General features: G+C 36.2%; 50 protein-coding genes and 2 tRNA genes. 1 reads left to right on the forward strand and 51 read right to left on the reverse strand.

Annotation, left to right across the window (positions count from 1 at the left end; translation table 11 throughout):
- Nucleotides 1-403 precede the first annotated feature (403 nt).
- The 42 genes from lysS to metG form a co-directional block, all read right to left on the reverse strand.
- Nucleotides 404-1,903, reverse strand: a complete 1,500-nt coding sequence (gene lysS / locus FH036_RS25415; RefSeq protein WP_000369678.1) for a lysine--tRNA ligase — start codon at nucleotides 1,901-1,903, stop codon at nucleotides 404-406.
- A gap of 159 nt (nucleotides 1,904-2,062) precedes the next feature.
- Nucleotides 2,063-3,061 (reverse strand): tRNA dihydrouridine synthase DusB, encoded by a 999-nt coding sequence (gene dusB, locus FH036_RS25420; RefSeq protein ID WP_000912260.1) that lies wholly within the window; start codon nucleotides 3,059-3,061, stop codon nucleotides 2,063-2,065.
- A 23-nt stretch (nucleotides 3,062-3,084) separates the two neighbouring features.
- Complete coding sequence (locus FH036_RS25425) at nucleotides 3,085-3,288, reverse strand: helix-turn-helix domain-containing protein (protein WP_000387027.1); 204 nt, start codon at nucleotides 3,286-3,288, stop codon at nucleotides 3,085-3,087.
- Nucleotides 3,240-3,755 carry a 2-amino-4-hydroxy-6-hydroxymethyldihydropteridine diphosphokinase gene (gene folK / locus FH036_RS25430; RefSeq protein ID WP_001059445.1) on the reverse strand — a complete coding sequence of 172 codons (516 nt, stop codon included), beginning with the start codon at nucleotides 3,753-3,755 and terminating at the stop codon, nucleotides 3,240-3,242. Before folK ends, FH036_RS25425 begins: the two co-directional genes overlap by 49 nt.
- A complete protein-coding gene (folB, locus tag FH036_RS25435) occupies nucleotides 3,752-4,114 on the reverse strand; it encodes a dihydroneopterin aldolase (RefSeq protein ID WP_000358059.1) in 363 nt (120 codons plus the stop codon). The genes folK and folB overlap by 4 nt, the downstream gene beginning before the upstream one ends.
- Nucleotides 4,115-4,975 carry a dihydropteroate synthase gene (gene folP, locus FH036_RS25440; protein ID WP_002081846.1) on the reverse strand — a complete coding sequence of 287 codons (861 nt, stop codon included), beginning with the start codon at nucleotides 4,973-4,975 and terminating at the stop codon, nucleotides 4,115-4,117. It lies immediately after the preceding gene.
- The gene (gene pabC, locus FH036_RS25445) at nucleotides 4,950-5,822 is read right to left on the reverse strand and encodes an aminodeoxychorismate lyase (RefSeq protein WP_000909886.1); all 873 of its coding nucleotides are present in this window, start codon (nucleotides 5,820-5,822) and stop codon (nucleotides 4,950-4,952) included. Before pabC ends, folP begins: the two co-directional genes overlap by 26 nt.
- Entirely contained in the window at nucleotides 5,816-6,403 is a 588-nt protein-coding gene (gene pabA, locus FH036_RS25450) for an aminodeoxychorismate/anthranilate synthase component II (protein ID WP_000602285.1), read from the reverse strand. The genes pabC and pabA overlap by 7 nt, the downstream gene beginning before the upstream one ends.
- 5 nt (nucleotides 6,404-6,408) lie before the next feature.
- On the reverse strand, nucleotides 6,409-7,806 hold the full coding sequence (pabB, locus tag FH036_RS25455) for an aminodeoxychorismate synthase component I (RefSeq protein WP_138322576.1): 1,398 nt from the start codon (nucleotides 7,804-7,806) through the stop codon (nucleotides 6,409-6,411).
- A 220-nt stretch (nucleotides 7,807-8,026) separates the two neighbouring features.
- Nucleotides 8,027-8,950: a cysteine synthase A gene (cysK, locus tag FH036_RS25460; RefSeq protein WP_001261701.1), complete on the reverse strand. Its 924-nt coding sequence runs from the start codon at nucleotides 8,948-8,950 to the stop codon at nucleotides 8,027-8,029.
- Nucleotides 8,951-9,054: 104 nt separating this feature from the next.
- Complete coding sequence (gene hslO, locus FH036_RS25465; RefSeq protein ID WP_139896367.1) at nucleotides 9,055-9,930, reverse strand: redox-regulated molecular chaperone HslO; 876 nt, start codon at nucleotides 9,928-9,930, stop codon at nucleotides 9,055-9,057.
- A 6-nt stretch (nucleotides 9,931-9,936) separates the two neighbouring features.
- Nucleotides 9,937-10,725 carry a type III pantothenate kinase gene (locus FH036_RS25470; protein ID WP_000578367.1) on the reverse strand — a complete coding sequence of 263 codons (789 nt, stop codon included), beginning with the start codon at nucleotides 10,723-10,725 and terminating at the stop codon, nucleotides 9,937-9,939.
- Between the two features lie 224 nt (nucleotides 10,726-10,949).
- Nucleotides 10,950-12,851: an ATP-dependent zinc metalloprotease FtsH gene (gene ftsH / locus FH036_RS25475; protein ID WP_001079659.1), complete on the reverse strand. Its 1,902-nt coding sequence runs from the start codon at nucleotides 12,849-12,851 to the stop codon at nucleotides 10,950-10,952.
- Between the two features lie 85 nt (nucleotides 12,852-12,936).
- Nucleotides 12,937-13,479, reverse strand: a complete 543-nt coding sequence (hpt, locus tag FH036_RS25480; RefSeq protein WP_000981838.1) for a hypoxanthine phosphoribosyltransferase — start codon at nucleotides 13,477-13,479, stop codon at nucleotides 12,937-12,939.
- On the reverse strand, nucleotides 13,476-14,906 hold the full coding sequence (tilS, locus tag FH036_RS25485; RefSeq protein ID WP_000655446.1) for a tRNA lysidine(34) synthetase TilS: 1,431 nt from the start codon (nucleotides 14,904-14,906) through the stop codon (nucleotides 13,476-13,478). The genes hpt and tilS overlap by 4 nt, the downstream gene beginning before the upstream one ends.
- A 233-nt stretch (nucleotides 14,907-15,139) precedes the next feature.
- Nucleotides 15,140-17,611 (reverse strand): stage II sporulation protein E, encoded by a 2,472-nt coding sequence (gene spoIIE, locus FH036_RS25490; protein WP_001123530.1) that lies wholly within the window; start codon nucleotides 17,609-17,611, stop codon nucleotides 15,140-15,142.
- A 260-nt stretch (nucleotides 17,612-17,871) separates the two neighbouring features.
- Nucleotides 17,872-17,943: transfer RNA gene (locus FH036_RS25495), tRNA-Glu, on the reverse strand.
- A gap of 13 nt (nucleotides 17,944-17,956) precedes the next feature.
- Nucleotides 17,957-18,030, reverse strand: a tRNA-Met gene (locus FH036_RS25500).
- Nucleotides 18,031-18,190: 160 nt separating this feature from the next.
- Nucleotides 18,191-18,673 carry a S1 domain-containing RNA-binding protein gene (locus FH036_RS25505; protein ID WP_000021452.1) on the reverse strand — a complete coding sequence of 161 codons (483 nt, stop codon included), beginning with the start codon at nucleotides 18,671-18,673 and terminating at the stop codon, nucleotides 18,191-18,193.
- A gap of 87 nt (nucleotides 18,674-18,760) precedes the next feature.
- Entirely contained in the window at nucleotides 18,761-19,120 is a 360-nt protein-coding gene (gene divIC / locus FH036_RS25510) for a cell division protein DivIC (protein WP_001208736.1), read from the reverse strand.
- Nucleotides 19,117-19,770, reverse strand: a complete 654-nt coding sequence (gene yabQ, locus FH036_RS25515; protein WP_000059762.1) for a spore cortex biosynthesis protein YabQ — start codon at nucleotides 19,768-19,770, stop codon at nucleotides 19,117-19,119. The genes divIC and yabQ overlap by 4 nt, the downstream gene beginning before the upstream one ends.
- On the reverse strand, nucleotides 19,767-20,075 hold the full coding sequence (gene yabP / locus FH036_RS25520; protein WP_001059102.1) for a sporulation protein YabP: 309 nt from the start codon (nucleotides 20,073-20,075) through the stop codon (nucleotides 19,767-19,769). The genes yabQ and yabP overlap by 4 nt, the downstream gene beginning before the upstream one ends.
- Before the next feature lie 58 nt (nucleotides 20,076-20,133).
- A complete protein-coding gene (locus FH036_RS25525) occupies nucleotides 20,134-20,409 on the reverse strand; it encodes an RNA-binding S4 domain-containing protein (RefSeq protein WP_001234876.1) in 276 nt (91 codons plus the stop codon).
- A 14-nt stretch (nucleotides 20,410-20,423) separates the two neighbouring features.
- The gene (gene yabN / locus FH036_RS25530; protein WP_000014267.1) at nucleotides 20,424-21,884 is read right to left on the reverse strand and encodes a bifunctional methyltransferase/pyrophosphohydrolase YabN; all 1,461 of its coding nucleotides are present in this window, start codon (nucleotides 21,882-21,884) and stop codon (nucleotides 20,424-20,426) included.
- A gap of 12 nt (nucleotides 21,885-21,896) precedes the next feature.
- Complete coding sequence (locus FH036_RS25535) at nucleotides 21,897-23,498, reverse strand: putative polysaccharide biosynthesis protein (protein WP_000444155.1); 1,602 nt, start codon at nucleotides 23,496-23,498, stop codon at nucleotides 21,897-21,899.
- Nucleotides 23,499-23,728: 230 nt separating this feature from the next.
- Nucleotides 23,729-24,265: a stage V sporulation protein T gene (gene spoVT / locus FH036_RS25540; protein WP_000648302.1), complete on the reverse strand. Its 537-nt coding sequence runs from the start codon at nucleotides 24,263-24,265 to the stop codon at nucleotides 23,729-23,731.
- Nucleotides 24,266-24,401: 136 nt separating this feature from the next.
- Nucleotides 24,402-27,932 carry a transcription-repair coupling factor gene (gene mfd / locus FH036_RS25545; RefSeq protein WP_000579710.1) on the reverse strand — a complete coding sequence of 1,177 codons (3,531 nt, stop codon included), beginning with the start codon at nucleotides 27,930-27,932 and terminating at the stop codon, nucleotides 24,402-24,404.
- A gap of 106 nt (nucleotides 27,933-28,038) precedes the next feature.
- The gene (locus tag FH036_RS25550) at nucleotides 28,039-28,263 is read right to left on the reverse strand and encodes an anti-sigma-F factor Fin (protein WP_000399440.1); all 225 of its coding nucleotides are present in this window, start codon (nucleotides 28,261-28,263) and stop codon (nucleotides 28,039-28,041) included.
- 70 nt (nucleotides 28,264-28,333) lie between these two features.
- A complete protein-coding gene (gene pth / locus FH036_RS25555; protein ID WP_001979768.1) occupies nucleotides 28,334-28,894 on the reverse strand; it encodes an aminoacyl-tRNA hydrolase in 561 nt (186 codons plus the stop codon).
- Nucleotides 28,895-28,966: 72 nt separating this feature from the next.
- On the reverse strand, nucleotides 28,967-29,920 hold the full coding sequence (locus FH036_RS25560; protein ID WP_000107420.1) for a ribose-phosphate diphosphokinase: 954 nt from the start codon (nucleotides 29,918-29,920) through the stop codon (nucleotides 28,967-28,969).
- An 18-nt stretch (nucleotides 29,921-29,938) separates the two neighbouring features.
- Nucleotides 29,939-31,318: a bifunctional UDP-N-acetylglucosamine diphosphorylase/glucosamine-1-phosphate N-acetyltransferase GlmU gene (glmU, locus tag FH036_RS25565; RefSeq protein WP_000071036.1), complete on the reverse strand. Its 1,380-nt coding sequence runs from the start codon at nucleotides 31,316-31,318 to the stop codon at nucleotides 29,939-29,941.
- A 321-nt stretch (nucleotides 31,319-31,639) separates the two neighbouring features.
- A complete protein-coding gene (gene spoVG, locus FH036_RS25570; protein WP_000454041.1) occupies nucleotides 31,640-31,933 on the reverse strand; it encodes a septation regulator SpoVG in 294 nt (97 codons plus the stop codon).
- Between the two features lie 152 nt (nucleotides 31,934-32,085).
- Nucleotides 32,086-32,460, reverse strand: a complete 375-nt coding sequence (locus FH036_RS25575) for a RidA family protein (protein ID WP_000869807.1) — start codon at nucleotides 32,458-32,460, stop codon at nucleotides 32,086-32,088.
- Between the two features lie 122 nt (nucleotides 32,461-32,582).
- On the reverse strand, nucleotides 32,583-33,431 hold the full coding sequence (purR, locus tag FH036_RS25580; protein ID WP_000702473.1) for a pur operon repressor: 849 nt from the start codon (nucleotides 33,429-33,431) through the stop codon (nucleotides 32,583-32,585).
- A 54-nt stretch (nucleotides 33,432-33,485) separates the two neighbouring features.
- Nucleotides 33,486-34,355 carry a 4-(cytidine 5'-diphospho)-2-C-methyl-D-erythritol kinase gene (ispE, locus tag FH036_RS25585; protein ID WP_000772092.1) on the reverse strand — a complete coding sequence of 290 codons (870 nt, stop codon included), beginning with the start codon at nucleotides 34,353-34,355 and terminating at the stop codon, nucleotides 33,486-33,488.
- Nucleotides 34,356-34,551: 196 nt separating this feature from the next.
- Nucleotides 34,552-34,731: an acid-soluble spore protein SspF gene (gene sspF / locus FH036_RS25590; RefSeq protein WP_001985066.1), complete on the reverse strand. Its 180-nt coding sequence runs from the start codon at nucleotides 34,729-34,731 to the stop codon at nucleotides 34,552-34,554.
- 91 nt (nucleotides 34,732-34,822) lie between these two features.
- Complete coding sequence (gene veg / locus FH036_RS25595) at nucleotides 34,823-35,083, reverse strand: biofilm formation stimulator Veg (protein WP_000044350.1); 261 nt, start codon at nucleotides 35,081-35,083, stop codon at nucleotides 34,823-34,825.
- Nucleotides 35,084-35,321: 238 nt separating this feature from the next.
- The gene (yabG, locus tag FH036_RS25600) at nucleotides 35,322-36,185 is read right to left on the reverse strand and encodes a sporulation peptidase YabG (RefSeq protein WP_001173738.1); all 864 of its coding nucleotides are present in this window, start codon (nucleotides 36,183-36,185) and stop codon (nucleotides 35,322-35,324) included.
- 110 nt (nucleotides 36,186-36,295) lie between these two features.
- Nucleotides 36,296-37,174 carry a 16S rRNA (adenine(1518)-N(6)/adenine(1519)-N(6))-dimethyltransferase RsmA gene (gene rsmA / locus FH036_RS25605; protein WP_000651552.1) on the reverse strand — a complete coding sequence of 293 codons (879 nt, stop codon included), beginning with the start codon at nucleotides 37,172-37,174 and terminating at the stop codon, nucleotides 36,296-36,298.
- Entirely contained in the window at nucleotides 37,171-37,728 is a 558-nt protein-coding gene (rnmV, locus tag FH036_RS25610) for a ribonuclease M5 (RefSeq protein ID WP_000692830.1), read from the reverse strand. Before rnmV ends, rsmA begins: the two co-directional genes overlap by 4 nt.
- Before the next feature lie 216 nt (nucleotides 37,729-37,944).
- Nucleotides 37,945-38,712, reverse strand: coding sequence for a TatD family hydrolase (locus tag FH036_RS25615; RefSeq protein WP_070805065.1), 768 nt, complete (start codon nucleotides 38,710-38,712; stop codon nucleotides 37,945-37,947).
- 166 nt (nucleotides 38,713-38,878) lie between these two features.
- On the reverse strand, nucleotides 38,879-40,861 hold the full coding sequence (gene metG, locus FH036_RS25620) for a methionine--tRNA ligase (RefSeq protein ID WP_138322583.1): 1,983 nt from the start codon (nucleotides 40,859-40,861) through the stop codon (nucleotides 38,879-38,881).
- A 517-nt stretch (nucleotides 40,862-41,378) separates the two neighbouring features.
- Between metG and FH036_RS25625 the strand changes: the two genes are divergently transcribed.
- Nucleotides 41,379-41,663 (forward strand): transition state genes transcriptional regulator AbrB, encoded by a 285-nt coding sequence (locus FH036_RS25625; RefSeq protein WP_000843036.1) that lies wholly within the window; start codon nucleotides 41,379-41,381, stop codon nucleotides 41,661-41,663.
- Between the two features lie 20 nt (nucleotides 41,664-41,683).
- On the opposite strand, the gene rsmI is transcribed toward FH036_RS25625, so the two are convergent.
- The 9 genes from rsmI to FH036_RS25670 all read right to left on the reverse strand — a co-directional run bounded on the left by rsmI (nucleotide 41,684) and on the right by FH036_RS25670 (nucleotide 48,184).
- Nucleotides 41,684-42,559: a 16S rRNA (cytidine(1402)-2'-O)-methyltransferase gene (rsmI, locus tag FH036_RS25630; protein ID WP_000267829.1), complete on the reverse strand. Its 876-nt coding sequence runs from the start codon at nucleotides 42,557-42,559 to the stop codon at nucleotides 41,684-41,686.
- Nucleotides 42,528-42,818: a GIY-YIG nuclease family protein gene (locus FH036_RS25635; RefSeq protein ID WP_000414340.1), complete on the reverse strand. Its 291-nt coding sequence runs from the start codon at nucleotides 42,816-42,818 to the stop codon at nucleotides 42,528-42,530. Before FH036_RS25635 ends, rsmI begins: the two co-directional genes overlap by 32 nt.
- Nucleotides 42,805-43,545, reverse strand: coding sequence for a tRNA1(Val) (adenine(37)-N6)-methyltransferase (locus FH036_RS25640; RefSeq protein WP_001055351.1), 741 nt, complete (start codon nucleotides 43,543-43,545; stop codon nucleotides 42,805-42,807). The genes FH036_RS25635 and FH036_RS25640 overlap by 14 nt, the downstream gene beginning before the upstream one ends.
- Nucleotides 43,546-43,665: 120 nt before the next feature.
- On the reverse strand, nucleotides 43,666-44,016 hold the full coding sequence (gene yabA / locus FH036_RS25645; protein WP_000412056.1) for a DNA replication initiation control protein YabA: 351 nt from the start codon (nucleotides 44,014-44,016) through the stop codon (nucleotides 43,666-43,668).
- Nucleotides 44,017-44,030: 14 nt separating this feature from the next.
- Entirely contained in the window at nucleotides 44,031-44,858 is an 828-nt protein-coding gene (locus FH036_RS25650) for a PSP1 domain-containing protein (protein WP_000272429.1), read from the reverse strand.
- Nucleotides 44,859-44,863: 5 nt separating this feature from the next.
- A complete protein-coding gene (holB, locus tag FH036_RS25655) occupies nucleotides 44,864-45,847 on the reverse strand; it encodes a DNA polymerase III subunit delta' (RefSeq protein WP_000169574.1) in 984 nt (327 codons plus the stop codon).
- Nucleotides 45,848-45,882: 35 nt separating this feature from the next.
- Entirely contained in the window at nucleotides 45,883-46,509 is a 627-nt protein-coding gene (gene tmk, locus FH036_RS25660) for a dTMP kinase (RefSeq protein ID WP_000677231.1), read from the reverse strand.
- 1 nt (nucleotide 46,510) lies between these two features.
- The gene (locus tag FH036_RS25665) at nucleotides 46,511-47,932 is read right to left on the reverse strand and encodes an aminotransferase class I/II-fold pyridoxal phosphate-dependent enzyme (protein ID WP_139896368.1); all 1,422 of its coding nucleotides are present in this window, start codon (nucleotides 47,930-47,932) and stop codon (nucleotides 46,511-46,513) included.
- A gap of 72 nt (nucleotides 47,933-48,004) precedes the next feature.
- Nucleotides 48,005-48,184: a sigma factor G inhibitor Gin gene (locus FH036_RS25670; RefSeq protein WP_000842028.1), complete on the reverse strand. Its 180-nt coding sequence runs from the start codon at nucleotides 48,182-48,184 to the stop codon at nucleotides 48,005-48,007.
- Nucleotides 48,185-48,449 lie beyond the last annotated feature (265 nt).

A 48,449-nucleotide genomic window follows, 5' to 3' on the forward strand; every position in this document is an offset into this window, starting at 1 on the left:
AGTTAGTTTGTCTAGCATCTAAAATAAAAATTGACGTTTCACGTTGTTTGTTTCGTTCAGTTTTCAAAGAACTACTTCGCCGCTCAGAAGCGACTTTATCAATATAACATTTCGTTATATTTTCGTCAACAACTTTTTTCAATAAGTTGTTTTTCGTTTGTTTTGTTTGTTACCTTTCGTGGCAACGAATATAAATATACCAGTTTGATTATTAAAATGCAATAGTTTTTCTAATAAAATTTTTAACTTAGTAAAAAAGTATAAAAACAGCACTTTTCTTCTATATAAATATAATTTCTTCCAACATCAACATCTAATCTCCACGCTCATACTCAAATAAAGTGAAACTTTAATCAAACCTCACCAATCGCGATAAAAAAAGCTTTGGAGAAATCTCCAAAGCTTAGTCTTGTTTATGACGCATAGCAGGGAATAATAGTACGTCACGAATAGATGGTGCATTCGTTAATAACATAACAAGACGATCAATACCAATTCCTAGTCCACCTGTAGGAGGCATACCATACTCAAGAGCTTCGATATAATCATCATCCATCATGTGAGCTTCATCATTACCTTGTTCGCGTTCTTTTAATTGCGCTTCAAAACGTTCTTTCTGATCGATTGGATCATTTAATTCAGTGAATGCATTTGCATGTTCACGTGCAACGATAAATAATTCGAAACGATCTGTGAATCGTGGATCTTCGTCATTCTTTTTCGCAAGTGGCGAAATTTCTACCGGATGACCGTAAATAAATGTTGGTTGGATTAATTTATCTTCTACTTTTTGCTCGAAGAATTCATTAATAATATGACCAACTTCCATTGTATCCTTAATTTCTACATTATGTTCTTTTGCAAGTTCACGCGCTTCTTCTACACTCATCGGATTCCAGAAATCTGCTCCAGAATGTTCTTTAATTGCATCTACCATATGAAGACGTGTCCATTCTGGTTCTAGATTAATTTCATAATCACCATACTGAATTGTTGTTGTACCTAGTACTTGCTTCGCGATATGAGCAACCATATTTTCTGTTAGTTTCATAATATCTTTATAATCAGCATACGCTTCATATAATTCAATCATCGTAAACTCGGGATTATGACGAGTTGATACACCCTCGTTACGGAATACACGGCCGATTTCATAAACTTTTTCTAATCCACCCACAATAAGGCGTTTTAAATGAAGTTCAATTGCGATACGCATATATAATTCCATATCTAACGCATTATGATGCGTAATAAAAGGACGCGCAGAAGCTCCACCTGCAATTGCGTGCATCATAGGTGTTTCCACTTCAAGATAACCATTGTCATCTAAGTATCTTCTCATTTCACGAATGATTTTACTGCGAGTAACAAATGTTTCACGGCTTTCCATACTTGTAATTAAGTCTAAGTAGCGTTGACGGTAGCGTTGTTCAACATCTTTTAATCCATGATATTTATCCGGTAATGGACGAAGAGATTTCGTTAATAGCGTAAAGCCCGTTGCTTTCACCGAAAGTTCTCCAACGTTCGTTTTGAAAACTTTACCTTCAATACCTACTAAGTCACCTAAATCTGCCGTTTTAAATAATTCGTACTCTTCATCTCCAACAGCATCTTTACGAACGTAAATTTGAACTTGTCCATGTAAATCTTGAATATGTGCAAATCCAGCTTTTCCTTTACCGCGTTTTGTCATAATACGACCAGCGATAGAAACAGAGATTTCTTTCTCCTCTAATTCTTCTTTAGAGAACTCTCCATATAGGCTTAATAATTCATTTGTTGCATTTGTACGTTCAAAACGTTTACCGAACGGATCGATCCCTTGCTCACGTAAGTTATGTAGCTTTTCACGACGAACAAGCAATTGGTCGTTTAATTCTTCGTGGTTCATGTTATCCATGGTATTGATATCACTCCAGCTCTATTAATTTTTACAATATATACAGTATAGCATTTTCTACTCAACTAGAAAAACTGCCAGCAACTAACTGGCAGTTCTTCTTTCTTTCACGTAATTATAGGAAGTGTATAGAAGAATGTCAATCTTCCCTTCCTATTATTAACCAACGTGAATTGTTTGTTGTTTCGCTTCTACTTCTTCTACAAATGTACTTAATACATTTGCAAGGTCTTCACGCGTATTACAAGCATTGATACCATTACGTACAGTTGCATTACCACGAATGCCCTTTAAATACCAAGCTGCGTGCTTTCTCATCTCTCTTACAGCGACATTTTCATTCTTTAAATCGATCAGACGATCTAGATGCAACATACATACGTCAATTTTCTCACGTACTGTCGGTTCCGGCATTAATTCACCAGTCTCTAAATACTTTACCGTACGATAAATCATCCATGGATCTCCAAGGGCAGCGCGGCCAATCATAACACCATCTACACCAATTTCATCAAGCATACGCTTTGCATCTTGCGGCGTTGCGACATCGCCATTTCCGATAACCGGGATATTTACAGCTTGCTTTACTTGTTTAATAATATCCCAATCCGCTTTTCCTTCATACATTTGTACTCGTGTGCGCCCATGAACCGCTACCGCTTGTCCACCAGCACGCTCAACAGCTTTCGCATTCTCGATTGCGAAAATATGATCCTCATCCCAACCGATACGCATTTTTACTGTAACTGGTTTTTCTACAGCATCTACAACTGCCGCTACCATTTCATATATTTTATTTGGGTCTAAAAGCCACTTTGCTCCTGCATCACACTTAACGATTTTTGGTACTGGGCACCCCATATTAATATCAATGATGTCTGCTGTCGTATATTGATCTACGTATTTCGCAGCATCTACAAGAGTTTCTTTCTCGCCACCAAAAATTTGTAAACTTAATGGCTTTTCTCTCTCATCAATATATAACATATCTAATGTTCTTTTATTGTTCAGTAGTATCGCCTTATCACTTACCATTTCAGCACAAACTAGGCCTGCACCGAATTCTTTTACTGTCAAACGGAATGCAGAGTTACACACTCCCGCCATCGGTGCTAATACAACCGGATTTTTCATCTCAATATTTGCGATTTTTAACACTCGATTTACTCCTTCCTTCATGGTCACTTTGGCATTAGCTCATCTATCGAGACCTTTAATGCTTTAGCAACTTCCACTACAAAGTCTTGGGAAGGCGATCGATTCCCTCGCTCAACTTCACCTAAAACAGATACAGATACCCCTAATTCTTTTGCAAAACCTTCTTGCGTATAACCTTTTAGTTTTCGAAAAGCACGAATGCGTCTTCCCCATTTTTCTGCTTCCATACCGTTACTCCCTCTCGCCTTTTCATTTCTTCTACTTGTGAACGTGAAATGTTTTGTTTTATATCTTGATTAATCTCTAACAACGGAACGATAACAAAAGCTCTTTCGAACATCCGCGGATGCGGAACAATAAGATTCTCTGCTTCAATATTTTCTTGATTATATAGTAAAATGTCAAGGTCGATAGTCCTAGGTCCCCACCTAATTTCCCTTTTTCTTCCTAGATCATTTTCTACTTTTTGCGTTACTTTCAATAATTCTTGCGGTGATAAATTGGTAGAAATTTTTATAACTAAATTTAAAAAGCAACTTTGGTCAGTATAGCCAACCGGTTCCGTCTCATATACAGACGAAACATCCTCAACTTTGATATAAGGATTTTTATTCAGAAACTGAATCGCTTCAGTTAAATACGTATAACGCTCTCCAATATTTGAACCTAATGCAATGTAAGCTATATTATTCATGGACGTTCTCTCGTAATTTCTACCGCTACAGCACGATAATGTCCTGGTATCGGCGGATCTGGTTTAATTACCTTTATCGTACATCTTGAAATACTCTCATATTGTTTCAATATATCTGTAGCAATATTTTCAGCAATACTCTCTACAAGCTTATATGTTCTATCTTCTACAACTTTCCTACATAATTCGAAAAGCTCTCCATAATTAACAGAATGCTCTAAGTCATCACTTTCTCCTGCTTGTTTCAAATCCAATTCCACCGTTAAGTCCACTTTAAATCTCTGGCCCAATTTATTTTCCTCTGGGAATACACCATGATAACCGTAAAACTCCATATCATGAATATAAATTTTATCCAATTACTTTACCCCCTTACCAATCATCGCATCCATCATCTTAGCCATACGTGCCATTTCCTTCACATCATGAACACGAACAAACTCACAACCCTTTTCAATACCAAGACAAACGGTAGCTCCCGTCCCCTCAAGACGTTCTTCTACCGGTAAATCTAGCACATGCCCAATAAAGGACTTTCTTGAAGTCCCTAAGAGAACTGGATAACCTAGTACGTTTAACTGTTCTAAATTACGCATCGCTTCTAAATTTTGTTCAGGTGTTTTAGCAAAACCGATGCCTGGGTCTAAAATGATATTCTCATCTCGTACACCAGCATCTTTAGCAATTTTAATACTGTCATATAAATCAGCAACCATATCAGCCATTAAATTACGATAATTCATGTTATCGCGATTATGCATTAAGATAATAGGTACATCGTAATGAGCCGCAACTTCAGCGATTTTCGGTTCCGCCTTCGCTCCCCAAACATCATTAATAATATGAGCACCAGCTTCGATCGCTTGTTTTGCAACTTCCGCTTTATATGTGTCGATAGAAATAGGTAATTTCACCTCTTTTGAGACAGCCTGAATCATTGGAACAACTCGTTTTATTTCTTCTTCCACTGACACTTTAGCAAAGCCCGGACGAGTAGATTCGCCACCAATATCAATAATATGAGCACCTTCATCTCGCATTTCTTTCGCATGGCGCACTGCAGCATCTACCTCGTTGTAACTCCCACCATCAGAAAACGAATCTGGTGTTACATTTAAAATCCCCATAATTAACGTTTTTTCATTTAAGTTCAATGTATATTCGCCGCAGCGCAAATCATAATCCCACTTCAAACTACACATCTCCTCTTCGTAATTCATTTCTGCTCCACAATTTCTCTCTCTGCATTTCATAAAGGTTCATAAATCTTTTTGTAACCATACCTACTTTACCCGGGAAATCTCGTCCCTCTATACGATTAAGCGGAACAATTTCTTGAATCGAGTTTGTTACGAAGACTTCATCGGCTGAAAGTAATTCATCTTTTGTAAAGAAACCTTCTTTTACTTCTATACCAATCTCTTCAGCAACCTTTATAATAAACGCACGAGTGATACCATTTAAAATCCCTGTTTCAAGCGAAGGTGTATATAAAATATCACCTTTCACAAAAAAGAGATTCGAAACAATACCCTCTGCAACATAACCTACTTCAGTCAGGAAAATTCCTTCCTTATTCACACCATTTCCAATTTCACGTTTCCCCAAAATGTTATTTAAATAATGGTGAGACTTCAAGCGAGATGCACCCTCTGGTGTATTTCTCACTTGATTTAAGACAACCCCTTCTTTTTCCACTACATCTCCCGGGGCCGCTAAAGGTTTTATAAAAACAATAATAGACGGCTCTTCATACATTTCTGTTTGCAATCCAATTTCATCTATACCCGCCGATACATTAAAACGGACATACGCATGCTCTAATTTATTCTTAACGAGTAAATTCTTCAAAATAAGCATTACTTCATCTTTCGTCATCGACCATTTAATTTGCAATGTATCCAACGCATCTATTAAACGGTCATAATGATCATCCAATAAGAAAGGATGACCATTATAAATACGAAAAGTCTCAAAAACTCCAAGACCATATAAATAACCATGATCATAAGGAGAAATTCTCGCTTCACTCGATTCTACATACTGACCATTTACGTAAATTAACATGATGTCACACTTGGACTATATTTACGAATGAAATTCTGCAACAACTCTTTCCCGTGAGAAGTCATAATAGATTCCGGGTGGAACTGCACACCTTCAATCGGTAATGTTGTATGGCGGAGCGCCATAATTTCCCCTTCTTCTGTCCAAGACGTTACCTCTAAACAATCAGGTAACGTCTCTTTCTTAACAATAAGGGAATGATAGCGCGTCGCGGTAAACGGATTAGGGATATCCGAAAAAATCGTCTTCTCATCATGATGCATAAGCGATGTTTTCCCATGCATTAATCGCTCTGCACGGACAACCTCTCCACCAAATACTTGCGCAATAGATTGATGCCCAAGACAAACCCCAAAAATCGGAATCTTTCCAGCAAAGTATCGAATAACCTCCATACTAATCCCTGCCTCATTCGGACTACATGGACCTGGCGAAATCATTAAAAAGTCTGGTTTCATATTCTCAATATCTAAAATAGTCACTTCATCGTTACGTTTAACAACAAGCTCTTGTCCAAGTTCTCCAAGAAACTGCACTAAATTAAATGTAAAAGAATCATAATTATCAATCATTAATATCATTTCTCTCACCTAACCGTTTCTTCACTACGTTCTTTTGCACGCCATAAAGCAATCGCCTTTTTTAACGACTCTTTATATTCATTTTCCGGATTTGAATCAATTACAATTCCCGCTCCCGCTTGTACATGCGCTTTTCCATCTTTAGCAAGAAGCGTCCTAATCACAATATTCAATTCTGTATCTCCAGAATAACCAATCCAACCAATTGAACCTGTATAAATCCCTCGGCGAACAGGTTCTAATTCTTCAATAATTTCCATCGTACGTATTTTCGGGGCACCAGTAATTGTCCCCCCAGGGAATACAGCCTTCACTAAATCAAAAGCGTCTTTATCTTCTTCCACCTCACCACGCACATTAGAAACAATATGCATAACGTGTGAGTATTTCTCAATTACCATAAATTCATCTACTTCTACAGTGCCATATTTACAAACACGCCCTAAATCATTTCGCTCTAAATCTACAAGCATGACATGCTCTGCTCGTTCCTTTTCATTCTCAATTAATTCTCTTGCCAACTCTTCATCCTCTTGCTCATTCGCCCCTCTAGATCTCGTTCCAGCAATTGGTCTTGTACTTACTTCAGTTCCTTGTTTCTTAATTAGCAACTCCGGCGATCCACTAACAATTTGAAAATCCCCAAGCTCCAAATAACCCATATATGGAGATGGATTAATTTCGCGAAGACTTGTATAAATTTCTAATGGATGTGTTTGTAACGTTCTTTCTTGTCTTGTTGACAAGTTCACTTGGAACACATCACCAGCACCAATATATTCTTGAATACATTCAACTGCCTTCATAAAACCTTCTTCAGTAAAAGCAACTGCTTCACTTTTCTTTTCAGGGCATGCAAACGGTATAGTCACTTCCGGCGCTTCTGTCGCCCAAAGAACCTTCCACTCATGTAATCGTTCTTTTGCCTCTTCATGCTTATCTGCATAATGTGTAATAATCCATAATACTTTTTCCTCTTGATCATACACAAACACATCATCAAATAATAAAAAGAATATGTCAGGTATATTAATATCATCCTCGGCAAGAGAAGGAAGTTTTTCAATATAACGGATGCAATCATAACTAAAGTAGCCAATTGCACCACCTTGAAAAGGCGGGTATTCCGGATTATAATCCGTTTTCCATCGCTCCATATATTCCTGCATTAAATCTAATGGGTTTCCTTGCTTTATTGTTTCCTTACCACTTTCACTTATATGTAACGTTTCACCCTTCCCTCGGATTACCGCTACCGGGTTTAACCCCACAATGTTATAACGACCGCCACGCCCACTCTCTAACAAAATATGTTGCGGTTTATCCTTAGAAAGAAATTTATATTGCTTAAAGAAATCTAACTGATATGGAATAGAAAGCGCTAAAGATTTTCTTCGTTGCATATCAACACCCCGTCTTCTTTTATCCCACCCTCTTATTTTAACCACTTCAAACTACATTCGTTATGTATATAGAAGAGTTATACTCGAAGGCTAGTGAAAATAAATTAATTATACTACCTCTTATTTTACATGAAGTTTTCTAGTCATTCACTCTTTTCCTATTTCCAATCCAAAAAGAAAAAGCATCCTTTTTCAAGGATGCTTTTTCAATCACATGTAATTAAGACTCAAATTGATAAAGTGGTGTACTTAAATAACGTTCACCGTTACTTGGGATAATAACAAGTACCTTTTTCCCTTTACCTAACTTTTTCGCAATTTCTGTTGCTGCATAAATAACTGCTCCAGAAGAGATACCAACTAGAATACCTTCCTCTTTAGCCACTCTTCTTGCATATTCAAACGCTTGCTCCGTTTTCACTTGAACAATTTCATCATATACTTCTACATCCAATGTCTCTGGGATAAATCCAGCCCCAATTCCTTGGATTTTATGCGGGCCTGGTTTCCCACCAGATAATACTGGTGAATCCGCAGGTTCTACTGCATAAATTTTAATATCTTTATATGCTTCCTTCAGCACTTCACCAGCACCAGTAATCGTTCCACCCGTACCAATACCTGCAATAAACGCATCTAATTGGTCGCCCATTTGTTCAACAATTTCTGGACCTGTTGTTAAACGGTGAATTTCTGGATTCGATTGGTTTTTGAACTGTTGTGGTATAAAGTAACCATTCTCTTTTGCTAATTCAGTCGCTTTACGAATTGCTCCACCCATTCCTTCAGGCCCTGGAGTCAATACTAATTCCGCACCGTAAGCACGTAATAAATTACGACGTTCAATACTCATTGTTTCTGGCATTACTAAAATTGCCTTATATCCTTTAGCAGCCGCTACCATCGCTAAACCAATTCCAGTGTTACCACTTGTCGGTTCAATGATTGTATCGCCTTCTTTTAATAATCCTTTTTTCTCAGCATCTTCAATCATAGCTAATGCGATACGATCTTTAACGCTGCTCCCTGGATTCATAAATTCTAATTTTAAGTATATATCTGCGCTGTCTGATTCTACGATGCGGTTCAACTTAACGATCGGCGTTTTCCCGATTAATTCTGAAACTGATTGTGCCACTCGCATTCCTGTCACTCCTAACACCGAGTATTTTTATTGGTTTTATCTATATTTAGATTTTGTCAGAAAATTCCCTGTTTGTCAATGTATTTAGAGGACGAATTCCCTTATTACAAATTCTCAATTAAATTTGTAATATCTTCTTTAGAGAACTTGTATCGCTCATTACAGAAATGACAATGAACTTCTGTTTCTTCTTCTTCTTCACGAACTTGCTCTAACTCCGTTTTACCTAAACTAATTAACACACTCTCGATACGTTCGCGTGAGCATGTGCAATTAAATTGAACATCCATCGTTTCTAATACTTTTACCTTATCTTCTCCAAGGACTGCATACAGTAACTCTTCTGGAGAAAGCCCTTGTTCAATCAATGTTGATACAGGAGGAATCTTCTGTAAACGCTCTTCAATGAATGAAATTATTTCTTCCTGTGCACCCGGCATAATTTGAAGGATAAATCCACCTGCTGCTAATATGCTATCATCTCCATTTACAAGGACACCAACACCTACTGAAGAAGGCGTCTGCTCAGAAACTGCAAAATAATACGTGAAGTCTTCTCCTAATTCTCCTGAAACAATTGGAGATTGACCAATAAACGGCTCACGCATACCAATATCTTTAATTACCGTTACAAACCCTTCAGTACCTACCGCTTGATATACACGTAATTTCCCTTGTTCTGTTCCTTCAAAGTCAACATGCGGATTCGTTACATAACCACGTACATCCCCATTTGCATGAGCATCTACTAAGATAGGACCAATCGGGCCATTACCTTCTACTTTAATCGTTAGCTTTTGGTCACCTTTTAACATTGCACCCATCATTGTACCTGCAGTTAAAGAACGACCAAGTGCCGCTGAAGCTGTTCTCCATGTATCATGACGTCTTTGCGCCTCACTTACCGTGTTTGTAGTACGTACACTATACGCACGCACTTCCCCATCAAATGCTAACGCTTTTACTAAATAATCTTTCATACTTATTTATTCACCTTTCTCATGCTGTAAATTTGCATTACGCTCGTATAACATATACAAACCTTTTAATGTTAAGAATGGATCTACAACATCAATTACATTCGATTCTTCTGAAATTAATTTCGCCAATCCACCTGTTGCAATAACTTTCGGTTCTTGTTTAGCTTCCTCTTTCATGCGCTTAACAATACCTTCCACTTGTCCTACATAACCATAAAGAATACCAGATTGCATCGCACTTACCGTATTCTTCCCAACTACACTGCTGGGTTTTGTAATTTCAATACGAGGAAGTTTTGCTGCTCTACTATATAAAGCCTCTGCTGAAATCATAATTCCCGGTGTAATAACTCCACCCATATAATGCTTTTCTTCGTTAATATAACAATATGTAGTAGCCGTACCAAAATCGACAATAATAAGCGGACTTCCATATAAGTGGATTCCTGCTACTGCATTTACGATTCGATCCGCACCTACTTCACGTGGATTTTCATATTTAATATTTAGCCCCGTTTTTATTCCAGGACCTACTACAAGCGGCTTAATTTTAAAATACTTTTCACACATGCGCTCTAAAGCAAACATAATTGGTGGTACGACTGAAGACACGATAATACCTTTCACATCTTCAAACGAAAGACCCTCATGCTCAAGCAACTGTTTTACAAGCATTCCATATTCATCTTCTGTCTTATGACGATCTGTTTCCATGCGCCAATGTTGACGAAGTTCCCCCTCTTCAAACACGCCCAGTACAGCATTTGTGTTCCCTACATCCAATACAAAAATCATATTCTCACCACTTATCTTATTTAATCTATATTTATGTAGTATGCATAAAACTTATAAAAACATCATATCACACATACTTATATAATCAGCTTTTCTATCCTCATCATTTTACAAAAAGATTACTCTCCATTTCAATTTTTAATACCAGATTTATTTAAATTCTTTTTCTACTTAGTTCCCTTCTACAAATAAAAAAGGAGTGACTATCGTCACTCCTTCATCTCTTACTTATCTTCTGATTCTTCATCGTCCTTCTTCATGTTGATGTTTACTTTCACATCAGCTGAAGATGTTGGACGTTCTGGCAATCTGCCATAATCACATAAATGATTAATTTGCTCTGCATCTAACGTTTCTACTTCAAGTAACGTTTTCGCAATAAGATCTAGTTTATCACGATTGTCAGTAAGAATTTGTTTTGCACGAGCATAACATTCTTTCATAATCGTTTGCATTTCCATATCGATTTCGTGTGCAATCGCATCACTATAGTTTTGTTCTGAATGGAAGTCTCTTCCTAAGAACACTTGACCACCTTGTGAGCTACCAAATTGCATTGGTCCAAGCTTATCACTCATACCAAATTCCGTAACCATACGTCTTGCAATACCAGTCGCACGTTGGAAGTCATTATGAGCACCTGTACTCACTTCACCAAATACAATTTCTTCAGCTACTCGACCACCAAGTAAACCAGTGATTTTATCAAGTAACTCTGGTTTTGTCATGAAGTAACGATCTTCTTTCGGAAGCATTACTGCATATCCACCAGCTTGACCACGAGGGACAATTGTTACTTTATGAACGACATCTGCTTCATCAAGAACAACACCAATTACAGTGTGGCCCGCTTCATGGAAAGCAACGATATTACGTTCTTTTTCAGAGATAACACGACTTTTCTTAGCCGGACCTGCAATAACACGATCCGTTGCTTCATCAATGTCACTCATATCAATTTTCTTCTTATCTTGACGCGCAGCTACTAAAGCAGCTTCGTTTAATAAGTTTTCAAGATCGGCACCAGAGAATCCCGGTGTACGAGTTGCAATTGCTCTTAAGTTGATATTCTCATCAAGCGGTTTATTACGAGCATGTACTTTCAGTACAGCTTCACGACCATTTACATCTGGACGATCTACTGTAATTTGACGGTCAAAACGACCTGGACGTAATAATGCTGGGTCAAGAATATCAGGACGGTTTGTCGCAGCGATGATAATAATACCTTCGTTTGCACCGAATCCATCCATTTCAACAAGCAATTGGTTTAACGTTTGCTCACGCTCATCATGGCCACCACCAAGACCTGCGCCACGTTGGCGTCCTACAGCATCAATTTCATCAATGAAAATGATACAAGGAGCATTTTTCTTTGCGTTTTCGAATAAATCACGTACACGTGATGCACCGACACCGACGAACATCTCTACGAAATCAGAACCACTGATAGAGAAGAACGGAACGCCTGCCTCACCTGCAACGGCACGTGCTAGTAAAGTTTTACCTGTACCTGGAGGTCCCACTAATAGAACACCCTTCGGAATACGGGCACCAACTTCAGCAAACTTACGAGGATCTTTCAAGAATTCAACTACCTCAACAAGCTCTTGTTTCTCTTCATCCGCTCCAGCAACATCTCTGAAACGAACTTTTTTCTTTTCGTCATTATATAACTTCGCCTTACTTTTCCCGAAGTTCATAACACGGCTACCGCCGCCTTGAGCTTGGTTTAATAAGAAGAAGAATAAAATGAAGATAATGACAAACGGAATGATAGAAGTAAAGAAGGTTACCCAAGCACTTGTTTCTTCTGCTGGTTGATACTTAACTTCAGCACCTTGCGCTTTATCATTAATTTTCTTTTGTAATTCCTCAGTATTTGGTGCATAAGTAACAAATTGTTCTCCCTGGCTAGAGTTATTAAATTGTCCTTTTACTTCAAACACACCATTTTTCGGTTGAAGTTGCACATTACGAACTTCACCTTTTTCTAGTTTAGTAATGAATTTATCGTAGCTAACTGATGTCGTTTTTTGTGTCGAACCATTAAAATAGCTCACGATTCCAATTACTACTAGGAATATCAGTAAATAAAAGATGGTATTACGGAAGATACGATTCATTCCTAACCTCCTCTCACGGCATAAACACTATAGTAAATCGTAACATAGAAAAACTTTCCTATACAATTGTGACGCCTGTATTTAATTAATTTGAGTAAACGCTTGGTTTTAATACTCCTACATAAGGAAGATTACGGTACTGCTCTTTATAATCTAATCCATATCCTACAACAAATTCATGCGGTACAGTAAATCCAACATAATCCGCTTTCAAATCTACCTTACGGCCTGTTGGTTTATCTAATAACGTAACAATTTTTACAGACTTCGCTTTACGATATTTAAATAGGTCTACTAAGTAACTTAGCGTAAGACCGCTATCAATAATATCTTCAACGATTAAAATATCGCGACCTTCTACAGAAGTATCAAGGTCTTTTAAAATTTTTACTTCGCCTGTTGAAACAGTTGAGTGACCGTAACTAGATACAGCCATAAAGTCCATTTCAAGATATGTATCTGTTCTCTTTAATAAATCTGCCATGAATGGCATTGCACCCTTTAGTACACCAATCGCAAGAGGTACTGTGTTTTTATAATCCTCTGCAATAATCGCGCCTAATTCGAGCACCTTTTCTTGTATTTGCTCTTCAGAAATTAATACTTTTTCGATATCTTGATTCATCATTTCATTATCCTCCCGGAAGACTCCTTGCTTTTGTAGTGAATAATCATATATTTATCCTTCTTTGCTCTCTCTTTCGAGATAGCAAATGCAGATCGCTTCAACAAGGGTAACCAAATAACATTCCCTCTTGCATCACAAACGACCGGCCATTCTTCTCTTTTTTCTCTTGGCACTTTCGCTTCGATAAAAATAGCTTTTATCTTTTTGGTGCCATTCATACCTTGTATTGACATGCGATCTCCATTTTCTCTAGACCGAATACGAAGCGGATATGATATATCATTATACTTAGCAACAAATACTGTTTCATTCATGTCACTTGGTATATCTTCGCTCACCTCTGTTACAAGTTTATCCCCGTTCGATAGCGTAATTGTCCCGGGAACTGATAAATCTTGTAAGAAAGGAGAAACAATTTCTTGTTTAAATCCAAAGCTACACTCCTCGTATGCGCGAACAATTTTCAAATCACCTGGGAAATCAAGTGAACCCGAAGGTTGTGTCCGCTTAAAAAACTCAATCACTTTGTCAATATGTATAGAGGAAAGAGAAGATGGAATCTTATATTCATAAAGATAGTTTAATATTAGTTGAATCCCTCTTCTTTGTAAAGGCATAGACATGGATTCAAAGGCAGGAATTGATATGCTAATTTGTTTATCACTTTTTTTTGTAATTACTTTATTCATTTTCTCAAAAGCTAATTCCTGCAAATACGCCTCATCCTCTTGCATCTGCATGCTAAATTTTTGGAATTTCTCATGCACTTGTGGGTTTTCTTCTTTCAAATGAGGAAGAACATATTTACGTAATCGATTCCTTGTATATACTTCCTTTTTATTACTTGGATCTATACGAGGAATTATTTTCAGCTTATTACAGTAATCAACAATTTCTTCCTTTGTTACTCCAAGTAACGGCCTAATTAAATATCCATTATGAAAAGGACGCTTCACTGCAATTCCTGCATATCCTTTCGGAGTACTCCCTCGTACAAGACGCATTAAAATCGTCTCTACTTGGTCATCACCATGATGTCCAAGGGCTACATATCTCGCATCATATTTCTTCATTATTCTTTCCAAAAATGCATATCTGCATTCTCTAGCAGCAACCTGTGCATTCATCCCGTATTGCTGTTGATATTGCGACACATTAATTCTTATCGTTTCGCAAATAACTCCCAGTCCTTTACAAAGGTCCTGCACAAACTGTAGGTCCTCATGAGATTCATCACCTCTAAACATGTGATCCACATGAGCCACTACAATTTCAAACTGTTTTGCTGCTCTTTTCTCTAACAAATAATATAGAAGAGCCAAAGAGTCAGGACCACCAGAAACCCCTACAACAATTGTTGAGCGTTCCTTTAATACATCATGCTGCTTTACAAAGTCATCTACCTTTTCAACAAATGTATCTTTCAACTTCGTAATCACCTTTCATTAAACAAGAACAGCAACGTTAGTTACCTTGTTTATAATGGTACAACTTTTACAAACATTGTGCAAAAAAAAGATATACAAAAATTACATTTTTATCTTACATCATCCGTACATATTCACAAAAATAATAACATTATCTTTTAAAGCAAAAAAACCTAGGTATTCACCTAGGTTTTTAGAAGGAAAAAGCGATAAAGGAACATCACACTTCAACTTTATTGTGCCTGCATTCCCACAATTGGAATGGTAGCCCACTTCGGCATATTTTTCTTCACTTTCGCCACCACAATAGTCATATCATCATTTATATAACCATCGCCAGAGCGAATCACCTCTTCCATGATGATATCAGCAATCTCTTGCGGATCTTCAGTTTGTAACTCTTTAATTTTCCGCTTCATCCATAACTCGTGATTCTCTACATGCTGCGCGCCCTCAAAAATCCCATCACTCATCATAATAAGAATATCACCTGTTTTTAATTGCTCACCCACTACATCAACTTCAACATCCTCGATAATCCCCATTGGTAAATTACTTGCTTCAATTTTCAAAATATTATTTGCACGTTTAACAAAACTCGGCGTTGATCCAATCTTTAAAAACTTCGCACTCGCATCCCGCAAATCTACCATAGCTAAGTCTAATGTCGTAAACATCTCTTCTGTTGTTCTTAAAGAGAGAATAGAGTTAATAGATTTAATTGCTATCTCCTCATCAATGCCTGACTGAAGTATTTTTTGTAATAATTTCACTGTTTCTTTACTCTCCATATGAGCTCTTTGTCCATTTCCCATGCCATCACTAATTGCAAGGGCATATTTCCCAACACTTAAATCCATCATCGCATAAGAATCACCCGAAACAAACCCACCGCCTTTCGCGGCTGTGGCCAAGCCGGTATCAAGGGAATACGTTTTTGCTGAACCAAATGATATTAAACTGTGGCCGTTCGGATAAGAAGATTTTTCTTCATGTTTCACAACAATATTTTCCTTTAGAATATCAGAAAGCATCGGTGCAACTAATTTTTCACACTCTCCGTGTTCATTAGATGCAACTGGAATCAACATTTCAATATCAATACTCCCTCTATCTAAACAATAAATATCAACATGCTCTACTTCTACACCAAAATCACGAAACGCTTGCAGAATCTGCTCTTCCTGTACTTGATGATTTTCTCGTTCTCTTTGTATCTCCTTAGCAAAATCCTCCATAACTTTTGATACACCTAATAGTTGCTCCGCTACTATTCTACGATTTTCTTTCATTTGTTTTCGTAATTTTTGTCCCTCATAGAAGTGATCTAATTCACCCGCTACTAAATCCGTCACTTTCTTGCCTCTTACGCAATGCTTGTCCCATTCACGAACTAACTTCCGATTATGCTGCAGAGTTCCTTCTTCCGTTTCACTCATTATTTGTTTCATATAATCATATGTTTTATCGAAATTAACTACCCAGCATTGGTCCTTTTTAAAGCATGTTTGACATGTTTTTGCAGTAATTGTACTTAAGAACAAATCTGCCTCCGTCTCTTTATCTTCCTCCTCCACATATCCATATACAGAAAAGCTATTAGATAAAGCAGCAAATACATTGGCAAATTGATTGATTTTATTCGCTGTAACATCACGCATTCTTCTTAAATATTGTTGTTGATCTTGCGAATGCTCCTGTGTGCCTGGCATAAATTTAGCAATACGATCCATAACAAGTTTCGGTGTTAATAAAAAGAAAGCAATCGCCACACCAGATTCAATTAAAGTTGTCACAATGTTTGTTTGCTTGTCTACATATAGCGTAATCAAGCTTGTCCCAATTAATAAACCTAAACTAACACCTAAGCGTTTCCCTTCTTTTAACAAACCACCAAGCAATCCAGAAAAAGCAAGCAGACTAAGTTGGGACAAACTAGAGACATTTGCTAAGCTTAATATTAACCCAGTGACGACCCCTACTGTAGATCCTGTAGCCGCTCCTGCGATAAACGCAAACACAAGCACTAAATACCTAGTAAAAATATGTTGAATAGAAGCGTCATATATGAACCAATCTGTTGTACCAGTTAAAACAGATGCTAGTAATATAATTAAACAAACAATTTCTTCTGTCTCTAACGCTTGTTGTTTCCCTTTTCTTTCTACTAAAAGCGGGACACTTTGTAAAAATATCATAGTTAATACAAAGCTAAGCCCTGCCTCAATCGTACTAACGAGTAAATCGTACATGGTAACAGTTTGTTGTGCAAAATATACGACAACTAAATGTGCAGTTAATGCGGAGATAAATACTTGGAATGGTACAAGTCCAACAGTTTTACGTGTAAACCGACTAAAGAAGATATTATAAATGAAGAAAGTAAAAATAGATGCAAAGGTAAAGAATAAATTATCTATCGAAACTGAAAGTGCGCCCCCCATTAGGGCCAAGAATGCGAGCGGCATTTTATCCCGCTTCATAACATAAACAGCAGCAAAAAACGGTAGTGCAAACGGTAAAATGTTTGTTAATATATATGCTCGTCCCAAAAGAAAACCAATAACAACAATAATGAATCCCCATCTAAAGAAAACTTGCTCAAACTTCATTCGCAACTTACTCGTCCACTTTACTCCTCCAAGCTGACCTTCATTCATTGCCAATGCACTTGTATTCATAGTATTCCTTCCTGCTTTAGGCATATTTTTAACACCACCTGCATAGTTTAATTACTGTCATTATAAAAGATGATTATTGGGATTTTTGTCAAAACAACAGTTTTCACTTTTATAATCGTTCGACTTTTTATTCGAAATAACTCTACATATATACACAGTATGTATTTTATTTTTAATATTTTAATCGAACATTCAGAAAATATAGGGTGATTTTGTAGAAGTGTTGTATGTCTTAATTTATTTAACAAAAAAAAGATCATGCGCATTTGCATGATCTTTTTAGATGACCCGTACGGGATTCGAACCCGTGTTACCGCCGTGAAAGGGCGGTGTCTTAACCACTTGACCAACGGGCCGTTAAATTAAATATAGCGGCGGAGGGGATCGAACCCCCGACCTCACGGGTATGAACCGTACGCTCTAGCCAGCTGAGCTACACCGCCATGTCGTCTTATTTAACGGACAATTAGTATCTTACCTCAGATATAATTTAAAGTCAACACATCTTGAAAACTTTTTTAAAAATATATTTTCACATATAAAAAAGCACCCTGAGCAATCGCCCTGGGCACCTCTCTATATTCTAAGAATTAAACGTTCTTATTATCCGCGACGTGCGCCACGGCCACCACGTTTAGATTCAGTGTTACGCTTTAAAGAAGTTAAACGATCTTCACTATCCTTTAAGAAACGTGCCATCTTTTGCTCGAATGTTTCTTTTGGAGCACGGTCGTTACCGCCACCACGGTTATCTCTGTTGAAAGAACGATTACGTTGTGGACGTCCAGAACGTTGTTGATCACCACCGCGTTGGTATTCACCACGTGGACGATCTCCTTCTGTTTTTTCACGCTCTTTCGCTTTTTTAATAGATAGACCAATCTTACCATCTTTTTCAACGTTAATAACTTTTACTTCTACTTGGTCGCCCACTTTTAAGTGATCGTTAATATCTTTCACATAATTATCAGCAACTTCACTAATATGAACAAGACCCGTTAAGCCTTCTGGCAGCTCCACAAAAGCCCCAAAATTTGTAATACCTGTTACTTTACCCTGTAACTTGCTGCCTACCTCGATTGACATAAAAAAAATGCTCCTCCTTAGTGGTTAAAAAGTCAAATTTTACTTTATTATATATAATCCTAAAATATAGTGTCAATAAGACATACTCTACTTAGAAACAGGAAAAATTATCTCCCCTTTTCCAGAGAAGAAATAATCCCTTCTAGCAATCTTTAATACGTACTCTTCATCATTTAACTTTTGAACTTCGTCTTTTAGACTCTTTTCTTTGTTCGTTAATGAATCCAGTTCTTTTTTCATGTCCTTAACTTTTGCTTCTTTTGCTTTAATGGAACTGTTTTGTTGATAAAACGTTACACTAATACTCGCAATAATTGTAAAAGCAAAGACAAGAAAAACCGCTAAACGGCGATAAAGTCGCTTCCTGTTCTCATCCGTTTGTATTATATGCTCTTTAACAGGATTTGGACTCTGTTTTTCGATTGTTCTTTGTCTCAGTTCCCTCATTTCCGAGGTCCCCCTAACTTCTTTTTTATACGCTCCCACAATTGGAAGATATGTCCCTTCAATTTTGCTATATATTGCAGGAACCCTACATGCTTCATTATAAAAAGTTTAACACGATTAGGGAGAAGTTTCCATATGAGCGAAGCAATAAATCGAACAGGCCAGAAAAAAACTTTCCATATGAAAAGTAATATCCAAATCACCATTTTCCATAACACATGTCCAATTGAAAGCAGTATACGAAATAAGAATAATATAAATGCAATAAATAGCTGCGCTATAATAATAACAGGTTTTATCATGAGTAGCTGTATAATTTGAACAAAAAAGTGTGTTGTTTGCACAAAAATATAGATGAGAAAATTTAACAGTCTCATGTATATTGCTTTCAACATGCTTTGATATGCCGCAAAACCACATAATAATGCTAAAAATACATATATACGTAGTTCAGCTTCATTTACAAGAAGTAATACGTAAAAAACGAATAATGCTTGGACAATCCAAAATAGTATATCATGTATAAATACAATCCAACGCTTACGTTCTTGACGTTTTAAAAATCGTTGGTATGTATCTAAAGACGCTCCAATCCAAGCACCCATTCCGATCATTGAGAGCATCGTATACAACTGAATTGTTAGACTCATTTAAACAACTTACTAAAGAAGCCTTTAGTTTTCTCCCCTTGATTCTCATCAATATACAGCATCTCATGAACTTTCCCTTTAATCGATACAACACCTTTTTCTACATCTAAATTTTTCATTTGCAAATTTTGACCGCGAATTGTTAAAAAGCCCATTACAGTCTCAAGTAAAAACTCTTCGCTATCAAAACTCTCTACCTGCTTTACACCGGTAATATCAATTACACGTCTGCCACGCATAACAATATCATGCTCTACAGAAACATTTTGTTGATTAGAAGACATAGGTGAGTAACCATTATTCACGTAAATCCCCCCATACATTTATACTAGCTAATAGTAATGTATGAAGGGATAATCGATTTTAGAACAAGCCTTCTTCGGCCTTTACTTTTTCTTCACGAACTAAGCTATACATATTTGCTGCATCTTCTTTTTTAGTCGTTTCTTTCAATTCATTTATTTTTACAGTTACTATTTTTTGACCAAAACGAATTGTTAATTCATCAGCTACTTTTACATCTGAACTTGCTTTTGCCACTTGACCATTAATGGATATTCTTCCTTGATCAGCTACTTCTTTCGCCAATGTTCTTCTTTTAATTAAACGTGATACTTTTAAAAACTTATCTAGACGCATATTAAATCCCCCTATTAACGCTCTGTTTGTTTTGCCTCTTCCCAGAAAACATCTAACTGCTCTAATGATAAATCTTGCATCTCTTTCTTCATTTCAGCTACCTTTGCTTCCATGTATAAAAAACGACTGACGAATTTCTCATTTGTTGAACGTAACGCTTCTTCTGGATCTATTTTATAATGACGAGCTATATTAACAAACGCAAATAGTAAATCGCCAAATTCACTTAACATCTTCGCCTCATCCATGTTTGTAACTTCTTGTTGGAACTCTTGCCATTCTTCTAAGGCTTTCTCTATCATCGGCTGTACATCAACCCAATCGAAACCAACCTTACCAGCTTTTTTCTGGATTTCATAAGCGCGTAGTAACTGCGGCAAACTTTTTGGAACTCCATTTAAAACAGATTCTTTTACAAACCCTTTTTCTTGTTTTTTAATTTCTTCCCAATTGGCAATTACTTCATCGGCATTATTTACATCCGTATTCCCAAATACATGCGGATGACGACGAACCATTTTCTCAGATAAAGTTCGAATAATATCATCTATAGAGAACCAACCTTCGTCCTCTCCGATTTGGGCATGAAGCATAACTTGTAATAATACATCACCCAGTTCTTCTACTAAGTGATCATCATCCTCTTCATCAATTGCTTCTAATACTTCATAAGCTTCCTCAATTAAATATTTCTTTAAAGATTGATGTGTTTGCTTTTTATCCCATGGACAGCCATTCGGGCCACGAAGATCTGCAATAATTTCTCTAAGCACATCAAACTGTTGATACAAGGATGCACGTTCCTGAACTGGTGGTATGTACACACTCGTTAAATTATTCAACTCCGTTTCATGATCTAACATGTACAACGGCACCTTTTTCACTTGCTCAAATGAAGTCCCTGCAGCTGTTACGATATACACTTCATAATCATCTGGCAGCATCTCCATTAATGTTAATTTCACATCTGATGCAACGAATGCGTCATATACTTGGCAAAAGATTAAGTGTTGACGTAATTCTAATTGTCCTCTTTCAAATGATGTAGCGTCAATTAATTGGAATCCTTCAATCGGATCAATCTTAAGACTTGCAAACATAGGATCAAGGAAACTTTGCCCACCTTCAATTCGCACTTCAATATTCGCTACTTCACTTTTTTCCAATAGTAGCTGAACCGTTCTTTCCGCTACAAGTGGATGCCCTGGAACAGCATAGATGATTTCTGCACCTTCAGCTTGTTTTAGCAATGTATTCGCAATTGTTTCATATACAATTTCAAATGTATCATGTGCTTCATATACATTGTCAAAAGCAGTATATCGTATACCTTCTTTCTCCAACTCTTCTATAACGGGATGTTCCTTCGTTCTAACAAACATGTGATCTGCTTCTTTTATTTTTCTATATACACCCATCGTTAACTGATCTAATTCACCAGCACCTAATCCTAAAATAGTAATGATTCCACTCACAACCTGTCACCTCTATCCACTCTTCTTCAATGAACCTTCTTTTTTCTCTTTTTTCATAACGGTTCCTATTTCTGCTTTTGTAAATACACGTAATTTTAAAATGAAAAACATATATGCCAATCCGCCGATGGCTACACCTAACAACGCCTCAAGTGTTGCAACACCTCTATGACTTGTATCCATTACTAATCCAGACATTTGCAATACACGCATAAACATTATTAGTACAAATCCCATACCGATACCACTAATAACTATACCTAACATATTCCGTTTGTCGATAAGCGATTCGGATACAGCTCGCATAAGTAATACACTATTTAGTATAGAAATTACAATTAACGCAACTAGCGTCGCAATTGCAGCTCCCTTCACACTAAAATATGGCATTAATATATAATTTAAAGCTAACTTTAAACAACCGCCACATATAACAAATATTGCTGGTTTTAATGTTTGTCCTAACCCTTGCAAAATAGAAGCAGTTGTAATCGACAATGAACTAAATAAAATAGATAAAGATAAAATAGATAAAACATCTGACCCATCACTATTTTCAAACAACATAATATTCGTAGGTTGGATAATACAAGTTAATCCAATGGCTGCTGCAAATCCGATAACAAATGTTATTTTCATCGCTAACCTTACCTTTTCTCGAATAAAGGTAAGATCCCCTCTTTCCTTCGCTGCTGTAATAATTGGAATAAGCGACAACGAGAAGGAAGTTGTCACGACAGTACCCAATTGCATAAGCGGGATACTTCTGTCATAAACACCTTTTAACACCTTTGCACTTTCAACTGGCTCTCCCGCTCCAATAAGTAGAGAATAGAAAGAAATAGAATCAGCCATTTGTATAAAAATAAGCACTAAGTTACTAACACAAATCGCTAACCCCTGCCAAAACAGGATTTTTATAATCTTCTTTTTCCCTTTAATCCTCTTTACACTTTTGAAGAATATAGAACGAAAGTCATGACGCATATAAAGTATAAGTACGATAATCCCAATCAATCCACCTGCGATTGAACCGAGCATAGCACCTGCACCAACTGTATATAAATCAAATTCGTGAGCAATTAGGAATAGAGATAAAAATACAATAATAGAAACACGAATCGTTTGTTCTATCACTTGCGAAACAGCTGTTGGCATCATATTATTGAATCCCTGGAAATATCCTCTTGCTACAGATAAAAACGGCATCAATATGAATGAAAAGGAAATAACGCGTAATAGCTTATCTAAGTGTATATCGCCCATAGCTATCGCAATTGCTTCGGCACCAAAGAACAATGTAAAAAATCCTATGAAACCAATCCCTAATAAAAACCAAAAAGATACACAAATAATTTCCTCTGCTTCTTGTTTTTTCCCTCGCTCTAATCGTTCCGCAACCATTTTTGAAATTATAATAGGGAACCCATAAGTAGCTAAAATTAAACAAAATCCATAAAATGGATAAATTTGTTGGTAAATATAAAAACCAACGTCACCCGCTATATTTTGATATGGAATACGGTAAAAGGCGCTTAATACCTTTGTAACAAAACTTGCGATTGTTAATATAATAGCCCCACGCCAAAAGGCTTGATACTTCTTCGATTCCATGCAAGAAAACTCCTTTTTCTATTCTCACCCCTCGTATTATATCATAAAGAAAAGGACAAGCTTCCTTACCTACACAAGTAAGAATACGTTCGTGCAACGTTAGAAATATTCAATGAAAAAAGGTAGCAAAGCGCTACCTTCATTCAATATACATATATCTCCAAATAATTGATTTCTCAAGAAGAAATATCATAATTAGGAAAGATTGCTACTTCTAAAATCATACACCTTTACTGTTCCATTTGTTTTGCTAAGAAACTGGCAGCAGTATTGACCGCCTTGTGTTCTATTTCGCTTATAATCGCTTCTTTTGAAAAAATAATGACAGCCCCAATTGGGTCTCCATTTGCAACAATCGGCCCAACTGTATAAGAATGAACCTTTTCTGTTACACCATCAATAATGGAAATATCACTTTCGTCCGTCATAATAACAGACTTTCTTTCTTCCATCGTTTTTTCAATTAAATCGCCAACACTTTTATTTAAGTATTCTTTTTTTGATACACCTGATACTGCGATAATAGAATCTCGATCACATACAAGCACATTATGTCCTAAGCTATCATATAAAGCATCTGCATATTCTTTTGCAAAATCACCTAGCTCGCTAATTGGAGAATATTTCTTTAAAATTACTTCTCCATCGCGATCTACAAATATTTCTAGTGGGTCCCCTTCTCGAATACGTAAAGTTCTACGAATTTCCTTCGGGATTACTACCCTACCTAAATCATCAATTCGACGTACGATTCCAGTTGCTTTCATTCTAATGCTGCCTCACTTTCTACTGATGATCAAAGTGGTGAATTTACCTGTTCATGTAAAAATCACCAACTGTTAGACATAGTATTTTACACATTAGTTCTTCTATGCACGTCGAATTGCATTTTTTTATCTAATATTAGGCATTTATGACTTCTTTTTTTACATCTGGCAAGCCTTTTAATAAATTTTCAGCAATTGTTAACCACTTCGATGTCTCTAAGCCATTTGTTTTCATGACGATTTTCAATTGTGATCCTTCCATTCCTAGACCGATCATTCGTCCAAAACTATTTCCAAGCATAAATAATTTTCCGCCATCAATGTTTTGACTCGCTTGTTCTGAGAACAGAATTGTTACTTCAAATTTATTTTGCTTAATTAATTCAATTTGTTCTTTCATTGCTAATACTTTAATATTTGCGATTTGCAATAAGTAACCAACTTCTTGCGGGTAATCACCAAATCTATCTATCATCTCTTCCTGCAACTCTTCAATATCCTCAATTGCAGAAACACCTCTAAACTGTTTATACATCATAATTTTTTGTTTACTATCAGAAATATAAGCATCCGGTAAATATGCATCTACTTCTAAATCAATTTCAACATTAACTGTATTTTCAACTCCGTCTGTTCCCCTACGCTGTTCAATTGCATCTTTTAACATTTGAGAATATAAATCAAATCCGACAGAATCAATAAATCCATGTTGTTCGGCTCCTAACAAGTTACCAGCACCACGAATTGATAAATCTCGCATCGCAATTTTGAAACCAGATCCAAGCTCTGTGAACTCCTTAATGGCTTGCAGGCGCTTCTCCGCAACTTCCGATAACACTTTATCCCGTTTGTATGCAAAGTAAGCATATGCAACACGATTAGAACGTCCAACACGCCCACGAAGCTGATACAACTGCGATAATCCCATACGATCTGCATCAAATACAATTAATGTATTTACATTTGGAATATCTACACCCGTCTCAATAATCGTTGTGCTTACAAGAACATCATGCTGTCCTTCTAAAAACGATAGCATAACAGACTCTAATTCACTCTCGTTCATTTTCCCATGTGCATAAGTTACACGCGCATCTGGAACTAACATCGAAATTTCATCTGCTTTTCGTTCGATATCCTCTACACGATTATATAGGAAGTAAACTTGACCACCTCTTGCAAGCTCCCGTTCTATCGCTTCTCGCATTAATGCTGGATTATACTCTACTACATATGTTTGAACCGGGAAACGATTTTCCGGCGGCGTCTCAATAACAGATAAATCACGCACACCAAGCATAGACATATGGAGCGTACGCGGAATCGGAGTTGCCGTTAATGTTAATACGTCAACATTTGCTTTTAATTGTTTAATTTTTTCTTTATGCGTTACACCAAATCTTTGTTCTTCATCAATAATAAGAAGACCTAAATCTTTATAAGTAACATCTTTAGATAAAATACGGTGCGTTCCGATTACAATATCTACTGTGCCATCTTTTAAACCTTTAATTGTTTCATTTTGCTGCTTTCTCGTACGGAATCTACTTAATAATCCTATATTGATTGGATAATCTTGAAAACGCTCTCGAATTGTTTCATAGTGTTGTTGTGCAAGGATCGTTGTCGGCACTAAAATTGCAACTTGTTTTTCATCCATAATTGCTTTAAACGCCGCACGAATAGCTACTTCCGTCTTTCCATATCCTACATCACCACAAAGAAGCCTATCCATCGGACGTCCACGTTCCATATCCTTTTTAATCTCTTCAATAGAACGTAATTGATCCTCTGTCTCTTGATACGGGAAAGAGGACTCGAATTCTTGTTGTTCTGCCGTATCCGGTGTATATGCATAACCCTTTGAAGCTTCGCGCTCAGCATATAGTTTAATTAGGTCATCCGCAATGTCTTGTACAGATTTTTCAACTTTCGTTTTGACCTTCTTCCAATCATTTCCACCCAATTTATAAACTTTCGGATCCTTACCCTCAGATCCTACATATTTTTGCACTTGGTCAATTTGTTCAATTGGAACGTATAACTTATCATTACCTTGATATTTAATATTCAAATAATCTTTATGAACACCGTTAATCTCTAATGTTTCAATACCTAAGAATTTACCTATACCATGATTTACATGAACTACATAATCCCCAACTTTTAATTCCGAATAACTTTTAATACGCTCAGCATTCGATAACTTTTGCTTACGTTGTGATTTTTTAACTTTCTTATGGAAAAGCTCTTTTTCAGTAATGACAACAAGCTTTTGCATCGGCATTTCAAATCCTGCATGTAAATCACCTACAGCAATTTGTAGCCTTCCAGGCAATAATATATCTGTGCCTTCTACAATATCTGCCTCAATATCATAATCACTTAAAATATGTTGTAGTTTTTTCACACGTTCATCATCTGTACCTAACACAACAGTCGTAAAATGCCCTTCGTTCCATCTATCAATTTCAGTTTTCAACAACTGCATCTGCCCATGGAAATCTTGCATTGTTTTACATGTCACATTCACAATGTTTTGCGGATGTGTATGTGCTATATGACGTAAGAATAACGTTAAATATACAAAACTTCTTTTTTTATGATGAAGAAATTCTTCAAACGAATGAGAGAAAGATAAATCTTGAATGATTGTTCCCTCACCGAGAAGGGATATATACCATTCCGCCTCTTCCGTTTCAAGATGTGATGCTGTTTCTTGAATACGTGAAATCTCATCTAAAATCACAACACCATCTTCTGGTAAATAATCTATCAGACTAGCAGGTTCGTTATAGAAAATAGATAAATATTTAAACATCTGTTCTATACTTTGCCCGTTTTTTAACATCTCAATTTCATGACTTACCGTCTCAAGCACTGTAGTCTTCAACTTATCATCAGAAAGTTTTTGCATCGTCTTAGTCAGACCTTCTTCAAGATGCTTAATTCCTGATTTCAATTCTTCCTGCGAAAATAAAAACTCTGTTGCTGGACCAAATCTAACACTTTCTTTTTTATCTTGAGAGCGCTGTTCATCCACATCAAACAATCGAATAGAATCAACTTCTGTATCGAAAAATTCAATACGAAATGGTAGCTCTTCAGTTAGTGGATAAATATCTAATATTCCCCCGCGTAAACTAAATTCTCCAGGAGCTTCTACCATAGACTTACGCTCATAGCCGATATGATGTAAAGTATGCAAGAATGTATCTAAATCAATCTCTTGCCCTAGATTGATTTCGATTTGCCTTTGCTTCCACAACTCTTTCATTGGTAAAAATCTGCGTAGTCCTGCAACTGGTGCTACAATAATCCCATGTTCTCCTGCAGCTAAGCGATTTAACACTTCAATACGTTGCGCCTTCAATTCTGGGCTTGCAACACCAAGTTCTGATGCTATCAATTCATTTACTGGATATAGCCATACATCTTTTTCACCAAGTAACGCCACTAAATCTTCATGTACTTTTTGTGCTTGATATAAATTATGCGTCACAATAAGTTGTGATTTTTTTGTTTTTTTATATAAGGCCGCCATTAATAACGAACGAGAAGAGGTTGCCATACCTGATACAAGTTGCTCTTTTAACCCATCTTCTAATCCATTAATGACCGATTGGATCTCTTCATTTTTATAAAATTGCTCTAATAAACCTATCATTTTCAAAACCCCTCTCAACATAAAAGAGCAAGCCACTATATTTTATGCAAATATTTCGGAAAAAGAAAACAGAAAAATGCTTTGGACATGCCAAAGCGACAACATTTTATTGCAGAAATTTTTCATATTCATAATACTCAGGATAAGATGCGAGCGTTTCTTGACACAATTCACAAATCGTTTTTATATATATATTTCCATTCTCATGAAAATGAATCATTTCTACTACTTCTTGCTCTGTTAGTTGAAATAAAACGTCGCTATATACTTTTTCTGCGGTAACGGAGCCTACATTACTCCCGCAATGTCTGCAATAATAATACCCTTCCATACTAGCCTCCTAAAAATCCAATTACTGCTAGTATGGGTAAAAACAAAATAAAATATTCCCAATCGTACCCTTAACTATTGAAAGTATTCATAATTTGAAGAAAAGGTTTATTTAACCATTCTTCACATGCATCTGCTGCTTTTTCAATAGAATGATTTACATCAGGAATCTCTTCTGATGTAAAACGTCCTAATACGTAATCTACTACCTTCATTCCATTTTTCGGACGATCGATTCCCATGCGGATACGTTGAAACTCTTGTGTTCCTAAATGTGAAATTGTTGATTTCACACCATTATGTCCACCCGCACTGCCTTTCATACGAAGGCGTAATTTACCTACAGGGATGTCTAAATCATCGTATAGAACAACGAAGTCCTCTACATCAATTTTATAGTAATCCATTAACGGACGAATACTTTCCCCAGATAAATTCATATATGTAAGTGGCTTTAATAAGATTACTTTTTCTCCATTAACAAATCCTGCACCAAATACTCCTTTAAACTTTTGTTCGTTCAAAGAAATATTCCAACGCTTTGCAAGTTCATCAATCGCCATAAATCCAATATTATGCCTTGTTAATTCATATTCTCTACCTGGGTTCCCAAGTCCTACTATCAATTTCATTCTTGTACCACTACTTTCTTTTTTCGATACGAAAAGACGTAACCAATCTTGGTTACGTCTCATTCTATCCAATTAATTGAATAATACACTTACAGATTCTTCTTCGTATACACGAATGATTGCTTCTCCGATTAGTGGAGCAACTGAAAGTTCATGTACTTTGTCGATTTTCTTCTCTTCTGGTAATACGATAGAGTTCGTTACAACTAACTCTTTAATATTTGAGTTTTGGATACGCTCAATTGCTGGACCAGATAATACTGGGTGTGTACAGCAAGCATATACTTCAGAAGCACCGTTCTCAACAAGAGCGTTTGCTGCTAATGTAATTGTACCAGCTGTATCAATGATGTCATCAATTAAAATTGCTGTTTTACCTTCAATATTACCGATAATGTTCATTACCTCAGATACGTTCGGACGAGGACGACGCTTATCAATAATAGCGATCGGTGCTTTTAGGCGATCTGCCATTTTTCTAGCACGAGTTACTCCACCGTGGTCAGGTGACACGATTACGATATCTTTAAGACCTTTTGTTTCAAAGTAATCTGAAAGAATCGGTACACCCATTAGGTGGTCGATTGGGATATCAAAGAACCCTTGAATTTGTGGAGCATGTAAATCTAGAGTGATTACACGAGTTGCACCTGCTGTTTCAAGCAAGTTTGCTACAAGTTTCGATGTAATTGGTTCACGAGAACGCGCTTTACGGTCTTGACGCGCATAACCATAGTAAGGAATAACAATATTAATTGTTTTTGCAGATGCACGCTTTAATGCATCGATCATAATAAGTAATTCCATGATATGTTCGTTTACTGGGAAGCTTGTAGATTGAATAATGAATACATCGCAACCACGGATACTTTCTTCAATGTTAATTTGAACTTCTCCATCACTAAAACGATCAACAGAACATTTTCCTAGTCCTACTCCAATATGCTTTGCAATTTGCTCAGCAAGTTCCTTATTAGAGTTTAAAGAGAATACTTTCAAATTAGAATTTAGATATTGAGTCGACATCTAGATTAACCCTCCACATTATGATTTTTTCTTATTCAGCAATTGATCAACATAGTCTTCTTTGTTAACTTGACGTGCACGTGCTACAGACAATGCTTTTGATGGAACATTCTCTGTAATTGTAGAGCCTGCTGCCACATAAGCACCGTCTTCAACTGTTACAGGAGCAACAAGGTTTGAATTACATCCAATAAATACCCCGTTACCAATCACAGTTTTGAATTTATTCTTACCGTCATAGTTCACCGTAATTGAACCACAACCAAGATTCACGTCTTCTCCAACTTGTGCATCCCCGATATAACTTAAGTGTGAAGCTTTACTTCTATTACCAAAAACAGTTTTTTTGATTTCCACGAAGTTTCCAACGCGTACTTCATCTCCAATAACTGAATCTGGGCGAATATGTGCAAATGGGCCAACCGATACTTCTGTACCAAGCTTACTATCATGTACAGTAGATTGACGAATTGTCGTACGATCTCCAATTTCACTATCGCGAATTACTGTATGCGGTCCAATCTCACAATCAGAACCGATTACAGTGTTCCCCTCAATAATTGTTCCTGGATGAAGAACTGTATCACTACCGATAATTGCATCAGCAGAAATATACGTGTTACTTGGATCAATAATAGTAACACCATTTACCATGTTCTTTCGGTTGATACGGTTTTTCATAATAATTTCCGCTTGCGATAGAGCGACTCTGTCGTTAACACCTAACGTTTCATCGAAGTGCTCTGTTTGATAAGCTGATACAATATGACCTTCATTTTTTAAAATTTCAATAACATCTGGCAGGTAATATTCACCTTGTACGTTATCATTTGAAACTTTAGAAAGTGAAGCGAATAAAGCTTTATTATCAAAACAATACGTACCTGTATTGATTTCTTTAATAGCTAATTCTTTCTCATTTGCATCCTTATGCTCAACAATCTTTTCAACATGACCATTCTCATTACGAACGATACGACCATATCCAGCAGGTTCTTCTATGTAAGCTGTTAATACCGTTGCCATTGCCCCTGCTTCTTTATGTTGCTGAAGTAATGCTTCCATCGTTTCAGCAGTTATTAGCGGTGTATCACCACAAATAACTAAAGTTGTTCCTTCTTCGTTTGCAAGTACACTTGCAGCTTGATCTACAGCATGTGCTGTACCAAGTTGTTCTGCTTGTAATGCAAACTCACTTACGTTTCCTAGCTGTTCTTGTACCATTTCAGCACCATGTCCTACGACTGTTACAAGTTTCTGCAATCCTAATTGAGATACTTGATCGACAACATGTTGTACCATAGGTTTTCCACATACAGGATGAAGCACCTTGTATAGCTTAGACTTCATACGTGTGCCTTTACCTGCCGCTAGAATCACTGCAAATCTGTTTGACATATAGACCCTCCATCGCAACCTATTTATCCATTAACGATATTATCCTAAATCATCATATATTTCAAGAAACACATTTTAACTATTAAATTTTACCATAATTCTTATAAGATGTTTTACTCTTTAGTATCTTTTTTAAGAAATAAGCTATACTATTTAAAATGATTTTGAAAAAATTAGAAGTTCTCCTCTTTATTTTATTTAATTCGGAATTTTCTAAATGAGATATATGTATAAACACAAAAAAACAAACCCCTGTAAATGCTTACAGGAGTTTGTTGCAAAATTATAGGGCTTCTCTAAAAAGCCCTTTTCATTCGAATTTTACGAAGCACCTGCTTCTTCAAACTCAACCTCTTCTAACTCGCCTAAACGATGATACTCTGTTAAAACCGCATCTTGAATTTTAGAGCGTGTACCAGAATTAATTGGATGTGCAATGTCACGGAATTCTCCATCTGGAGTACGTTTACTTGGCATTGCTACAAATAATCCATTATTACCATCAATTACACGAATATCATGAACAACAAATTCATGGTCTAGAGTAATAGAGGCAATTGCTCTCATGCGGCCTTCTGTGTTTACGCGGCGTAATCTTACGTCAGTCACTTCCATCTTGTGTTCACCACCCTTTTCTAAATAAGCGATATATTTGTATAAATTCCACAAAATTTCTATTTTCCCTTTAATTTTTTAAAAATTTTTAAGATAAAAATTTTTAATGTAATTGAATATAGAGATTAGTAGAGGTTATCGCTTACAAAGAATTACTTAACTAGGGCAATCACTTCGATTTCAACTAAAACATCTTTCGGTAATTTTGCTACTTGTACACAAGAACGAGCTGGCTTATGAGCAGAGAAATAAGATCCATATACTTCATTAACAGCATTAAAGTCATCCATATCTTTTAAGAATACTGTTGTTTTTACTACCGTATCAAATGAAGCACCTGCTTCTTCTAATACTGCTTGTAAATTTTGAAATACTTGCTCTGTTTGTACTGTTACGTCTCCTGCTACAAGCTCTCCACTTGCAGTTAACGGAATTTGTCCTGAACTGTAAAACATATTATTTACAATAATCCCTTGTGAATATGGTCCAATTGCTTGTGGTGCATTGTTTGTTTGAACAACTTTCATACTTTTCACCCTTTTATTATTTATTTTTACTCTTTAAAAATAGTGCACGAAAAGCAGTTTGTCCATCTATTTTATAACTTATAAATAGAATAAAAAAAGATAAAGCTATTTGCTTTACCTTTTTACTCAGCCTCTACAAGCCCTTCATCAAATGGTGCCAGTGAATAATTTCCCTTTTCCACTTGAATCGCTTTTTCTTTCACATCAACTTCCGATAGACGAATTAATGATACAAAATTGTTAATTAGTCTTTCTTCAATATCCGTAGACTCTACCAATACACCAATCCCAACAACATTAGCTTTAAACTCTTCTAACATACTCATCATACCTTGAATGGTTCCGCCAGCTTTCATGAAGTCATCAATAATTAAAACATTGGATCCTTCTGGAAGGCTACGCTTCGCTAGCGTCATTGTTTGGATGCGCTTAGAGGAACCTGATACATAGTTAATACTAACAGTTGGTCCTTCTGTTACCTTATTGTCTTTCCTTGCAATTACTACCGGTACATCTAAGTAATTTGCCACTGCATACGCAAGTGGAATTCCCTTTGTTGCCACCGTCATAACTGCATCAATTGGTTGCCTAGCAAAAACAGAAGCAAACAAACGACCTGCCCCATTAATATGACGAGGATTACTTAAAAGATCTGTCATATATAAGTAACCACCAGGCAAAATACGATCTGGATTTTCAAATAAGCTACAAAGCTCACCAATAATTAGATCTGCCTCTTCTTCACTTATATATGGTATATATTTCACTCCTCCTGCTGCTCCTGGTATCGTTTGCAATGTGCCGACCCCTTGTTGTTCAAACGTTTGCTTAATAATAACTAAATCTTCACTAATAGAAGACTTAGCTGATTGATACCTTTCAGCAAAAAAAGTGAGAGAAACTAGCTGACGAGGGTTTTGTAACAAGTAATACGTCATATCGACTAATCTTGTACTTCGTCTAATTTTCATACTCTCACCTCAAATCACGAATATTCTAAACAAATCATAACGTATTATACGTCTTTATTCAAGCGTTTCTCGCTCTCCTAATAAACGTACTGCGTATACTTGTTCACAAAATCCTTTTAATCCGTTATATATACGATGCATTCTCGAATCATGGTGCACTAGGCCGAATACAGTTGGACCACTTCCACTCATTAATACAGCATCTGCCCCAAATCGCTTCATTTGTGCCTTAATACGTGCAACTTCAGGATGCATCGCAAACGTTACATCTTCTAAAACATTACCAACATTATCACAAATCCCTTTGTAGTCTCCAGCATTTATGACATCTACCATTTTATCTACATCCGGATGTGTAACTCGATTTAACTTTAAATTTCCATATACATCAGCAGTAGATACCCCAATATGAGGTTTTGCTAAAATAACCCAACAAGAAGGTGGAGTTTTTATGTGCTCAATCTGCTCTCCTCTTCCAGTGGCAATTGCTGTCCCACCATATACACAAAACGATACATCTGATCCAATTTCTGCGCCAAGCTCTGCTAACTGATCAATTGTAAGCCCTAAATTCCATAATTTATTAAGACCACGTAATGTCGCTGCTGCATCACTACTTCCACCCGCTAATCCAGCTGCTACTGGAATCGTTTTTTCAATAGTAATAGATACGCCTTTTTTCACATTAAACTTCTCTTTTAATAATTTCGCTGCTTGATAAGCCAGATTTCTTTGGTCGTCTGGGACATACCGATTATGGGATAAAATTTCAATACGGTCTTCTGCTAATTCCATTAGTTCTAAACGATCCGCTAAATCAATTGTTGTCATAATCATTTTCACTTCATGATATCCGTCTTGTCTTTTTCCCAGTACATCTAACGACAGATTAATCTTTGCTGGTGCTTTCACTAGTAGCTTCAATCTATTCACCCACTCTATGTACTCAATCTTTTATCGTTTATTTTACCATAAATTTATAGTAAGACGATGACACTTCCCTAATTATAACGAAAAGCATTCAGAATGAAACTACTTATGTAAAATGATGGCACTTTTTATAGTACAAAAAGCCGAGGAATCACTCCTCGGCTACCGTAGCATAGAAAGTATCTTACAACTACTGGTTTTGTTTCATTAATTGCTGTTCTGCAATTTCTATAGCACGTTTCACCATGTTACCAGCATCTTTCGCACGAATTCCGCCCCATCCTTCTTTCTGAACAACATCATAAAAGCCCAACTCTTTTGCAAGCTCTTCTTTAAATTGATTCGACATGACACCTCTTCGTCTACTCAATGCAGAGTCCCTCCTTATTTTGCTACGGTATCATTAGTATGCAAAATAATATAGCTTTTCATTTGTGGGAATATATGTAACGATACATGAATTATAAAATCACTTCATTATGAGGTTCACCATAAAATGTTAACTCTACTGTCTCTGTTAAAACATCCGCATAACTATACGACACACGTTGCAACGTATCTTCTTGTTGATCCAGTTGTACAACAAAAACAGAACGGTACGTTTCTGCAAGTACACCTGATTGTTCTACAGTTTTTCTTCTCCCACTGTTTGCCTTTAACATCAGTCTCTGTCCAAGATGGTGATCTAATTCGCTTTTAATTTCATCTAAACGTTTTGACATATACTTCGTTACACCTCGCTGTAATTTAGATTGAACACTTAAAACACGATATATCTATCCCAATTATTAACCGCAACTCACAGACAATATCATTATAAAAGCATCATGCGTTCGAATAGATAGAAGAAATACTATATTGTAAAAGTATCATTATGTAGTCTGTGCGTTCTTGTCTCTTTTTATCCAAACAGATTTAAATCCTCTCCATACAAAAAAGCAAGATACATATGTACCTTGCTTATTCTTCATAATGTTGAAAAGGTAAGCCAGTTCGTAAAATCCCCCTTGTCTCAATCCCGCCAAGTCCCTTTTCACCAGTAATCGTATTACGTACAACATCCCATACATTAACCCTTTCCATAAATGACGTAAAACTAATTTTACCAACCACATATACAGGATCTAGTGCGTGAATATTAATTCTAGATGGGGAACTAGCAAAATTAGCGCCCGCTCGAATTAATGCTTCAAAGTGTGATTGACATGCCCCAGCAAAAATAACGAGTTGATCCAATGATGGATATTTTTTTCTCACTTCTCGAACAGCCTGTACAAAATGCCTTGAATGCCTATATGCTGCTAAATCTCCCTTTACACCTTTTGATTTTGTATACGCATCGTGCCCTGTAATAACTAAAATGTCCGGGCGAAAATGGTCTATTAAATCTACTACCTTTTCATGCATCTCCGTCTCTTTACAATGAATACCTTGTACAGGAACACCAATTTTATTATATAAATCTAGGCACTTGCGCAAATATAAGGGGTCTCCATCTATGTGCAATACACGTCCTGGCATTTGAAAATAATTCACTTCACTTGTATATCCACCAGTTGAAGTGTGTTCATGCCTTTGTTTCATTAATACGTAATCTTGTTGAAACAAACGATACGTCCGCTCCATTGTTTCTTTCTCACGCTTTGCTCTCTTTTTATGTTCTCGTTGATCTATACTAATTAAATCTTCAAGTGGCGCATCTGCCACTAATCTAATTTCCTCTCCAAACAATATAGCTATCTCGCCTTTTATTTCTATAATACGAAAAAGGATATCCCTATTATGAGAATATCGTTCCACTAATTCTCCAACATGTAAAGCCATTCTCCTACCTCCAAACTCGTTAGGCCATCTTACCTGTTTTTAAAGTATGAATTTAGGAGGAGAAAGGTGACAAAAGGGACAGTTCAAATTGAACTGTCCCTTTTGTACCCTTATGATAACTTATGAAGAACTAATGCATTACTTAATGTCGCAAACTCTTCGATAGATAGCGTTTCGCCTCTTCGTTTTGGATCAATTCCTACTTCTGTTAAAATCCGATCCAACAGCTCTTTATCTTTCGGGAAACCATTTAAATTATTTGATAAATTATTCATTAGAGTTTTACGACGCTGTGCAAAACTTGCTCGTACTACTTCAAAGAAGAATGTCTCATCTGTTACCTCTACCACTGGTTTAGGACGCTTTAGGAGGCGAATAATTGCAGAATCAACATTCGGTTGTGGCACAAACACTGTACGCGGTACAGTCATAACTGTTTCTACCTCTGTATAATACTGAATAGCAATGGATAAAGAACCATACTCTTTCGTTCCAGGCTTAGCCGCTAAACGATCCCCAACTTCTTTTTGCATCATAACAACGAATCCACGAACCGGTAATTTCTCTTCCAGCAATTTAAATAAAATTGGCGTCGTAATATAGTATGGTAAGTTAGCTACTACCATTACATCTTGCCCTTCTTCAAATTGCTCACTAAACACCTCATGTACATCTGCCTTTAGTACATCTTTATTGATAACAGTAACGTTGCCATATGGAGCTAACGTCTCATCTAAAATCGGTAATAACCTTTGATCAATTTCAAAAGCCACTACTTTTTTAGCACGCTTCGCTAATTGTTCTGTTAATGCACCGATACCTGGTCCAATTTCAATTGCACCACTTTCTGAACCAATTTCAGCGTGATCAACGATACGATTTAATACATTCGTATCAATTAAAAAATTTTGTCCTAAACTTTTTTTGAATGAAAATCCATACTTTTCAACAATATCTTTCGTACGATTTGGCGTTGCGATATCCTTCATTTTCTTTCCTCCTGTATGACTTGCTTATAAGCTTCTGCAAATGATTCTTTTGAAACTTGAAACATTTGTAAACGTTTATGTAACTGTTTTGCGTTTGTATAACCAATCTTTAATAGCTTACCCATTCTTTCTCTGCGACTCTTTGCCATTTCTCCGCCCACTAAACCTGCATCGACTAAATCGCTCCAACTGATTTCACTTGTGTAAGCTTCCATTTCTTCATGTATATTCTCTAAAGCACGGCGAATTGATTCATTAGAAGCATGTTCAATCCCGACACCTTTTTTCCTCTTAGCAAGTGCTTCTTCCTTCGGTAAAAAAGCATGTTTACATCCAGGCACCTTATCAGAAATAATTTTTCGAATACGCTCTCCAGGATAATCCGGATCTGTGAAAATAATAACGCCTCGTTTTTGCAGCGCTAATTTAACTTGTTCAATAACATGATCACCGATTGCTGAACCGTTCGTTTCAATTGTATCCGCATCAACAGCACGCTTAATCGCGACTGTATCATCTTTACCTTCTACAACGATAATCTCTTTAATTTTCATGCTTGCCTCCACACTCGTTTCGTCTCTACTTAGTAAAACAAAAAAATGACGACTTTTCCATTATTATTTTCCCCATTGTTACATTTTAAAAAATAGAATGTCCAAAACTTTGTTCTCTCTCCTTATTGTAACACTTACTCATTCACCCTCGTTTTCTCTACCACTTCTACTATTCTGTTTCTCAAAAAATAAAAAGAATGGGCTCCCCCATTCTTTTTATTCGACACCAAATAAAGCTTTTGCATTCTTAGTTGTTACTTCCGCTACCTCTTCATAAGAAATTCCTTTTAAGTTCGCAATTTCTTCTGCTACGAGTTTTACATAACTTGGTTCATTTCGTTTCCCGCGAAATGGATGCGGTGTTAAATACGGACAATCCGTCTCTATTAATAATTTCTCTAATGGAATCTCCGTAGCAACTTCTTTCGGTTTCTTAGCGTTTTTAAACGTAACCGGTCCACCTAACGAAATTAAAAAGTTCATATCAACACATCGCTCTGCTACCTCTACGCTACCGCTAAAGCAATGCATAATACCTCCTACTTCATCTGCATTCTCTTCTTCTAGAATATCAACAATATCTTGAGTTGCATCGCGGTTATGTATAATAATCGGTAATTTTACTTTTTTCGCTAATGCAATTTGTTTACGGAATACTTCTTTCTGTATTTCTTTTGGAGACTTATCCCAGTGATAGTCTAAGCCCATTTCTCCAAGTGCAACGACTTTAGGATGAGAAGCAAGTTCTTCTAACCAAGCTAAATGCTCTTCTGTCATGTCGATTGCATCAACTGGATGCCATCCAACCGCGGCATAAATAAAATCATAGGCTTCAGCTAATTCAATCGCCTTTTTTATCGTTACTTCATCAAAACCAACAACAACTGTATAAGTAACCCCCGCTTCTTTCATTCGGGCAATAACTTCTTGTAAGTCTTCTTCAAATTGCTCTGCATTCAAATGTGAATGTGTATCAAACAACATAATACATAACTCCTTTTATATTGAAATCAAATTTATTCTACGCAAATAAGCTCTTTTATAACTTAACGATAACAATACTACAATCTTAATGCAAAAATTGAGAGTGTAAAAAGAAAAAAGACGCTTCACACATGTTACACGTGAAACATCTCTTTTCTTGTCTTAATTACTTAATTTTTGTACCATTTGGTAGATTTTGGTCAATTGATGCTAATGACAATACGCCATTCTCTTCACCCGCTAAGATCATACCTTGTGATAATTCACCGCGTAATTTTACAGGTTTTAAGTTTGTTACACAAATAACTTTTTTACCTTTTAAATCTTCCGGCGAATAAAATTTTGCAATTCCAGAAACCACTTGACGTTTTTCTGTGCCTAAGTCTAGTTGAATTTTTAACAACTTGTCTGCTTTTTTCACAGGTTCCGCCGATAGAACTTCAGCTACGCGTAATTCTACTTTAAAGAAATCATCAATTGTAATTTCTTCTGTCTTCGGTTCTTCTTCTTTTTTCTCTTCTACTTTAGGAGCAGAGGCTTTCATTTGTTCTTTAATGTACGCTACCTCTACTTCCATTTCTAAACGAGGGAAAATCGGGTTTCCTTTTTCTACTTTTGTTCCAGCTGGAATGCATCCAATTGTAGACAGGCTTTCCCAAGATGTATGCGCTTCTTCAGTAAGGCCAAGCTGAGCGAACATCTTGCTTGGTGCTACTGTTAAGAATGGCATAAGCATAATACCTGTTTGACGAAGTACTTCTGCTAAGTGAGCCATTACAGAGGCTAACTTTTCGCGATCATTCTCATCTTTCGCTAATACCCACGGTTGTGTTTCGTCAATATATTTATTCGTACGGCTAATCAATTGCCAAATTGAACTTAGAGCTACAGAGAATTCCATGTTCTCCATTGCTTCTTCCACTTTTTTCAACGTATCCTGTGCAAACGTTACTAACGTTTCATCAAATTCCGTTACATTTGCTTTAAATGCAGGAATTTCTCCGTTAAAGTACTTATCAATCATAGCTACTGTACGATTTAATAGGTTACCTAAGTCATTTGCTAAATCGAAATTAATACGCTCCACAAATCCTTCTGGTGTGAATACGCCATCAGATCCAAATGGAACTTCACGAAGTAAGTAATAACGTAATGCATCTAATCCGTAACGATCGATTAATGTAACTGGATCTACTACGTTCCCTTTTGACTTACTCATCTTTCCATCCTTCATTAGAATCCAACCGTGAGCAAAGACTTTTTTCGGAAGAGGTAAATCTAATGCCATTAAAATGATTGGCCAATAAATCGTATGGAAACGAACGATTTCTTTTCCAACTAAATGCACATCTGCTGGCCAGAACTTCTTATACATCTCTTCATTTTCTGTTCCATAACCTAATGCTGTAATGTAGTTAGATAATGCGTCAACCCATACGTAAATAACGTGTTTCGGATTACCTGGAACACGAACTCCCCAGTCAAATGAAGTACGGGAAACTGCCAAATCTTCCAATCCTGGTTTAATAAAGTTATTAATCATTTCATTCTTACGAGACTCTGGCTGAATGAAATGTGGATTCTCTTCATAGAACTTTAATAGTCTGTCAACATATTTACCCATTCTAAAGAAATATGATTCTTCACGAACAAGTTCTACATCATGACCACTGTCTGGACTTTTCCCCCCAACTACTTTGTCACCTTCCATAATTGGATCTACTAATTGATGCTCTGTATAGAATGTCTCATCTTGTACAGAATACCAACCTTCATATTCATCAAGATAAATATCACCTTGATCTACTAGTTGCTTGAAGATTTTTTCGACAACATCTTTATGACGATCTTCCGTTGTACGGATAAAGTCATCATAGGAGATATCCATCTTCTCCCAAAGTTCTTTAATTCCTGCAACGATGTTATCCACATATGCTTGTGGTGTAACATTTAATTCTTCTGCTTTCTTTTGGATCTTCTGTCCATGCTCATCAGTTCCTGTTAAATAATGAACATTATATCCTTGCATACGCTTATATCGTGCCATCGCATCTCCTGCTACTGTTGTATAAGCATGTCCAATGTGTAATTTTCCACTTGGATAATAAATTGGGGTAGTAATATAAAAGGATTTGTTTTCCTTTGTCATTGTTTTGGACCTCCCGGATAACCTCATATGTATTTATAAATAGTATATCAAAAACTTATATATAAAGTGAAACTTTAATCTGTGAGGGTCTTGTTCATTCCCACGGATTATCAACCCACACCAATCGGACTTTTACGAGCAATCCGACTTCCACTTAACTTCTTTGGCCCAGCCGAATTTAAAATTTAGAATCTTACTACCCGTTAATGCAGGATAAAAACAAGTTCATATTTTTATATTTATCATCTATTACTCATATTTCAAGAAAATATACAGTCATTACCTATAATTTCTTGATTTTTCCGAAAATAAAGTGAAATAATAGTAGAAATTACTCAAATTCTATTATATATAAGAAGTAAGAAATCTATAAATCTTTTTAAAAAATATAGAATTAAAGAATTGACGGAAATGTAAATGATTGGTATCATATGTCCATAGGGTATTTTGTCGAAAAATGACGAATCTAAAAATAGACTCGAAACTTATAAACTATTTCTTTAGGAGGAAAAGAATTATGAAATCTACTGGTATCGTTCGTAAAGTTGATGAATTAGGTCGTGTAGTAATTCCGATCGAATTACGCCGTACTTTAGGTATTGCAGAAAAGGATGCTCTTGAAATCTATGTTGATGACGAGAAAATCATCTTGAAAAAATATAAGCCAAACATGACTTGCCAAGTAACTGGTGAAGTATCTGATGGTAACCTATCTTTAGCTGAAGGTAAAATTATCTTAAGCAAAGAAGGCGCTGAGCAAATCTTAAACGAGCTTCAAGATTATATCGAAACAGCAAAATAAGCTTCTCAATTATGAGAAGCTTATTTTTTATCGACATGATAGATTTGATATACATCGCGTTTCGACAAATCTCGATCTTTAGCGACTGTTTTTATCGCCTCTTTTGAATTCATACCTTTTTCGTTTATATAATGTTCAATATGATTATATACTGAAATAGATCCCCACCATTTTTCTTCTGGAGCAGGTTCTTCCGTTGAACCAGCTACTAAAATACAAAACTCACCACGAACTTCATTTTGTTTCGTCCACTCAATTGCTTCTTCAACTGTTCCTCGAATAAATTCCTCGAATTTTTTCGTTAACTCTCGGCATAATACGATTTCTCTATTTCCCAATACTTCTTGCATCGAGATTAAAGTATCATCCAGGCGGTGAGGCGCTTCATAAAACATCATTGTAGTTTGTATGTAACGAAGCTTCTCTAACTCCATTTTTCTTTCTTTTTTATTTCTTTGTAAAAACCCATAGAAATAAAACTGTTTTGTTTCAAGTCCTGATGCAATTAATGCTGTAAGGGCTGCATTTGCCCCAGGAAGCGGGATTACATGATATTGCTCAGCTACTGCCTCGACAACAATATCATAGCCTGGATCGGAAATACACGGCATACCAGCGTCACTAACAAGTGCTACAGTCTTTCCTTCATCTAACTTCTCTAATATTTTCTTTCCACTTACTTCTTTATTATGCTCGTGGTAACTCATAACAGGCGTTTCAATTTCAAAATAATTACAAAGTTTTTTTGTTTGTCTCGTATCTTCAGCAGCAATTAAATCCGCTTCTTTTAAAATTCGGATTGCACGAAATGTCATATCTTCTAAATTTCCAATAGGAGTTGGTACTAAATATAAAACTCCCTTTTCACTTTGTTGAAAGCTTTTTTGTTGCCACATAGCGTTCTCCTTTTTGCATATATTCTTCTTTTTGTTTTCTATTTAATTGCTTAAAATAATACTCTGCTTGCATAGCTGTACGCTTATCTTCATGAAATTCTACGTATTTTAAAGCAACAGGAAGTCTAGCACGCGTATACTTAGCCCCTTTTCCGCTATTATGGGTCTCAATCCGCTTCTCTATATGATTTGTATATCCAGCATAGTAACTTCCATCAGAGCACTCCACTACATAAAAACAATGCTTATTCTTCTCCATATAAAATAGAACGAATCTCCTTTGTATATTCATTATTTTCTTCATATACAAAAAGAGGTGGCAATATTTTCAAATCTGCGTTTCCGTCCTTAATTCCTTCAATTAACAATGTATTCGCTTCTTTCCCTGCCTTAGGATAAACAAATCGTACACGCTTCGGTTCAATTTTGTATTTACGCATTAATGTAACAATATCTAATAAACGACCTGGACGATGTACAAATGCTACTTTCCCGCCTTGCTTTACTAGCTGACTACTTGCAGATACAACATCCTCTAGTGTACACATAATTTCATGACGAGCTATCGCTAAATGTTCATTCATATTTTTTTCAGAGGTTGCAGGTGTTTGGAAATAAGGCGGATTACATGTGACAACATCATATTGATGACGCCCAAGTTTCTCCGGCATATCTTTCAAATCCCCGTGTATTAAGTGAATTCTTTCTTCCAACTTATTGTATTGGACACTTCTTATTCCCATATCATATAAGCGTTCTTGAATTTCTACACCAGTAATATTCCCTTTCGTCCTTGTACTTAATAGAAGGGGTACAACTGCATTACCTGTACACAAATCAAGTAAATTACCTTTTTGAATTGGCACCCAAGCAAAGTCTGCAAGTAAAACAGCATCTAACGAGAAATTAAATACTGATGGGCTTTGTATAATCTTCAAATCTTGTGCTAATAAGTAATCTAAACGTTCATCTTCGTATAAATTCATATGTTGCTCCTTTTCTTACACTTAACCTACCCTATTTCATCTTCTACTAATAAAAAACATATTCGATTCTACTCTCATGTATAAAAAATTACCTTTCCAATTATTATTGGAAAGGTAATTTCACTTTTTATTTAAAAATGACAGGCAGAATAAACAATCTCCCTCTTTACGTACACTTCCATAATGCAGATTACAAATATGAAAACCTTCTTGATATAGTCTTGCTAAATTATCGTAGCCTTCACCAATATCTGTCTTCGGCTTCACTTCTTTACGTTTTTGAGTTTTTTGTTTTTCTTTAATCTGTACTTCTTCAAAGCGGTGTCGCAAATTTTCATTTTCCATTTTTATATGTTGGTTTTCTTCCAGTAACTCTGCAAGATGTTGTTTTAATTCTCCCAACTGTTTGTATAAATGTCCAATTTGCTCTTCCATACTAGAAACCGATGCAAAAATATCTTTTTTCTCCACAAGCACCCACCTCATTAATCTGTGGTTTGACTCGAAACGACCCCTTTATTCACTAACTCATCTAACGTATATTCTACTATCCGTTCCTTGTCTACTAGTTCCACTTGAATTAATCTTTCTAAAATATTTAATCCGATAACACGGCCAGTACCATGCGGGGTTTGTATACGTTGATCTAAATCAGGAAGTTGTTCCTTTGCTGCCTCATATTCATCGTTCTCATATTTTAAGCAACACATTAAGCGACCACATAAACCAGAGATTTTTGCAGGATTTAATGATAAATTTTGATCCTTTGCCATCTTAATGGATACAGGTTCAAAATCCCCTAAAAAAGTAGAACAACAAAGCATACGACCACATGGACCAATACCACCAAGCATTTTCGCTTCATCACGAACACCGATTTGTCTTAGTTCAATTCTTGTCCTAAAAATTGCTGCTAAGTCCTTCACTAGTTCGCGAAAATCAATCCGACCATCCGCAGTAAAGTAGAAAATAATTTTATTGCGATCGAACGTATACTCTACATCTACAAGTTTCATATCAAGATTATGTTCTACTACCTTTTGCTGACAAACTTGATATGCCTCTTTTGCAGCATGTTTGTTCTCTTCAACAATGGTACGATCGTTTTCATTTGCAATGCGAATAACCTTTTTTAGTGGTAATACAACGTCGTTTTCATCAACTTGCTTTTTGGTAATAACTACTTTTCCGTATTCAATACCTCTTACCGTTTCTACAATTACAAACTCATTTTCAGAGATATCGAACTGATTCGGATCAAAGTAATACACCTTTCCGGCCTTCTTAAAGCGAACACCTACTACATCATACAAAACGGTCATCCCTCCTGCAACCGCAACACTAACTGTTCGAACACAAGCTGCGCATTTACATTAGCGTTGATTCTATTTTTTGCCTCTAATATATTAAAGAGAGCTGATACAATGCGCTTCTGAGCGTAGGAGAAAGATTCAAACATCTCTTTCTGCTCATGAAAAACAAGACGATCTTCTTCTCCAAGTTGAACATATAATAAATCCTTATAAATAAGGAGTAACATATCTAAACCTTGCTGTAATTGTTCTTTCTCTCCAAAGTGTTTTCCCCATTTTTCTTGTACAAAAAAAATAGAGGCTTTATCTTTTTCGAGCGCTTCACATAATTTTATCACTAAAGCTCGTGCTTGTGCAAACCATTCATCACTACATAAAGCCAAAGCTTCATCAAAACTATTTGTGAGTTGTGCAGCAAGTGTCGATAAAGATGTCGTAACACCTTCATCCTGTAATCTTCTAATTAAAGATTCCGTAGGTAACGGTCTAAATGTAACAACTTGACAACGAGATAAAATCGTATTTAAAATTTGATGACTTTGTTCAGTAAGTAAAATAGCTGTTGTATCACTACTTGGTTCTTCTAAAAATTTCAACAGTGTATTCGCCGCATTTGCTGTCATACGGTCTGCGTGCTCAATAACATATACTTTTTTATTTGCTTCTAATCCTGTTTTTGAAAACTCTTCTTGTAAATCATGAATTTGCTGCTTCTTAATAGACAATCCGTCTGGTTTTACAATATGTAAGTTTGGGTGGTTACCTGAATCAATTCGCTTACAATTTGTACATACATGACAAGGCTCTACCCCATTCCGCTGAGAACAGAGGAAACTCTTTGCCATTTGAATTGCTGTCGCAAACTTTCCTGTCCCTTTCCCTCCCTCTAATAAGTAAGCGTGGGATATACGCTCTTTTGCGATGCTATTCATCAACATTTTTACACCGATGGGTTGTATAGCAGAAAGCTGCTCCCACGTCTTCGTCATAATGCATACCTCACTTATTTCATTCTTTCCTTCTATTATAACAATTTATCTTCTATAACTTGAATAACTTCTTCTATAAGTTTTTCCATTGGTTGATCAGCATTTACTAATACAATACGATCCGAGAAACGTTCTACAACTTGTAAATACCCTTCACGCACACGTTTATGGAAAGTGATATCTTCCATATCTAACCGATTCACTTCACGTCCTGCATCTTTTGCAATTCGAGCTAAACCAACCTCGGGTTCAATGTCTAGGTAAATTGTTAAACTAGGCATGCAGTCTTCTGTTGCGAAACGATTGATTTCAAATACTTTATCCATACCTAACCCTCTTGCATAGCCTTGATACGCTAAAGAGCTATCTATAAAACGATCACATAATACAAGGTAATCCTCATCAAGTGCCGGCATAACTTTTTCCACTAAATGTTGTCTACGTGCAGCGGCATATAAAAGTGCCTCTGTACGTGCTTCCATCATCGTATATTCTTGCTTATGTAAAATCGTTCTAATCTCCTCAGAAATCGCAATACCACCTGGTTCTCTTGTCGCCATTACCTTTTGTTCCTTTTGTTCAAAGTATGGCAATAAACCTTGAATTAACGTTGTTTTACCCGAACCTTCTGGCCCCTCAATTGTTACAAATAATCCCTTCATCCTAAAACCTACTTTCTATATCATACACTTTCATATATTTCGTGCTACCTTGAAAACGAGCGCCTGCTCTCTCTAAATGCATAATTTGCTCTTTATGTTCTGAAGTAATTCTTTCTCCATACATAATCAATGGAATACCAGGTGGATATGGAATTACCATTTCCGCCGCTATCATCCCAACTGCTTCTTCTACAGATACTACTTTTGTTTCATATCCTTCCAGTTGTTTATATGTATACGGCAGGGGAGAAATTTCTCCTTTATAAGTATAACGAATAGATTCCGTCTTGTCTTTCACCTCATAAGGTTGCAATGCCGCCCGGATCATCTCTATAGCCTTCATATACTTCTTATTTACTTGCAAAGGCAAAATAAATAAGACATTATATGGATCTGCCATTTCGGTATATATACCAACCTTTTCTAATACGGACTGTAATTCGTATCCTGATAACTGACAACGCGTCTGTATGGTAACTTTTAGCTCGTCTTGTAATGGATATTGTAAAATAGCTAATTGTGGGATAGAAGACAATTCTTCTTTAAATTTCTGTAAAAACTCGACAATTTCATCATGTCCCTTTTCTTTTATACGCGCTATCGTAAAGCGTGCAATATCAAGGGAAGCCATAATTGGATACGATGGACTACTAGATTGTAGCATACTTAAATAAGTAGAAACTTTTTCTTCTTTCACTAAGCGGCTATTTATATGTAAATAGGATCCCATCGTCATCGCAGGTAATGTTTTATGTGCGGAATGAACTACAATATCTGCACCATATGCTAAAGCTGACTTTGGAAATGCCCCACCTAAACAAAAATGAGCTCCATGCGCTTCATCTACTAACACAGGAATTTTATGTGCATGTGCATAAGCAATGCTTGCCTCTAAATCCATCCCCTTACCATAATAATTAGGATGTGTTAAAATAAGTGCTTTCGCATTTGGATATTTTTCAATTGCTTCCTTAATAATCTCATCATGAATTCCCACGGGTACGTTATAAGCTTCATCAATCCATGGATCTAAAAAAATTGGATTTGCTCCTGCTAATTTTAAACCATTAATAATTGATTTATGACAATTTCTTTGTACAAGAACAATATCATGTTCCCTACAGCAAGACAAAATCATTGCTAAGTTCCCGACTGTTGAACCATTAATTAAAAAATAACTTTTGTTCACTCCATATACATCAGCTAATAATTGTTGTGCCTCATCTATACATTCAAACGGACTATGTAAATCATCTAACCCTGATAACTCAGTTACATCGATAGATAGTATATCTTTAAACTCCTCTACTGCCCCTTGAGGGAAGTTTAAACCATTTTTATGACCTGGAACATGAAAGGATAACGGCCTTCTTTCTTTAAACTCTATTAATGCTTCATATAAAGGTATGCGATTTTGATTCATCTATATCTCTTCCTTATTATTTCATTCTTTCTCTATTATACAGAACAAAAAAAATAATAGGCATATGCCTATTTAAAAATATGATACTTCTAATTTCCGAAGCTGTTTTAAATAATATATATACTTCGGATCATTTGTTTCTGTATTCACCATGTCCTTTTCACATTCATAACATATTAAATTATTATAAACATATATCCCTTCTTTTCTTTCTGTCTCACAAACAATACAAACTTCGTTTTGTGATTTCATATCTTTCCCTCCCTATTTAATTTAAATGGACATATTTTATACTTCTATTCCTTAACAATTTACAGAAAAATATACATCGATTTCTTATATAATATGATTCATCCTTGGGCAACGTGTTTGTATTACCATTACTTCTTTTTGCATACTGTTTGAAAACACAAAAAAACACAAGTCAAAAGACTTGTGTTTTTAGTTGCTTGGCGACGTCCTACTCTCACAGGGACAAGGTCCCAACTACCATCGGCGCTAGAGAGCTTAACTTCCG

This window comes from Bacillus sp. CD3-5, from assembly GCF_006349665.1.
Classification (GTDB): domain Bacteria; phylum Bacillota; class Bacilli; order Bacillales; family Bacillaceae_G; genus Bacillus_A; species Bacillus_A paranthracis.

What these genes read in the sequence shown, in the direction of transcription:
- FH036_RS25615 (WP_070805065.1), bottom strand. Translation starts at nt 38,712, where the DNA reads ATGTTGTTTGATACACATTCACATTTGAATGCAGAGCAATTTGAAGAA.
- glmU (WP_000071036.1), bottom strand. Translation starts at nt 31,318, where the DNA reads ATGTCAAACAGATTTGCAGTGATTCTAGCGGCAGGTAAAGGCACACGT.
- metG (WP_138322583.1), bottom strand. Translation starts at nt 40,861, where the DNA reads ATGACAAAGGAAAACAAATCCTTTTATATTACTACCCCAATTTATTAT.
- FH036_RS25665 (WP_139896368.1), bottom strand. Translation starts at nt 47,932, where the DNA reads ATGAATCAAAATCGCATACCTTTATATGAAGCATTAATAGAGTTTAAA.
- folP (WP_002081846.1), bottom strand. Translation starts at nt 4,975, where the DNA reads ATGAATTACGAAGAGGAGATGTGTAGTTTGAAGTGGGATTATGATTTG.
- tmk (WP_000677231.1), bottom strand. Translation starts at nt 46,509, where the DNA reads ATGAAGGGATTATTTGTAACAATTGAGGGGCCAGAAGGTTCGGGTAAA.
- ftsH (WP_001079659.1), bottom strand. Translation starts at nt 12,851, where the DNA reads ATGAATCGTATCTTCCGTAATACCATCTTTTATTTACTGATATTCCTA.
- pabC (WP_000909886.1), bottom strand. Translation starts at nt 5,822, where the DNA reads ATGTTAATTTACGTAAATGGTCAGTATGTAGAATCGAGTGAAGCGAGA.
- mfd (WP_000579710.1), bottom strand. Translation starts at nt 27,932, where the DNA reads ATGATAGGTTTATTAGAGCAATTTTATAAAAATGAAGAGATCCAATCG.
- yabG (WP_001173738.1), bottom strand. Translation starts at nt 36,185, where the DNA reads ATGGCTTTACATGTTGGAGAATTAGTGGAACGATATTCTCATAATAGG.
- FH036_RS25525 (WP_001234876.1), bottom strand. Translation starts at nt 20,409, where the DNA reads ATGCGTCTAGATAAGTTTTTAAAAGTATCACGTTTAATTAAAAGAAGA.
- rsmA (WP_000651552.1), bottom strand. Translation starts at nt 37,174, where the DNA reads ATGAAGGATATCGCAACGCCAAATCGTACGAAAGATATTGTTGAAAAG.
- holB (WP_000169574.1), bottom strand. Translation starts at nt 45,847, where the DNA reads ATGACGAAGACGTGGGAGCAGCTTTCTGCTATACAACCCATCGGTGTA.
- FH036_RS25550 (WP_000399440.1), bottom strand. Translation starts at nt 28,263, where the DNA reads ATGGAAGGGTATTATTATTGCAGACATTGCGGGAGTAATGTAGGCTCC.
- yabQ (WP_000059762.1), bottom strand. Translation starts at nt 19,770, where the DNA reads ATGAGTCTAACAATTCAGTTGTATACGATGCTCTCAATGATCGGAATG.
- rsmI (WP_000267829.1), bottom strand. Translation starts at nt 42,559, where the DNA reads ATGTGGCAACAAAAAAGCTTTCAACAAAGTGAAAAGGGAGTTTTATAT.
- FH036_RS25560 (WP_000107420.1), bottom strand. Translation starts at nt 29,920, where the DNA reads ATGTCGACTCAATATCTAAATTCTAATTTGAAAGTATTCTCTTTAAAC.
- divIC (WP_001208736.1), bottom strand. Translation starts at nt 19,120, where the DNA reads ATGAGGGAACTGAGACAAAGAACAATCGAAAAACAGAGTCCAAATCCT.
- FH036_RS25535 (WP_000444155.1), bottom strand. Translation starts at nt 23,498, where the DNA reads ATGGAATCGAAGAAGTATCAAGCCTTTTGGCGTGGGGCTATTATATTA.
- lysS (WP_000369678.1), bottom strand. Translation starts at nt 1,903, where the DNA reads ATGGATAACATGAACCACGAAGAATTAAACGACCAATTGCTTGTTCGT.
- FH036_RS25505 (WP_000021452.1), bottom strand. Translation starts at nt 18,673, where the DNA reads ATGTCAATCGAGGTAGGCAGCAAGTTACAGGGTAAAGTAACAGGTATT.
- spoVG (WP_000454041.1), bottom strand. Translation starts at nt 31,933, where the DNA reads ATGGAAGTGACTGACGTAAGATTACGCCGCGTAAACACAGAAGGCCGC.
- veg (WP_000044350.1), bottom strand. Translation starts at nt 35,083, where the DNA reads ATGTCAAAACGTTTAGATGAAATTAAAAGCGAATTAGATCACCATCTT.
- pabB (WP_138322576.1), bottom strand. Translation starts at nt 7,806, where the DNA reads ATGCAACGAAGAAAATCTTTAGCGCTTTCTATTCCATATCAGTTAGAT.
- FH036_RS25635 (WP_000414340.1), bottom strand. Translation starts at nt 42,818, where the DNA reads ATGGAGAAGAATAAGCATTGTTTTTATGTAGTGGAGTGCTCTGATGGA.
- FH036_RS25670 (WP_000842028.1), bottom strand. Translation starts at nt 48,184, where the DNA reads ATGAAATCACAAAACGAAGTTTGTATTGTTTGTGAGACAGAAAGAAAA.
- FH036_RS25470 (WP_000578367.1), bottom strand. Translation starts at nt 10,725, where the DNA reads ATGATTTTTGTATTGGATGTAGGGAACACAAATGCTGTACTGGGCGTG.
- spoVT (WP_000648302.1), bottom strand. Translation starts at nt 24,265, where the DNA reads ATGAAAGCAACTGGAATCGTACGTCGAATTGATGATTTAGGTAGGGTA.
- purR (WP_000702473.1), bottom strand. Translation starts at nt 33,431, where the DNA reads ATGAAAATTAGACGAAGTACAAGATTAGTCGATATGACGTATTACTTG.
- hslO (WP_139896367.1), bottom strand. Translation starts at nt 9,930, where the DNA reads ATGAAAGATTATTTAGTAAAAGCGTTAGCATTTGATGGGGAAGTGCGT.
- cysK (WP_001261701.1), bottom strand. Translation starts at nt 8,950, where the DNA reads ATGCGAGTGGCACAATCAGTTTCAGAATTAATCGGGAAAACGCCGATC.
- hpt (WP_000981838.1), bottom strand. Translation starts at nt 13,479, where the DNA reads ATGATGAATCAAGATATCGAAAAAGTATTAATTTCTGAAGAGCAAATA.
- FH036_RS25640 (WP_001055351.1), bottom strand. Translation starts at nt 43,545, where the DNA reads ATGAATTTATACGAAGATGAACGTTTAGATTACTTATTAGCACAAGAT.
- spoIIE (WP_001123530.1), bottom strand. Translation starts at nt 17,611, where the DNA reads ATGCCTAAAGCAGGAAGGAATACTATGAATACAAGTGCATTGGCAATG.
- folK (WP_001059445.1), bottom strand. Translation starts at nt 3,755, where the DNA reads ATGAATAATATAGCTTACATTGCATTAGGTTCAAATATTGGAGAGCGT.
- FH036_RS25575 (WP_000869807.1), bottom strand. Translation starts at nt 32,460, where the DNA reads ATGAAAGTTGTTCAAACAAACAATGCACCACAAGCAATTGGACCATAT.
- FH036_RS25625 (WP_000843036.1), top strand. Translation starts at nt 41,379, where the DNA reads ATGAAATCTACTGGTATCGTTCGTAAAGTTGATGAATTAGGTCGTGTA.
- pabA (WP_000602285.1), bottom strand. Translation starts at nt 6,403, where the DNA reads ATGATATTAATGATTGATAATTATGATTCTTTTACATTTAATTTAGTG.
- FH036_RS25425 (WP_000387027.1), bottom strand. Translation starts at nt 3,288, where the DNA reads ATGGAAGCAGAAAAATGGGGAAGACGCATTCGTGCTTTTCGAAAACTA.
- pth (WP_001979768.1), bottom strand. Translation starts at nt 28,894, where the DNA reads ATGAAATTGATAGTAGGACTTGGGAACCCAGGTAGAGAATATGAATTA.
- rnmV (WP_000692830.1), bottom strand. Translation starts at nt 37,728, where the DNA reads ATGAAAATTAAAGAGATTATCGTTGTAGAAGGTAAAGATGATACAGTC.